Genomic DNA, 57,671 nt, shown 5'->3' with positions numbered 1-57,671 from the left:
GGCCGCTGTGTGGGCGGGGTCCTTGAGGACCCCGCGCAGGGCACGGGGCACGGTTTCGCCGTCGGCCCGTTCAGGGGGCACGTGCAGTCCCGCGCCCAACTCCTGGAACCGGTCCGCCAGCGGGCGGGTGTCGAACATGCGGGCGTGCGGAACCACGACCTGCGGGACCCCTGACGCCACCGCTGTGAGGAACGTGCCGGACCCTCCCTGGTCGATCACGGCGTCGCAGGTGGGGAGCAGTGCGTGCAGGGGTGCGAATTCCACGGGGCGGACGTTGGGGGGTAGGGGGCCCAGGCGTTCGCGTTCGGTGCGGGGCAGGGTCGCGATGATCTCGGCGTCCAGATCGGCCAGGCCGTCCAGGACCTCCCGCAGCGGAAACGTGAATCCGCCGTACCGTTCGGTGGCGGAGGTGCCCAGGGTGAGGCAGACGCGGGTGCGTTCGGGTGGGGTGCGTAGCCATGCGGGCAGGGTGGAGCGGCCGTTGTAGGGGATGTAGCGCATGGGTTCGTAGCGCACCTGGGCCGGTTCGGGCAGGCGCAGGGCGCTGGGTAGGTAGTCGATGGTGAAGTACCCGCTCGTCATCCGCTCGGTGAAGTCCCCGCCGAGCCTGCGCGCGTGTGAGCCCAACCAGTCGGCGAGCGGGTCCTCGCGCTCGCCCGGGGGCTGTTGCTCCATGACCTGGAGGTACCGGGAGCGCATGGCCCCCAACAGGTCCAGGCTCCAGAGCAGGCGCGCGTGCACGGCGCCGACGGCCTCGGCCGCGATCGGCGCCGCCAGAGCGGTGGGCTCCCAGATCACCAGGTCGGGCCGCCACTCGCGACACAGCCGCACCAGGTCGCCGATCATGGGCTCGTTGATGACCCGAAGCCACCAGGTCACCAGGTTGCGGTGCCCTTGGAGGAGGTGCTCCCATTTCAGAGCGTCGGGTCCGGTGTCGGAGAGATCCAGTTCGGGACCGTTGGAGCCCCGCCGTTCCATCAGCTTCCGCATCCGGTAGTCGCTGCCCGCGGCCACTCCGGTGAGTCCCGCCGAAATGACGGTGTCCATCAACCCGGGCTGGCCAGCCACCATCACGTCGTGTCCGGCGATGCGAAGGGCCCACGTCAGCGGGACCATGCCCAGAAAATGGGTCTTCTCGGTCTGGGCCGCGATCAGGATGCGCACGTGGCCTCCTCTTGTCTCGTCCGGCTCGGGGAACGGTGCTGGGTGCCGCTCCCCGAGCGTTCTTGCCGTGCGGCGGAAGCAGGGTTCTCGGGTGGATCGGGCTCTCACTGGAACGGACGTCGTCGTGCCCGCACGGAGCCCCTCAGCGGACGAAGACCGCCGGACGATCGCCCTGGGCCGACTCCGCGTCGCGCAGGGAGGATCCCGTGTGGTGAATGAACACGTCGTCCAGGCTGGGCCGGGTCACTCTCAGGGACGTGATCGGTATCCCGGGCTCCGCGAAGAGGCGTGGGATGAACGCCTCGCCCTCGGACACGGTGAAGGTCACCTCGCCGTTCGCGGAGACCGCCTCGATCCCGAACCGTTCCAGCAGGAGCCTGGCGGTGAGCACGGTGTCGGAGGTGCCCAGGAGCACGCGGTCCTTACCCACAGCCGCCTTGAGCTCGGAGGGCGGGGCGAGCGTGACGATCGACCCGGCGTCCATGATGGCGATCCGATCGCAGTTCTCCGCCTCGTCCAGGTAGTGCGTCGTCATGAAGACGGTCACGCCCTCACTCTCGTGCAGCTCGCGCACGTGGTTCCAGATCGCGTTCCGGGTCTGCGGGTCCAGGCCGACCGTCGGCTCGTCCAGGAAGAGCACACGCGGAGAGTGCATCAGGCCCCGGGCGATCTCCAGGCGTCGCCGCATCCCGCCGGAATAGGTGAAGGCCCGGTCGCCCCTGCGGTCCCACAGGCTCACGACATCGAGCACCCGGCGGATCCGCTCCTCCACACGGGAGCGCGGAATCCCGTACAGGTCCGCGTGAAACCTCAGGTTCTGCTCGGCGGTGAGGTACAGGTCCAGGGTCGATGCCTGGAACACCAGACCGATGTTCCTCCGTACCTCGTGGGCGGCGCGCAGGACGTCGTGCCCGGCGATGGCCGCCGTGCCGCCGGTGGGCGGCAGCATCGAGCACAGCATGTTGATCATGGTGGACTTGCCCGCCCCGTTGGGCCCGAGAAGACCGAAGATCTCACCGGACTCCACATCGAGGTCGGTCGCCTTCACGGCTTCGAAGTCGCCGTAGCTCTTGTGCAGACCCCTCACGCTGATGACCGCGCTCATCGGGCCTCCCGTACGGCCGACGGGACCCTCGTGCCCCGGGCCTCCTTGCGCCAGCAGGCTCCGGACCGATCGATCATGCTGATCGGTTCGGTGACCTCGTTGCGCTTGCGGAAGTGGTTGACAGCCAGGCGGCACGACGCCAGGGCGCCGTAGTCGTCGATGATGACGTACCCGCCGGGAGAGAGCCTGGGGTAGAGGTGCGTCAGCGCGTCCATGGTCGACTCGTAGAGGTCGCCGTCCACCCGGAGTACGGCCAGGGAGCGGATCGGTGCCTCCGGGAGGGTGTCGCGGAACCACCCCTCAAGAAACCTGACCTGGTCGTCCAGCAGGTCGTAGCGCCTGAAGTTCTCCTCGACCTCGGACCTGGGCGCGGCGAGGAAGTCGTTCCACAGGTGGAGAGGGGCCCCTCGGTCGGCGGGGTACTTCTCGGTGTCGGGTTCGGGGATGCCCGCGAAGGAGTCCGCGGCCCACACGGTCCGGTCCGTGACACCGTGCGCGCGCAGGACGGCACGCATGAGAATGCTCGCCCCGCCCCGCCACACCCCCGCTTCCAGCAGGTCACCGGGGACTCCGTCGGCGATCACCCGTTCGACACACTGCTGGATGTTGTCCAGCCGCTTACGCCCGATCATGGTGTGCGCGACACTGGGGACATCCATCCCCCACTCACGTTGGACTCCGTCGAACTCGCGGCTCTCCCGCTGTTCGGTCTCGATGGTGCCGGACCAGTCCCCGAACCAGATGCGCGAGTCCTGGTAGATGGTGTTGGAGAGGGTCTTCTTCATGAGGTCCAGGTACAACTGTGACGGTTCCGCGGCAGCGGTCATCTCCTGACTCCCCGTGACGTCGGTCGCGTACCCACCACCAGCCGGTTGACGAACGGTGCTACTTTCTCTTCCCATGTTTTCCTCTGGATCGAGTAGTAGTAGTAATCCCAGTAGCGACCGCGAAAGAAACCATGCTCCTTCAGGGTCATCTCGCGGGGCATGAAAACAAGTTCGGAGTCGAACCGGTCAATGCTTGCGTCGGTCGTGACGCAGTAGACCTTTCGGGTGTTCTCCCACTTGGCAAAGGCGTAGTTGATCTGCAGGATCATCGCATCCGCGCCGACGCCGAGAGCGAGATCGCTCTGGTCGGTGAAAATTGCCGCGTTCACGCATCCGGCCTTGGTCGGACCGCTGAGCGAGCAGCACCCGACAGTCCTGCCGTCCACCTTCTGCTGGATCATGAATGCTGTCACATTCTTCTCCTGCAGCGATGCCATCGACTTCTCGTGGGCCTCCAGGGTCAATGTGCTCTCCAGACCCGAACGGAGAAGGAAGCCATGGAGGTTCCTGTGATCAGAATCTGTGATGGGTAGGAGTCGAATTTTTCGACTCTCCAAGTGCGGAATGAGCACGCCTTCACCTCCGATGAGATTTCACTCTGAACCGCGACGCCCCACTCACACGAGGTGGTCATCCGCCGCCTCAGCCGGCAACCCACGATCTTCGGGCGGGGAGACTGTTCTAGCATTTGATGCGGCGTGTCGCCGGTGCCGTGTCTCGCTGGCGGGACAGAGTGGAGTTCACGCCGCTTGCGTTTCCCCGTGCCGACGGCAATTCCATTGACGTCCGATCTGCTCTCACCTATGGTCAGGGCGTCGGCGGTCGTGGCAGTGGAACTTATTGGGGTTCTCCCGTTGAATCAGCACTGGTTCTGCCCGGTTCGTAGCCAGAGCACCCTCACTTGTTGGAGGAATCCTTGTCCGCGAACGTTCAGAAGGAAAATTTCAAGCCGTCCAGGTTCAACGTGCTCACGCCGTCCGGCGAAGGCGGCCTCGTGATCTACAACGCGATGCGCGGAAGTGTCTACCAGATCAAACCACCTGCGGACGAGGCTGTACACGCGCTGCTGGGGAACAGGCGCGCGGTGTTGGAGAGGCCTGGGCCGGGTGACGACACCGGGGACGTCTTCGCTGCCCTGTGCTCCAAGGGGTTTCTGGTTCCCGAGGACGCCGACGAGGACGAACAGGCCGCAGCGGTGAGCGCCCGGCGAAAGCACCGCACGGACGCGCTCGAACTGATCATCATGCCGACCGAGGCATGCAATTTCCGCTGCAACTACTGTTACGAGGACTTCGCCCTCGGCCGGATGCTCACGAGCGTTCGGGAGGGGATCCGTGAGCTGGTGCGAGCACGCCATGCCGAGAACCCCCTCAAGCATTTGTCCGTCTCCTGGTTCGGCGGTGAACCGCTGGTGGCCTTCGAGGTCATCGAGGAACTCAGTGACTTCTTCCTGTCCTTCTGCGCCGAGAACGACGTCAACTACACCGCTGGCATCGTCACCAACGGCTACCTGCTCACCGAGGAGGTCGCGCGGAGCTGCCTCGACATGGGAATCAGCCGTTTCCAGATCACTATTGACGGCCCCCAGGACACGCACGACGCGAGCCGCTATCTCATCGGCGGCGGTGAGACCTACAGCGACATCGTCCGGAACCTGGACGCCATGGCGCTCATGGAGGACGAGTTCACGGTCACCCTGCGCACGAACTTCACCGAGGAGAACGGCCGACGCGTCCCCGAGCTCATCGACGATCTGGGCAAGCACTTCTCGGGCGACCGGAGGTTCTGTGCGATCTACCGGCCCGTCGGTAGCTGGGGTGGGCCCCAGGACCAGGACACGGGATCGCATTCGGGGAAGGACGCCGAGATCCAGAAGCTCGGTCTGTGCGCCCAGGCGGCTGAGGAGGGCCTGGCCAACGGGGACGCGCGCATGCTCCGTCCCAGCGGCTCGGTCTGCTACGCGGCCTCGCCCTGGTCCTTCGTCATCCGGCCCAACGGCCTGGTCAACAAGTGCACCGTGGCGCTCCGGGACCAGCGCAACGCCGTGGGGAACCTCGACCAGTCGGGTGAGCTCAACCTCGACCAGGAGCGGATGAGTATCTGGGTCGACACCGACGACACCTCTGACACGGGCTGTCAGAGCTGCTTCTTCCAACCCTCGTGCCAGGGTGCCTCCTGCCCGCTGGTTCGGCTGGAGGAAGGGCGTCGTCCCTGCCCGCCGACCAAGGTGTGGATCGGTCCGACCATCGACACCTACGCGCGCATGGCCAAGCGAAGGAAACAGAAGGAGAACGCGTGAGGAGGGCCCCCGGAACGACCCCCTTGGCGGTCGACGTCGATGCCCTGTGGTTCGTATGGACCGCGGCGGACGGGCTCCTGCGCAAGGCCAGGTTCGACACAGAGGAGACCGACATCGAGCGGGAACCGGGGGTGTGGGCCGACGGCGTGCTGCCGACCCTCAGTCCCGCGTGCTTCCTGCTGTTCGAAGGGCGGATCGCGCGATGGTGGTCAGCGGCCGACGGTCTGCTCGGACCCGAACTCACCTTCCCCGAGGGGTTCTCGGGGGCGCTGGACCTGGGATCGCGGGACGTCCGGCGGAGCGGTCCGCACGTCCTGGCCGCGAACGACCGCCGCCTCCTCGTCCACCGAGACGGAAGGTGGGATGACGTCGCCGAGCTCGACTCGGAGCCCTTGACACTGGCCTGGCAGGCCCGGCGCCGTCGCGCCCTCGTCATTACGGCCAGTGGCGCGGTCCACCAGTACGACCCCGGGAGCGGGGACGTTCAGGTCGCACCGGCCCCGGTACCGGGCACCTACTCCGACGCCGTGTACGACGAGGTGCTTGGCGGCGTCTGGCTGCTCTCGGCGGAATCCCCGGACACCGCCCGCTTCACCAGGGTGGAGCCCTGGCCGCCTCGCCCCGTCTACGAGGTCAGGCTGCCGGCCGAAGCGGTCGGACTGGACGTCTCGTGCAGCGGTGAGTGGCTGGTGGTCCGGACTCAGGGCAAGCCCGCCAACTGGCTTTACAACATCAACGGGGCGAGGGCCTTCGTCGCCCCCCGTCGTATGGCTGAGGACGCCTGGCCGGGGGCCTTCACGTTCGCCAACCACCTCGTCGCGGTGAACGGCGACGAGGTCGAGATCGTGGAGATCCCGGCGAGGGCCGACGTCCGGGCTCCGGGAGGGGGCGCTCTGGACATCGACGTCTACTGGGAGGCCAAACCCCTGATGCACAAAGCGAGGAAGGCGAGCGAGTCGTGAACCGGGTCGGCGTCTGCTTCCCGGGCCGGCCTCCGAAGTTCCCTCGCCATGTTTATTCCGTTCATGGTTGAGAAGTCGGAGTATTCGCTTATAGAATTAATTGCCCGGGTTTCTGGGTGAATTCCAAGTAGTGAAGGGAAGTGTTGTGGACGCTTTTGAGGATGTTCTCGAAGAGGCTGACGTCGCTGCCGAGGCCATGGACGTCAACTTCAATTGCTAGAGTCCGCTCTTCGGGGCTAGGCCGCGGTCCGCTTCTTGTGAGCGGGCTGCGGCTGTTTCCTTTTCTGGTGCCGGGTTGGTCGGTGTGGGCGGGTGCGGGTGGTGGGGTGGGTGTCGTGGTTTTCGTGTCAGATTTGTTTGGTGCATGGTTGAGAGTTCGGGATGCTCTATTGTACGATTAATTGCCCGGGTTTCTGGGTGAATTCCATATATCGAAGGGAAGTGTTATGGACGCTTTCGAGGATGTTCTCGAAGAGGCTGACGCCACTGGTGAGTCCATGGACGTCGACTTCGGTTGCTGATGTCCGCTCTTCGGGGCTAGGCCGCGGTCCGCTTCTTGTGAGCGGGCTGCGGCTGTTTCCTTTTCTGGTGCCGGGTTGGTCGGTGTGGGCGGGTGCGGGTGGTGGGGTGGGTGTCGTGGTTTTCGTGTCAGATTTGTTTGGTGCATGGTTGAGAGTTCGGGATGCTCTATTGTACGATTAATTGCCCGGGTTTCTGGGTGAATTCCATATATCGAAGGGAAGTGTTATGGACGCTTTCGAGGATGTTCTCGAAGAGATCGACACCGCTGACTCCATGGACGCCAACTTCGGTTGCTGATGTCCGCTCTTCGGAGCTAGGCCGCGGTCCGCTTCTCGTGAGCGGGCCGCGGCCGCTTCCTTTGCCGAGACGGTTCCGGAGCGCTGATCGCCGAGTGGTCGCCTCACGAGGAAAAGGGCGATGCCGGACGGGTTCCGCACCAGTTCCCGGACGCGCTCCAAGAAGTGCTGCTGTGCTGGACCGGTGTGTTCCACCTGCCAACGGCCGCTCGCACAGCAGCACCGCCCGACACGGGTTAACGACGTACCACTAGAACTGTGGTGCCATCATCGGGGCGCGCAGCGTTCCCAGGAACGGGTGCCAGGGATGCCCGGGGTCTTCCTCCACGGAGGCCAGCACCTCGCGCATCGTCTGGAGGGTCCTGGGCTCCTCCCCGTCGTAGACGTCCCCCTGGAGCATCTTGAGGACGTCGATCCGGTAGCGCGGGTCCTGGACGAACACCGTGAACAGGATGTTCAAACGGTAGTAGATGCTGATGAACTCGTACCAGTAGGACACGGCGCGCCGCAGAGTGCGCTCGTAGTCGGCGAAGGCGGTCTTGGGGTATCCCCCTCCCGCCCTGTGGGCCGCCACAATGTCCCGGCAGGCGATGCGCGCGCTGTTGAGCGCGACGCTGACGCCGCTGGAGAAGATCGGGTCCACGAAGCGGGCGGCGTCGCCGATCAGAACGTACTTGTCCCCGCAGATCTGCCGCATCGCATAGCTGTAGTCGCCCTCAGCCTTGAAGGACCTGATCCGTTTGGCCTTCTTCAGGGCCTCGCTCAGGGCGGGGTGGCTGTCCACGAACTTCCAGAAGAAGCTCTCCCGGTCGGTACCGGCCTCCTTGAACCGCTTCTTCTGCGTGACCACGCCGATGCTGGTGACGGTGTCGGTGATCGGGATCTGCCAGACCCATGTGTCCTTGACCGGTAGGAAGTGGACGAAGATGTTGTCGACCTCGGCGGGGTTCGCGGTGAGCGCCCCCCGGTCCAGCCCTTCGACCCACGTGTGTACCGCGTACTGGTCGAACACCGGGTCGGGCACCTTCATCTTGAGCTGCCTGCCGAGGAGGGTCTGGCGGCCCGACGCGTCCACGACCATCCTGGCGGTCAGACCGACCTCCGCCCGGCCGAGCCTGGCGGTCACGACGGCGTGGTCAGCGGGTTCGAGGTCCACGCCCAGAACCCGCACCCCCGAGAACACCTTGGCGCCCTTGGCCTCGGCGTTCTTCATGAGGAGCAGGTCGAACTCGCCCCGGTCCACGTGGTAGGTGTAATCGCGGTCGACACCCACCTGCTCCCTCTCGACGAACTGCACCTTCGCCGACCAGTCGTGGCTGAGCCCGGAGAAACCGTTGTGCGGGATGTCCCGCATCTCCGCGGTGGTCCAGGAGGCACCGTACTTGCGGGGGAACCCCGCGGCGTCGATCGCCTCCAGCGCGCCGATCTCCAGCAGGACCGGTGTCGTCGCGGGCACGAGCGATTCCCCGACGTGTGGCCGGGGGAAGACCTCGCTCTCGATGAGTGCGACGGACATTCCCTCCAACGCCAGGTAGGCGGCGGCCGAGGAACCGGCCGGTCCGCCGCCGATGACGATCACGTCATAGTCAGTTTCCATCTGCCGAGACTTCCCTTAGTCCGTATCCGTCGAACGGTGTCGCTCTCCGGATGTCCAATGATGAGTCGTACTGGTTCCCACGGTCCGGTGCGCGCTGCTGCGGCGACCGTGGAAGCATGCGCCCGACCTCGGCACGGCCACCGGGTTTCAGCGCGCGGGCTCCGGGCTGGGCCGCTGTTCCTCCGGTTCCTCGCGCGTGGCCGCGAACCAGTCGAGTGAGGAGAGGAGGGGCCCGGTGACAGCGGTGGTCAGGAGGGCCATGACGACCAGGGCGAGGAAGAGCTGCGGCGTCACCACTCCCGCGTTGTAGCCGATCTGGAGCACGACCAACTCGGTCAGTCCACGGGTGTTCAGCAGAACGCCGACCCGTATGGACACGGGATGCGACCGTCCGCCCAACCTGGCGCCGACGTAACCGCCGAGGACCTTGCCCACGATGGCAAGCCCTGTGGCGACGGCGATGAGCGTCCACGGAGTCGAACCCAGGGGCGAGACGAAGACCGTGATGCCCGTGACGACGAAGAAGACCGGTACGACGGCGCGTCCCACCGAGTTCAGCCACGCGACCACAGGGATCCACGGGCTCTCCGGTGCCGCGGGAATCGCCAGGGCGACCAGCGCGGCCCCGACCGGCAAGGTCAGGCCCGCGTGCTCGGAACCCAGACCGACCGCCACCGCGACGACGCCCAGGAGCCCCGCGACGCTACGGGGGGACCGCGGGCAGAACGGGCTCAGGGCGCCGGACGAGAGCAGGCGGCGGATGAACAGAGCCAGAGCCAGGCCGACGAGGAACAGGACGAGCATGGTGACGAACGCGCCCGAACCCCCGGTCCGAAGGCCCAGGACCACAGCCAGGAGCAGCCATCCGATGCCGTCGACCACGATCGCGGCGGTGAGCGCCAACCGGCCCGACGACGTGTTCTCCATCCCCCGGTCGGTGAGGATTCTGGCTAGGACCGGTACCGCCGTGATCGTCAGCGCGACGGCCACGAACAGCCCGAGTGCGGGCAGTGGGGCCGTCCCACGCACGTCCGAGCCCTCGAAGTGCAGGATCCACAGGAAGAGCATCAGACCCGTGAACATCGGTGGCACCAACGCCCCGGTGATGACCCAGCCGAGGGTGCCGACGCGGTGTGCCACGCGGCCGACACACCTCAGTTCGTAGACGATGCCGACCAGGAACAGCGCGAGTCCCGCCTGCGCGACAGTGCCCAGGTGGTCCAGTACCGGCCCCGGCAGCACGAGGTCGAAGACACGCGGACCGACCGCCCACATGAGAACAGGGCCCAGGACCAGTCCGGTGGTGACCTCCCCGATCACTCGGGGCTGCCGTAGCGACTGAGCCAGGATTCCGCCGATCCGGCCGAGCACGAGCACGACGATCAGGCACACGGCCACGTGCACGACGATTTGCGGAACCGAAGCCGGATCCATGAATGTCCTTCCTTGCCCGTTCGCGGTCGAACACCCGGATGTGTCGGGTACACGGTCAGGACCGCCGGAGGTGGCGTCGCCTCCGGCGATGGAGCTCGGCCCCGGGGGCCGGGGCTACCGGAGCGGGGGGTCGACCCTCGGTAGGCGGCCGAAGGCCTCTCCGAGGAGCGCCTCAGCGGGTGTCCCCCCGTGACCAAGGGGGAGCATCTCCCTGAGCGGGTCGTGCTCGACAGAGGTTTCCAGGTGCCGTACGAGGAGGTCCTTCCAGGTGAAGGGCATGATCGCGAAGGAGAGGTGGAGCGAGGGCTCTTCGGTGGCCGCGCCCGAATGGGGGTGGCCACGGGGGATGTAGAGGGTCTGACCGGGTTGCAGGACAGTCCGCAGGGTGGGCGTGAACTCGGGCCGGGACGCACCGCACGGGACGGTGGGCCAACGCTGCTCGGGTTCTCCGACGTGCCAGGACTTCGAACCGTGGACCTGGCACAGCAATCCGCTGGCCAGGTCGTAGTGCGGCCAGATCCCGGCGGTGTCCGCCGGGGTGAGGAAGGCGGCGCAGTAGATCCTGAACCCGAGCTCCTCGGCGAGGTCCGCGGCGAGGGAATCCACCGCAGGGACGAGAGTCCTGACCTCCTCGAAGATGACGGTCGCGCCGGCATCGTGCGCGCGGCGGAGCGCGTCGACGTCCACGGTCGCCTCACGACCCGGACCAGGGCGCCCGCGTCGTACCTCGAACTCCTCCTGCGGTACCGGGGCGCCGTCCCTGAAGAGGCGGAAGCAGGAGGCGGGCAGCCCCGGACGGCTCATCAGGTCGAGGGCGGTGTCCAACGAGAACACCTTGGCCAGGTCGTCCCCGGCGGCAGCGGCGAAGGCTTCGCGTTCCCAGTTGGCCGCCAGGGTTTCGGTGTCGCGAACCAGTCGTCCCAGCGCGCCGTACTTCTCGGGGGCCGCCGCTTGAGGTGGCGTCGTCATGTCATCTCCAGGAGTGAGGGGGATACTCGGGACACGGCCTCCCGCTCCGCGTCCAGCAGGGCGACCAACCGCGGTTCACCCACCGCTGCGGGGGGCGAAGGAAGGCCCGCGCTGCGCCGGATCAGGGCGTGACCGGTCCGGTCAGCGATGGCGCGCGCCTCCTCGGAGCATTCCGCGCCGGCGGACAACGGTGCCAGCGCGGTGAGCACCCAGTAGAGGTCGACCTCGTCGTCGATCTCCCGGCACGCGCGCTCCGCCGCGCGGAGTACGCGCGTGGCGTCGTCCCTGCGGCCCTTGGACAGCAGGGTGTCGGCGCCAGCACGCAGTACCGCCACGAGGTCCGCCGACGCGGGGACCGTCTCGAGCGGTTCCAACTCAGAGACCAGGGCGTCGACGTGGTCCTCACGGGCCGCCGCAGCGTGAACCCTGATCGCCGCGTCGGCCAACGGGGTCGCGGCGCCCCTGGGAGAGCCAAGTTCGACGGGGTCCCCCTTACGCAGGGCGAGGACGGTCGCGGCCTCCCTGAGGTGGGGGACGCGCTTCTCCCGACCGCGCGAGCGCTCCACGTGCTCCTCCAGCAGGTCCATGCGCCCTCCCCGCGCGAACGCCTTGGCCGTCTCCACGATGTGGGAGTCGCGGATGAAGTCGGCAGCAGCCTGGAACGAGAGCACGGCCTGGATCTCCTCCGAGGTCAGAACGCTGCCGCCCAAGGGGAGCCCCCGCTCCGGGTGCTCCAGGTCGTCCGGGTCGGTGAAGTGGCCGAGCGCTTCCTCCCAGCGCCCCTGGATCACGCGCAGGCGTCCGATGTTGACCCACGGTTGGAACACCCTGGAGAGCTCCCGAACGGGAACCTCGCCGCTGCGGACCAAGGCGAACACGACCCGGATCTGGCGGAGGCACGAGCGCTCGCTCTCGGCGGCGTCCCCGGCGAAAGCCAGGGTCAGCGCGCTCCGGTTGGCCGAACGGCAGTACGTTTCGACGTCGAAGGGCCGGGCCGGTGCCGCAGCTCGCAAATCGGCCGCGCACTGCTCCGCGCGTGTCCACACCGGGATCTTGGGCAGCCGGTTCTCCGGGGAGAGGAAGCGCAGCGGCGGCCCTCCGGCGGAGGGTGTCCGCGCGGCCGCCGCCGACGTGCCTGTCCGGGTTCTCACAAGTGCTCCTCTGTGCTGGTCGGTCAGCGCGCGGCCAAGGTCGGGGAAATCATGTGGAAAGGGAACGGTGGCAGGGAGAAAGAATCCCGGTATTCGTGAATTGAATCCCGGGACCTTTGTCTTTCCTGTTTGCGGAGCGATGCGCCGGTCCGAGCATTGTGGCACCGTGCCGGTGAATGGCGTCGCCGTGTTCGGTTCCATGCTGCAAGCGTTGAGGGGCAGGGCCAGCGTGACTGGTGTTTGTGTCCGTCGCCCCGTCTGGTGAAGTATCTAAGCAAGGACGCCGGAAATTCGCAAGGCTCCATCGGATCAGGTCGGTTGAGTACTTTCCGTTGCCGCTTCGAAACAGGGTCGGCGGACACCCAACGTTGTTCCCTCGTCGCACATTTCTGCCCCAACTTGCCGCGAACACTTCCGGGCAACCGCTGTTCCCGCCAGGGCTGTCTCAACGTCGGGTGAGGGGTCCGTGGCCAGCAGGTGCACGGCCCGGGACCGGCGGGGGTGCGTGTCCTCCAGGGCAGAGCGCGCCGGAAAATCAGGATGATGCGGCCCAGACAGTGGCGAACAGGGCGTGGGGCTCCGTTGTCGTGTCTGCGGTCTTGTACTGGAGCGCAGGCCTGCGATCAGCGCTGACGCTACTCACCGCCGACTCTGAAAGAGCCCTGCTGTTCCTGCGGCTCCGGGCGGTACGGGAGGAGGACTTCATGATCCCTGGGCGGGCAGGCGACGGGGGCGGGCCCCCTCCGCACCGGAGGGGCCCGCCCCGGGGTCAGTCCCCCTTCGGGCGCCCACGTAGCCAGTTGTTCCTCATCCTCGTCCACGCCTGGCTCGTTCTCGCTGGCGGCCTGACTCGTCTTGCGGAACCCTGGCGGCGCCCGTTCCGGCGGGGGTCAGGAACGACCCTCCAGGTAGTGCACGGCGAGGCGGGCGAAGTTGTCGTCGCCGTGCCCCGCGTCCACGACGGCCTGGGCGAAGGGGAGGACGGCCCCGAGCGGGCCCGGGTCCATCGCCCGGTCCCGGGCGGCGTGGACGACGTGGTTCATCGTGGTCGCGTTCGAGAGGACGCTGGAGCCGTCGGCGGAGAACTCGCCCTGGTCGAGCTTGCCCGCCATGTGGGTCACGGACTCGGGCAGGAGCCCGATGATGCCCTGGGCGAAGGGGGCGAAGTCCGCCGCCTCGACCCCTTCCGCCCTGGCCAGGGCGAACGCGTGCGCGAGCCCGGACACCGAGGTCCAGAAGATGTTGAGCAGCGCCAGGTCGTAGCCGGCGGCGCGGCCGTGGTCCGGGCCCAGGTGGGTGTGCGAGCCGTTGAGCGCGGCCAGCGTGTCCTCGTGGGCACGGTAGACCTCCTCGGAGCCGCTGTAGAGCACGACGGCGGAGGGCGTGCCGATGGTGAAGGTGGGCGACATCACCGCGCCGTCGACGTAGTCGATGCCGTGCTCGGCCGCCCAGGCGGAGGCGGCGCGGGACCGGTCCGGGGTGTCGGCGGTGAGGTTGATGAGCGTGCGGCCCCTCAACGTGTCCGCGATCGGCAGGAGGATCGCGTCGGAGGCGTCGTAGTCGAGGACGCAGACGATCACCAGCGGGCTGGCGGCGGCGGCCTCGGCGGGGGACGCGGCGAGGACGGCGCCCTTCCCGACGACCGCGTCGGCCCTGGCGGCGGTGCGGTTCCAGACGGTCGTGGGGTGTCCGGCCTCCACGAAGGCGGTGGCCAGTGCCTCGCCCATCGGGCCGAGGCCGATCACGGTGACGGGGGACTTGGTGGCGGTGCTCATGGTGTTCCTCTCGTCGTTCGGTGGTTCCCACGGTGCCCGGGGGCGCTGTCGGTCGGCCGTCGGTCCGCTGCCGCCCGGCCGCCGCCCGGCCGCCACCGGCGCCGGTCCGACGTCGGCCGGTTAGTCTGCGTGAATGCGTTTCGGGGTGCTCGGTCCGCTCACGGTGTGGACCCACGACCAGCGGCCCGTCCGGGTGGCCGAGGCGAAGGTCCGCGCCCTCCTGGCGGACCTGCTGGTCCATCGCGGTCGACCGGTCCCGGCCGACCGGCTCGTCGACGACCTCTGGGGGGAGCGCCTTCCGGCCGATCCCGCCGGGGCGTTGCAGGGGAAGGTCTCGCGGCTGCGGCGCGCCCTGGGGGACGCCGGCGCGGTCGGGTTCGGACCGTCCGGATACCGGCTGAGGGTCGGTGCCGACGACGTGGACGCGGACCGGTTCGAGGCGGGGGTGGCGCGCGCCCGGACGCTGGCGGACCGGGAGCGCGCGGAGGGGCTGGCCGACGCCCTGGCGCTCTGGCGGGGGGAGGCGTTCTCCGGCTTCGAGGACGAGGGGTTCGCCCTCGTGGAGGCCCGCAGGCTGGCGGAGCTGCGGCTGGCCGCAGTGGAGGAGCTGGCCCGGACGCGCCTCGAACTCGGAGAACACGGTCTGGTGGCGGGTGAACTGGCCGACCTGGTCGCGGCGCACCCGCTCCGGGAACGGCTCCGCGCCGTCCACATCCGCGCGCTGTACGGCTCCGGCAGGCAGAGCGAGGCCTTGGAGAGCTACGGCGACGTCCGCGCGCGGCTGCGCGACGAACTCGGCGTCGACCCCGGCCCGGAACTCACCGCCGTGCACGCGGCCGTCCTCCGGCAGGACCCCGGTCTGCGTGCGGAGCCGAGCCGCCCGCTGGCGCGCGGCAACCTCCCGGCCCGACTCACGGAGCTGGTCGGCCGGGAGGGGGCGGTGACGCAGATCGGCGCGCTGCTGGGTACCGGGCGGATGGTGACGCTCACCGGTCCGGGCGGGGTGGGCAAGACCCGCCTGGCCGTGGAGGTGGCCCGCACCCTGGTCGGGCGGTTCCCGGACGGGGTGTGGCTGGTCGAACTGGCCGGGCTGCCGTCCGGGAGCGGGGCCGGGGAGGTGGCCGACGCGGTGGCGGCGACCCTGGGGGTGCGACAGGACGGGCCCCGGCCGGGGGAGGCCGCCCCGGAGTCCGGGACCGCCCGGCTGGCGGCCGCCCTGCGCGGCAGGCGGACGCTGGTCGTGCTGGACAACTGCGAACACGTGGTGGGGGCCGCCGCCGAGGTGGCCGCCGGTCTGCTCGGCGGCGTGCCCGGCCTGCACGTCCTGGCGACGAGCCAGGAACGCCTCGCCACCGCCGGGGAGCTGCTGTGGACCGTCCCGCCGCTGGACGCCGACGGGGCGGCGCGGATGTTCGTCGAGCGCGCGGCGGCGGCCGAACCCGGGTTCGCCGTCACACAGGAGAACCGGGCCCACGTGGAGGCGATCTGTCGACGCCTGGACGGCGTCCCGCTGGCCCTGGAACTGGCCGCCACCCGGGTACGGTCCGTGGACGTGGCCGAACTCGCCGCACGCCTGGACGACCGGTTCCGCCTCCTGACCTCGGGCCGTCGGGACGCACCCGCCCGGCAGCGGACCCTGCGCGCGATGATCGAGTGGAGCTGGGAGCCCCTGACCGACCCCGAACGGGCGGTGCTGCGGCGCCTGGCGGTCCACGCCGACGGCTGCACGCTCGGCGCCGCCGAGGAGCTGTGCTCCGGGGAGGGTGTGGACCCGGCCGACGTCCTGGACCTGCTGGGCCGCCTGGTGGACCGCTCGCTGGTCGTGCACCGCGACGGCCGCTACCGGCTGCTGGAGTCGGTGGCGGCCTACTGCGCCGAACGCATGGCGGCCGCCGGTGAACTGGAGCGCGTGCGCGACCGGCACCTCGCCCACTACCTCGGCCTCGCGGAACGCGCCGACCTGCGGGGGCGCGAGCAGCGCGGCTGGCTGGAGAGACTGGACGCGGAGACGGGCAACCTCCGCGCCGCCCTCCAGCACGCGGGCGGCTCGCGCGACGGCCTGCGGCTGGCCAACGCCCTGGTCTGGTACTGGTTCCTCCGGGGACGTCTCGGTGAGGCGCGGCGGTCGCTGACCCTCGTGCTCTCCCACGGACCCGACGGCCCGGGGGTGCCCGACGGCGACCCGCTCAGGGTCGAGACGACGGCCTGGCGGACCGGCATCGGGATGCTGCTCGGTGACGACGTCGACCCCGTCGGCCGCTCCCGCGAGGTGTTGGAGCGGTTCGACGCCCACGGGGTGCGGGCCGCGCGGGCGAAGTGGTTCATGGCCTACGCCCAGTACGGCTACGGGGGCCAGCGCATCCGCGAGGACCGGGTGCTGGCGGCACTGGCGGAGTCCCGCGCCGAGGACGACCGCTGGGGTGTGGCGGCGGCGCTGGTCACACTGGCCTCGCCCGCGCTCCTGCGCGGCGACATCGAGGCCGCGCGGCGGGCCGGTACGCGGAGTCTGGCGCTGTTCGAGGAGATCGGGGACGGCTGGGGGCGGCTGCGGAGCACCGCCGTCCTGGCCGACCTGGCCGAGATCGCCGGAGACTACACGGAGGCCGCGCGGCTGCGGCGGGACGGGCTCAGCGACGCCGAGGAACTCGGGCTCTGGCCCGAGGTCTCCTACCGGCTGGCCGCCCTGGGGCGGCTGGCGCTGCTCGCCGGGGACCTCGACGAGGCCGACGACCTGCACGAACGGGCACGGAGGATCGCGGCCGAGCGGTCCAGCAGGCAGGAGGAGCAGTTCGCGGAGATGGGCCTGGCCTTCGCGGCGCGGCGGCGGGGACGGCTCGACGACGCCGAACGGCACCTCGGCCACTGGCTGGAGTGGAACCGCAGCAGGGAGGGGGAGCCGGGGGTGGCGCTGATCCTCGCGGAGCTCGGCTTCGTGGCGGAGCTGCGCGGCGACGCCGGGGCCGCCCTCGCCCTGCACCGGCAGGGGGAGGCCAGCGCGCGGACCATGGGCGACCCGAGGTCGGTGGCGCTCGCCCTGGAGGGGCTGGCCGGCGCCCACGCCCTGGCCGGGGAGCACGAACGGGCCGCCGCCCTGCTGGGGGAGGCGGCCGCGCTCCGTGAGTCCGTGGGTTCCCCGCTGCCCCCGGGCGAGCGGGGCGACGTCGACCGCGCCACCGCCCGGGCGCGCGCGGCGCTGGGGGAGCGGGGGTTCGCGGCGGCCTTCGCCGCCGGACGGGACGGCTGAGTCAGTAGCGGCGGCCGCGCAGCTCCGCGACGAGCACCGCCGCCTGGGTCCGGCGCTTGAGGTCCAGCTTCGCCAGCAGCGCCGAGACGTAGTTCTTGACGGTCTTCTCCGCCAGGTACAGCCGCTCACCGATCTGCCGGTTGGTCATGCCCTCACCGATGAGGTCGAGGATCTGGCGCTCCTGCGGGGTCAGCTCCGCCAGCGGGTCCGGCTCGGCCTGGGCGCCGCGCAGCCGCTCCAGCATCGCGCCGGTGCTGCCCGAGTCCAGCAGGGAGCCGCCCGCGGCGACCGTGCGCACCGCGCCGACCAGGTCGGCGCCGTGGATCTGCTTGAGCACGTACCCGGCGGCCCCGGCCATGACGGCGTCGTACAGGGCGTCCTCGTCCGCGAAGGACGTGAGCATCAGGCAGGCGATCTCGGGGTGGTCGGACCGGATCTCCCGGCACACCTGCACCCCGGAGCCGCCCGGCAGGCGCACGTCGAGCACCGCGACGTCGGGCAGGACCACGGGGATGCGCGACAGCGCCTGTTCGGCGGTCCCGGCCTCACCCACGACGGTCATGTCGTCCTCGGTCTCCAGCAGCGAGGCCACCCCGCGCCGGACCACCTCGTGGTCGTCGACGAGGAAGACCCTGATCGGCTTCCGGGCACCCTCGGCTCCACCGTCGATCATCGCGGACCTCCCTCGTCTCGTGTCCGTACGCACATGACACCACTCCGAGGAAGACGTTAACGCCTGCGGGGGGTGCGGCGGGGGTCTTAAGGCACCGAACTCTCCGGGCGAAGGTCCCGGAAACGGACAAAGGACGGACCCGGGGAGCAAAGCGCCTGATCACGGCCGGTGTCGGTGTGAACACCGTCGCCGCATCGTCACCATCTCGTCACCCGGCTCCGGGCACCGGGCCCCCTTGCCCGGGGCCCGGTGCCCGCGCGTCACGGCCGCCGACCCGCCCAGGGGCGGGCGAGCTCGAAGGCGCGGCAGGCCCGGAGCACGCGCTCGTCGGAGTGCCGGGGACCCACGACCTGGAGGCCGATCGGCAGGCCCGACTCGCTGAACCCGCACGGAACGCTCGCGGCGGGCTGCTGGGTCATGTTGAACGGGTAGCTGAACCCGGCCCAGGAGGTCCACCGCTTCCCGGACAGCTCCGGCGGCGACTCCAGCCCGGCCTCGAAGGCCACGATCGGCATGGTGGGCGTCAGGAGGAGGTCGTAGGTCTCGTGGAACCGCCCCATGCGGGCGCCCATCGCCATCCGCAGCGCCATCGCCGTCAGGTAGTCCTGCGCCGAGTAGGTGCCGCCCTCCTCGATGATCTCCCGCAGGCCCGGGTCCTGGAGGTCCCGGTCCCGGTCGCTGAGCCGGTCGGTGGCCTTCGCGGCGCCCGAGTACCAGAGAACGTGGAACTCCTCCATGGAGTCCGGCAGACCGGGGTCGGCCTCCTCCACCTCGGCGCCCAGCGACGCGAACACGCGCACCGCGTCAGCGACCGCGCTGGCCACCTCCGGGTCCACGTCCTGCCCGCCCAGGGTGGGGCTGTAGGCGATCCGCAGCCCTCTGACCAGCTCCTCGGGGTCGGTGCCGCGCCCGGCCTCGGCCAGCCCGGGGCCCGGGGTCGGCATCGCCATCCAGTCCCGGGAGTCGAACCCGGAGACGACGTCCAGCATGAGCGCCATGTCGCCCACGGTCCGGGTCATCGGACCGGTGTGCGCCAGCGACCCGAACGGGCTCGCCGGGAAGTGCGGCACCAGGCCCCAGGTGGGCTTGATCCCGCAGATGCCGGTGAAACTGGCCGGGATGCGGATGGACCCGCCCCCGTCCGTCCCGGTGGACAGCGGGCCCATCCCGGCCGCCACCGCCGCCGCCGAGCCCCCGCTGGAGCCTCCGGGCGTGGTGGACAGGTCCCACGGGTTGCGCGTGATCCCGGTGAGCGGGTTGTCGGTGACGCCCTTCCAGGCCAGCTCAGGGGTAGTGGTCTTGCCGACGAACACCGCCCCCTGCTCGCGCATCCGGGCCACCACCGGGGAGTCCTCGTCCCACGGACCCTCCTGCGAGGAGGTCACCGACCCCTTGAGGGTGGGCCACCCCTTCGTCAGGTGGATGTCCTTGACCGAGGCGGGCACCCCGTCCAACCGCCCCTCGGGTTCGCCGCGCCGCCACCGCTCGGCGGAGGCGCGGGCCGCCTCGCGCGCCTCCTCCGGGCGGACCAGGCAGAACGCGTTCAGAGCGGGGTTGTCCTGCTCGATGCGTTCGAGCACCGAGTCCACCGCCTCCACCGGGGAGAGCTCCCCCGTGGAGTAGGCGCGGAGCAGTTGTTCGGCGGACAGGTCGGCCGGTGTCACGGGTTGGCCCGCGCGCGCCGACGGGACGCCGCGCGCGGCGTCCGGGTCGGCACCGGCGGAGCCTTCGGCCGCACCGACGGCCGCACCAGCGTCATCGGTCCCGGCCCGGTCGGAACGGATCGTCACTTCAGCCTCCCAAGTCACGCGAGGGGTCAGCCGGGTACGTAGCCCCGGCTCTTGTCCACGGCGTTGCGCGGTCCCCGCCCGTCCAGGTAACGGGCGAGGTTGTCCAGGAACAGCTCCACCAGGTCCTCCCGCCAGCCGACGACGTCACCGGACATGTGCGGCGACACGACGGAGCCGGGCAGCCCCCAGAGCGGGTTGATGGCCTTGAGCGGTTCCCGTTCGAAGACGTCCAGTGCCGCACCGGCGATCACGCCCCGGTCCAGGGCGACGACCAGGTCGGACTGGACGACGATGGGGCCGCGCGCGATGTTGACCAGCCGCGCGGTGGGTTTCATCAGGTCGAGGAAGGTCCGGTCGACCAGGCCCCGGGTGTCCTCGGTGAGCGGCGCGGCGACGATCACGTAGTCGGCCTCGGGGAGCTCGTCGAGCAGGGTGCGTCCGCCGCCGGTGCCGCGTTCGGCCAGGCTGGACTCCGCGACGGAGCCGAAGTCGGGGTCGCCGTCGCGGGCGTGGCTGCCCGAGCCGCGGACCTCCATGCCCATCGCCGTGAGCTTGCGGGCGATGGCGCGTCCGATGGGTCCGGTGCCGACGACGAGGGCGCGGCGACCGGCCACCCGCTCGGTCTCGCGGTGCCGCCACCGGCGTTCCCGCTGGAGGCCCCAGGTGCCGTGGAAGTCCTTGGCGAAGGAGATGACCAGGCCCAGCACGTACTCCGCGATGTGCTCGTCGAACACGCCGCGCGAGTTGGTGACGAGGACGTCGCTCTCCACCAGCCCGGGGAACATCAGGTTGTCCACACCGGTCGTGGCCGCGTGCACCCACTTCAACGAGTCGGCCTTGGACCAGGAGTCGGACAGCGCCTCGGTGAACAGGTCCCACACGAGCAGGACGTCCGCGCCGGGAAGGGCGGCGGGGAGTTCGTCGGCGGTGGCGTAGACGACCCCGCCGAGTCCCGGGTGGTCGTCGATGCGCTCGTGCCCGGGTGGAAGGTCCTCACCTCGGAGCACGACGAGTCGGGGACGTTCGGACACGGACGGGTTGGTGGTGGAACTGTTCACGGGCGCGCTTTCCGGTTGCGACGGTGTTCTGACTTGCCGATCCTGTCGTCGGAGGGGTGGTTCCGCCCTGCACGGGAAACGCTAGGGAGCCGACATAGGATTGTCAACAATCCACAAAACGGCTGTTTCGGGCCTATGGGGCGTGTCTCGCGGAGGCGTCCAGCGCCCGCCCGGAGTGTCGTCCACCCGCACCGACGCTCCCGACATACCCGCACGTCCCGGTGTCTATTGCCGATCTCGGTAGGTAGATCGTAAGATTGTCGACAATCAACAGTTCACAAGGGGCCGAAGGGACAGAGGAAAACAGAGGGAAACCGAAGAGGAACCCGAAGGGACACCACTTGCCCAGACACATGACCGTCACCCTCGCCAGCCGCGGGGTCTCCTGCGTGGCGGAACTCCTCGACAAGGACGCGCCCCGCACCTGCGAGGCGGTGTGGAACGCCCTCCCGCAGGGGGACGCCGTCCAGCACGCCAAGTACGCGCGCAACGAGGTCTACACGATGGTGCCGAGGTTCGCCGACCCCGAACCGGGCCAGGAGAACCCCACCGTCACACCGATCCCCGGCGACATCGTCTACTTCTCCTTCGACGAGGGCATGCTCGACCGCACCTTCAAGGAGGACAAGGGCATCGACCACCTGCCCGGCGTCATCGACCTCGCCCTCTTCTACGGGCGCAACAACCTGCTGCTCAACGGAGACGTGGGCTGGGTCCCCGGGAACGTGTTCGCCACCGTCGTGGAGAACCTGCCCGCCATGGCCGAGGCCTGCAACGACGTCTGGCGTTCCGGCAGCGTCGGTGAGCGCCTCCTGTTCGAACGGCTCGAACGCTGACGGGCCCGAACGGAGGACCCCGTCCCGAGGGGACGGGACCGGGGCGGCACCGGCCGCGCCCGGCGGAACCTGGACCAGCACTGGGAGGTGAGTGACCGATGCGGACCGAGGGAAACCGACCGGACCACGAGGACGGCCCCGAACCCGAGACCCCCGCCACGGGCGGCCTGTTCACGGGACATCCGGCCCTGCCCGCGCAACCCACGGCGCACGACGTCGTCGAACTGTCGGCGGCGGCACTGACCCCCTGGCAGGCCGGGGTCGGCGTGGTGGCGCCCTACGACTTCGCGCTCGACCGCGAACTGTGGCGCTGGACGCCGGACGACGTCTCGCTGCTCATCACCCGCCTGCCGTTCGTGCGCATCCCGGTGACGGTCGACCAGGCCGCCGCCCTCAGCAAGAGGAAGGGCGTGACCAAGGCGGTCCGCGCCCTCATGGCCCCCGAACCCCTCGCGGTCGGCTACGCCTGCGCCTCGGGCAGCTTCGTCCACGGCGCGGAGGGGGAGCGCGAGCTCCGAAGAACCATGATGGCCGCGGGGGCACCCACCGCCGTCACCACCTCGGGCGCGCTGATCCGTGCGCTGCGGGCCCTGGACGCGGACCGGATCGCGGTCGTCACCCCGTACGTGGACAGCGTCACCGACCGGCTCCTCGACTACCTGGAGGAACACGGAGTGGGGGTCACCTCCAGCGTGGGCCTCGGCCTGCTCAGCCACATCTGGAGGGTCACCTACGCCGAGGTCGCCCGCGCGGTGCACGAGGTGGACCGCCCCGACGCGCAGGCCGTGTTCATCAGCTGCACCAACGTCCTCACCTACGACATCATCGCGCCCCTCGAACGTGAGCTGGGCAAACCGGTGATCGCGGCCAACCAGGTCACCATGTGGGACCTGCTCCGCGCCGCCGACCACCAGGCCGTGGCGCACGGGCAGCGGCTGATCGACGCGACGGCCCCCAGCTCCGTGTGACCACGGCCCCGGAAGGAGAACCATGACCCGAGTAGGAATCCTCTATCCCGGTCACAGCGCCGAGGACGACTACAGGACCTTCGCCGACATGCTCGGCGGGGAGATCGAGCTCCCCGTGGTGCACACGCTCATGCGCGAGGACGCCCACCGGGTGGACGCCCTGCTGGACGTGGGCAGCGAGGGCGTCCTCGCCAAGGGCGCGCAGGAGCTCAACACGATGGGGGTCGACTCCGCCGTCTGGGCCTGCACGAGCGGCAGCTTCGTGTTCGGCTGGGAGGGCGCGCGCCGACAGGTCGAGGGCGTCCGGGAGGTGACGGGGGTCCCGACCTCCAGCACGTCCTTCGCCTTCGTGCACGCCCTGAGCCAGCTGCGCGCGTCCCGGGTCGCCATCGCCGCCACCTACCCCGACGACGTCGCCCTGCGCTTCGTGGAGTTCCTCACCGACGCGGGGGTGACCGTGATGTCCATGGCCAGCCACGGCATCGCCACGGCCGCGGAGGTCGGCTACCTCGACCCCGACGACGCGCTCGACTTCGTCATCTCCAACGACCACCCCAGGGCCGAGGCGGTCCTGGTCCCGGACACCGCCCTGCACAGCGCCGACCTCATCGAACCGATGGAGGCCCTGCTGGGCAAGACGGTGCTCACCGCCAACCAGGTCAGTATCTGGGAGGGCCTCCGGCTCGCCGGCCGGTGCGAGGCGCGGTCCGGCCCGGGGACGCTCTTCCGGTCCGGGGCCTCGGTGGTCAGGAGCGCCTTCGAGGCCGAATAGCCTCGGGGCCAACCCACGCCCGATTCGTCACCTTTCGGAAGGAATGCCATGCCAGCCCCCGGCCAGCTCAGACCCGTACCCAGGCGGTCCACCGCCGAGCTGATCGCCGACCAGCTGAGATCAGCGATCATGTACGGCTCCCTCGCGCCCGGGGACCAGCTCGGTGAGGCCGAGCTGGCGGGGCGGCTGGGCGTGAGCCGGGGGCCCCTCCGCGAGGCCATGCAGCGCCTCGTCCAGGAGGGCCTGCTCCGCAGTGAACGGCACAGGGGCCTGTTCGTGCGCGAGCTGACCCCGGACGACGTCCGGGACGTCTACGTGGCCCGGCTCGCGGTGGAGCGGACCGCCTGCGAGCTGATCATGCGGGGCAACCGGGGGGAGGCCCTGGCCCGCCTCACCCCGGCCGTGGACCGGCTGGCCGAGGCCGCCGCCAGCGGCGACCGGACCGCCATGAGCGACGCCGACCAGGAGTTCCACCGGACCCTGGTCAGCTGCTCGGGCAACTCGCGCCTGGAGCGCATGGCCCAGACCCTCCTGGTGGAGACCCGCATGTGCCTGACCGTGATGCAGGCCGTCTACCCCGAACCCCAGGAACTCCTGGACGAGCACCGCCGCATCCTGGACGCGATCGTGGACGGCGAGGAGGACCGGCTGCTCACGCTGATCGAGTCGCACATGATCGACACCGTCGACCGGATCAACGCGGAGACCGGCGCCTGAACGGAGCCCGCCCCGGGCGGCGTTCCCGCCACCCGAGGCGCCTCCGGTCGGATCAGTCGAGCCCGCCGATCCCCACGTACTTGGTGTCCAGGAACTCGTCGATGCCCACACGGCCGCCCTCGCGGCCCAGACCCGAGTGCTTGACCCCGCCGAACGGCGCCGCCGGGTTGGACACCACGCCCTGGTTGAGGCCGACCATGCCGGTCTCCAGGGCCTCACTGACCCGCATGGCACGGTTCAGGTCCCGGGTGTACAGGTAGCTGACCAGGCCGAACTCGGTGTCGTTGGCGGCGCGGACCGCCTCCTCCTCCGTCTCGAAGGTCAGCACCGGAGCCACCGGGCCGAAGATCTCCGTGTTGGACAGCTCCGCCGCGAACGGGACGTCGGCCAGCACGGTCGGCTGGTAGAAGTGCCCCGGACCCTCGCCCGCGCCGCCGCCGACGAGCACGCGCGCGCCCCGCCGCACGGCGTCGTCCACGAGCCCCTGGACCTTGTCCCGCGCCTTGTCGTCGATCAGCGGGCCCACGTCCGCGTCGTCGTCCAGGCCCCGGCCCAGCCGGAGCGCGCCCATGCGCTCGCTCAGGCGGCGGGAGAACTCCTCCGCGATCCCCGACTGCGCGTAGATCCGGTTGGCCGCCGTGCAGGCCTCACCGATGTTGCGCATCTTGGCGAGCATCGCCCCGTCCACGGCCGCGTCCAGGTCGGCGTCGTCGAACACCAGGAACGGCGCGTTCCCGCCCAGCTCCATGGAGGTGCGCAGGACCTGCGGCGCGCTCTGCTCCAGGAGTTTGCGGCCCACGGCGGTGGACCCGGTGAAGGACAGCTTGCGGATACGGCCGTCCGCCAACAGGGGCTCGGTGATCGCCCCGGGGTCGCTGGTGGGCAGGACGCTGAGGACGCCCTCCGGCAGCCCCGCCTCAGTGAGGATCCCGGCCAGCGCCAGCGCCGAGAGAGGCGTCTGGTGGGCGGGCTTGAGGATCATGGTGCACCCGGAGGCGATGGCCGGCCCGATCTTGCGGGTGCCCATCGCCATGGGGAAGTTCCAGGGGGTGATGAGCATGCAGGGGCCCACCGGCTGGCGCATGATGAGGAAGCGGGACTTGCCGTCCGGCGAGGTGGCGAACCCGCCCTCGATCCGTACGGCCTCCTCGGAGAACCAGCGGAAGAACTCGGCGGCGTAGGCGATCTCCCCGCGCGCCTCCGCCAGCGGCTTGCCCATCTCCAGGGTCATGAGGACGGCGAGCTCCTCCTGCCGCTCCATGAGCAGCTCGAAGCTCCTGTGCAGGATCTCGCCGCGCTTCCGGGGTGCGACCCTGGCCCACCCCGGCTGGGCCCGCGCCGCGGCGTCCAGGGCCTCCATGGCGTCCTCCCGGCCCGCGTCGGCGACGTCGCACAGCACCTTGCGGGTGGAGGGGTCCTCGACCTCGAAGGTCGCGCCGGAGGAGGCGTCCCGCCACTTCCCGCCGAGGAACAGTTTCTTGTCCACCTGTGCGACGACCCGTGCTTCGCGATCCGACATGTTCTCTCCTCCGTCGACGGGCCGACCCGGCTTGGGGCGGCCTGTGGTCAGAACTGCCCGACGTGCGTCCGCTGGACACCGCCGCGCCCCGGATGTTTCCATAGCAGCGTCGATTGTCAACAATCCTACGGAACTCGACACAAGGAATTGAGGCCACCGCATGGCGGAGCTCTCCCCGGTTCTCAAGCAGGCGACCCCGGTCGTCGCGGCGCGAGGCGAGGGTGTCTACATCTACGACGAGGACGACCGTCGTTTCCTCGACTTCACCGCCGGGATCGGCGTGACCAGCACCGGGCACTGCCACCCCAAGGTGGTCGCCGCCGCCCAGGAGCAGGTCGCGACGCTGATCCACGGCCAGTACACCACCGTGATGCACCGTCCCCTGCTGCGACTCACCGAACGCCTCGGTGAGGTCCTGCCCGAGGGGATCGACCGCCTGTTCTACGTGAACTCCGGGAGCGAGGCCGTGGAGGCGGCGCTGCGCCTGGCCCGCCAGGCCACGGGCCGCCAGAACGCGGTGGTCTTCCAGGGTTCCTTCCACGGGCGCACGATGGGAGCCGCCTCCCTGACCACGTCCGGGGTGAAGATCCGCGCCGGGATCGGCCCGCTCGCCCCCGGCGTGGTGGTCTCGCCCTTCCCGTACGCGTACCGCCTCGGGCTGTCCGAGGAGGAGGCGGTGGCCTACGCCCTCCGGGAGCTCGACTACCAGTTCGCGACGGTGACCTCCCCCCAGGACACCGCCGCCGTGTTCATCGAGCCCGTCCTCGGTGAGGGCGGCTACGTGCCCGTCCCGGACGCGTTCCTCCAGGGGCTGCGGGAGCGCGCCGACAAGCACGGGTTCCTCCTCGTCATGGACGAGGTCCAGACCGGTTTCGGCCGCACGGGCACGTTCTGGGGCCACGAGCCCTCGGGGGTGCGCCCGGACATCGTCATCACCGCCAAGGGCCTGGCCAGCGGCTTCCCGCTGTCCGCGATCGCCGCCCCGGCCGCGATCATGCAGAGGGCCTGGCCGGGCTCCCAGGGCGGCACCTACGGCGGCAACGCGGTCTCCTGCGCGGCGGCCCTGGCCACCCTGGACGTCATCCAGGAGGAGAACCTGGTGGAGAACGCCGCCCGCCAGGGCGAACGGCTCCAGCAGGGCCTGGCCAAGATCGCGGAGGCCCACCCGGCCATCGGTGACGTCCGCGGCCGCGGCCTGATGCGGGCCAACGAGTTCGTCAAGGAGGACGGCACCCCGGACGGCGCCGCGGCGCAGCGCGCCCAGCAGGCCGCCGCCCAGAACGGCCTGCTGCTGCTCACCTGCGGCCCGGCGGGCAACGTGGTCCGGTTCATCCCGGCCCTGGTCGTCAACGGCGAGCAGATCGACACGGCCCTCGAACTGTGGGCCGCCTCCGTCGAGGAGAGCGCCTAGGTCCTGTGGGGCGCCGACCGCCGCGTCGGCGCCCCATGGCCCGGGTCACACCGGAAAACGGCGCGAACGCACTCCAACACCGTGATAGAGTCGGAGACGTCGCAAGGGAGAGCCCAGCTCACCCGGGCGACACACAACTGAAGACCTGCACTCGTAGCTCAATGGATAGAGCATCTGACTACGGATCAGAAGGTTGGGGGTTCGAGTCCTCCCGAGTGCACCACCTTGAGACAGTGGAGAAGCCGCCCGACCTGGGAAACCAGGGCGGGCGGCTTCTTTTGTGGCATGGGTCGGAGAGCCCACGTGCGGGCCGCGTTGCACATTCAGTGCAGATGCCCGGGATCGGTCCCGGTTCAGTCTCAGGCGGCGAGCGCCCGGGACCGTGCGGCGTCCATCGCTTCGGCGACCTCAACCAGCCGGTCCGGGACAGCCCCTCGCTCCGGTCGAGGGCCATCGCGGCGGTTGTGCTGCATTCCACCGCCTCCTTGTTGGAGGCCCGCTTTCCACTCGCGCCTGGAGTTGGCTGCGAGCAGGGGTCTTTTCTCCCCAGTTCTTTGGTGCTTGGCCAGACGTGAGAAAGTTCTGTCGCATCGGGAGGACAATCGCGTAGGAGCATGAGGGCCCCGGTGAACCGGGCAACTAGTCCTTCGGCTTCCTCGGGGTCTTGGTTCTTCTAATCCTTTTTTCTTCTTCCTCGTCTTTGTATTTAATTTTCGTACTATCAAAGACGCCGTATACGAAAACAAGAAACAGTGATCCGCTGAGTAGGAAGCCGAAGCGCCACCAGGCGTCTTGACTGAAGAGCCAGGCTGTCAAGTATCCCAGCAGGCCGGCCCCGACTGCTGCGAATATGGCCAGGGCTATGTCTCGCTCTCCCTGTGATTCTCTTTTGGCCAACTGCTTGGCCTGGTTGTTTATGTGAGCTAAAAAGGTCTTCTTCGCTTCGGAATTATCAGGTAATGAGGTAATCATGTCGATGTCATGCTTGAGTCTCTTGCGGGCCTTCCCTTCTCCGCCAGCAACGCCGATGGCTGCTGCTAGAACGGGAGCAGCTAGTGGGATGAGTTGTGCCATCCAGCTTGAATCCATGTGGTGAGTCCGCCTGCGGTTTGAGCTGTGTGGGATCAATGCGACCGTGTGCGTCTGTCCTGCGTCCTCTGTCCGCTGGCTGGAACCAGGTCCGTGTCCGACTGACGATCGATCTGATGGCCATCTTGACGTTCGCCTCCGACAAACGGTTGTTGTTCCGGGGGAACCCCAGAAACCAGTGGGAAGCTGCCGGGCTCACACCCAGGTCACGAGGGGATCTATCGGCTTGTCGACAGGTCGACGCTCGCCCCCGGGAGAGTCAGAAGGTTGGGGGTTCGAGTCCTCCCGAGTGCACCACCTTTAGACAGTGGAGAAGCCGCCCGAACTGGTAAAACAGCTCGGGCGGCTTCTTTTGTGGGGAGGGGGCTCAGGCCGGGGTGCGGTCACCGGTGGTCGGCAGCCGGACCCCGGCCAGGGCCTCCAGCTGGTGCCACACCGACTCCATCGCGTTCTGAGGGGGCGACTGGGTCAGCGGGTTCGGGGTCAGGCGGACCGGCTGGCCCTTGACGCCGCCGCTCGGGGAGTAGAGGTCGCCGCCCTGGGCGCGGGGGTCGGTGAGGGCGCGCAGGGCGGACCAGGCCGCGGCGTCCTTGCCCTGGGCCCACAACGTATAGGGGTTGCGCTGTACGGGGACCGTCTCGTCCCGGATGCCCGGTCGGCGCGGTGTCCGGGCGTCCACGCCGACCCCCGGACGCGAGACCAGGGAGGCCACCGGCACACCCGCGGCCCTCAACCGTCGGTCGAGTTCGTAGGCGAACATCTCCGTGACCGCCTTGCCGCGGGTGTAGGCGAGGACGCCGACGCGGGAACCGGCACGCACGTCCCGGACCTCCTTGCGCAGCAGGTCCACGAACGACGTCGAGGTGTGCACGATCCTGGCGGTTCCGCCGTGCCTCCGCGCCGTTCGTTCCATGAGCGGGAGCGCCCCCGCCACCAACGCCACGTTCGCTCGTACGTGGGTCGCCAGGAGAGTCGGCAGGCCGTCGGCGGTCCGGTCGGCGGCGCGCAGCGCCATGGACCCTCCGTTCAGCAGCAGCCCGTCCAGGCGTTCGTACTCCGCGAGCCCGGAGACGGCTTCGGCCGTCGACTCCGGTGACGCCAGGTCCAGGAGCAACGAGCCCAGACTCGCGGTCGGCACCTGCGCGCGGATCGCGGCCCCGGCGGTGTCCAGGCGTTCGGACGAACGTCCCGCGAGCACGACGTGCGCCCCGGCGGCGGCGAGCCGTTCCGCCGCGAAGTACCCGATGCCCGCGGTCGCCCCGGTCACCACCAGAGTGCGTCCGTGCTGTTGGGGCAGCACTTCGGGGTTCCAGTCCATGGCGTCTCTCCCGTCAATCGGATGACTTATCCGGTTACTGTAACAGTAACCGGATGTCTTATCCGCTTCGGGTAGGATGCCTCCATGAACGCACTGCGCGCCGACGCCGTCCGCAGCAGGGAGCGAATCCTTGAGGTCGCGCGGCGGAGCGACCCCAAGGACCTCCGTCTCAACGAGATCGCCCGTGAGGCGGGGGTCGGGGTCGGGACCGTCTACCGCCACTTCCCCACGTCCCACGCCCTCGTCGAGGAACTCACCGTGGAGACCCTGGGCCGACTGCGCGTGCTCACGGCACGGGCCTGCGCCGACCCGGATCCGGGGCGCGGGTTCGAGGTGGCACTGCGCGCCGTGGTCGACCTGCACCTGGAGGCGGGTGGGCTCCAGGCGGTCCTCCTCGCCAACGACGACGTGAGCGAGGAGGTGGCGGCGCTCAAGGCCTCGATCTTCGGCGAGCTCCACGATCTGCTCGGGAGAGCCCAGGAGAGCGGCGCGGTGCGCGGGGACCTGACCACGGCCCAGATCGAGCGTCTGGTCTGCGGGATCGAACACGCCATCCGCCTGGGGGCGCCGGAGGACCGCGACGTCTTCGTGGACACCCTCGTCGCGGGTCTGCGGCGACCGGTCGCCGTTCCGGTGGAATCGGCTGATGACGTGGGGGAGTTCCGAGGGCCCCGATAGTGGACGGGACGGTCACGGTCGCGGCCCCTGTGGCCATCGGGGCCTCGCTGGCGCTCTGTGGCTGATGGAGCCTGACCGGGAGGCGTCCGGCCCGGCGCCGCGAGGAACCAGGGCGCGAAGAAGGAGACCTGTCGGTTTGTCGACAGGTCGATGGTCTGCGGACCCGCACCGGACAGCGGAAGCCGCCCGGACCGTGCAGGCGGTTCGGGCGGCTTCCCTCACGGTCCGAGCTCAGTCGGTGACCCGGCTCCCGGACTGGTAGAGCAGGTCCTGGTACTCCGGGTGGCGGGCGATCCAGCCCGCGAAGAAGGGGCAGGTCGCCAGCACCCGCAGGCGTGCGGAGCGCGCCTCGTCGAGGGCCGTGCGGACCAGCGCGGACCCCACTCCCCGTCCCTCGTACTCCGGGGCGACCTCGGTGTGCACGAACGCGACGAGTTCCGTCGTGCGGATGTACTGCGCGATGCCCGCGACCTTCGATTCCCCGTCGACGCGGGCCTCGTAGCGCTTGGACTCGGGTACGTCGCCCACTTCGACCGCCATGGGTCCTCCTCGTGTCAGGCTCGGCTGCCCAGCAGCTGCATCTCCCAGGCGAAGGCGACGCCGGTGGCGCCGCCGTGCTGCGCCTGGACCCCCGCGAGGGCCTCCACGGTCTCCTCGCGGGCCCAGTCGCGCTGCCACTCGCCGGCCACGGCCAGCCAGGTGATCGGCACCACTCCGGCCTGGACCATGCGCCGCACGGCCATGTCGTGGGCCTCCACGGAGACACCGCCCGACGCGTCGGTGACGGCGAAGACCTCGTAGCCCTCGCCCGCCGCCTGGATGGCCGGCATCGCCACACAGATCTCGGTCCAGAGGCCGGCGATGATCAGCTTCTTCCTGCCGGTCGCCCGGACGGCGTCGACGACGCGCTCGTCCTGCCAGGTGTTGATGAACGTGCGGTCGATCGGCTTCTGCTCCGGGAACACGTCGCGCAGTCCCTGGATGAGGTAGCCGCCGCGCTCCTCCAGGACGGTGGTGAGGATGGTCGGAACGTCGAACGCCTTGGCGGCCTTGGCCAGGGCGACGGCGTTGTTGACGACCATCGACGGCTCGTGGCTGTTCAGGTTGGCGAACTGGAACGGCTGGTGGTCGATCAGGACGAGAACGCTCTCCTCCGGCGTCAGCAGTGCCTGAAGTCCGTTCTTGGGCTCGGTGCTCACAGGGGGTCCCTCTCAAGGTGGGGGCGAGACAGATGATGCGTCACCTAAATTAGCAGTATTGGATGATGCGTCAACCATCTCGAAATAAGTTGATGCATCATCTACTGTGGAGGTGATGCGTCAACCACTGAGAAGCGAGAGACGATGACCCTCCCATCACAGAAGAACTGGCCTGGCCTGCGGGTTTCGGATTGGACCCCCACCCGGGACACCCTGCACATGTGGACCCAGATCGTGGGAAAGATCCGCATGGCCCACGCTCCGCTGATCAACCACTGGTGGCAGGTGACCCTCTACGTCAGTGCGCGCGGACTGACGACCTCGGCCATCCCGTACAGCGGCGGGGCCTTCGAGATCGAGTTCGACTTCGTCGGCCACCAGCTGGAGGTGCGCGGCAGCGACGGCGGCGTGCGGAGCTTCCCGCTGCGGCCGATGCCGGTCGCGGAGTTCTACGCCCGGATCCTGGACGCGCTCGGGCGGCTCGGGATCGAGGCGCCGATCCGGCCGAGTCCCAACGAGGTCGACCCGGCGATCCCCTTCGCGGAGGACCACGAGCACGCCTCCTACGACGCCGAGGCCGCCACTCTCTTCTGGCGTCAGCTGTTGCAGGCGAACCGGGTGATCGGTGAGTTCCGGTCGCACTTCGTCGGGAAGGTCAGCCCGGTGCACTTCTTCTGGGGCGCGATGGACCTCGCCTGTACCCGCTTCTCCGGGCGGTCGGCTCCCCCGCATCCGGGCGGGGCGCCCAACTGCGGGGACTGGGTCATGGTCGAGGGCTACTCCCGGGAGCTGTCCAGCTGCGGCTTCTGGCCCGGCGGCGGCGAGGAGGGCGCCTTCTACTCCTACGCCTACCCCGCTCCCGACGGGTTCGCCGATCAGCCGGTCGGCCCCGAGGGCGCGTACTTCAGCACCGAGTTCCAGCAGTTCCTGCTGCCCTACGAGGTGGCTCGCGCCGCCCCCGACCCCGACCGCGCGGTCTCCGAGTTCCTCCGCACCACCTACGAGGCAGCCGCGGGCCTCGGGAACTGGGACCGCGCCGCGCTGGAGGACGACCCCCTCAGGTGGGGCGGGGCCTGAACCGACGGACGGCGGAGGGCCGCGCCTCCGCCGTCCCGAAGTGGATGAGGTGTCAACTTCTTCGTTACACTGCGCCCATGAACGAGACGCCACGCTGGCTGGATGCGGACGAGAAGGCCGCGTGGGACAGCTTCATCCGCATGCAGGAGACGCTCATCGGGCGGCTCTCCCGTCTCGTCCAGGCCGACTCCGGGATGTCCGCCTCCGACTACATGATCCTCGTCAACCTCACGGGGACCGACGACGGGAAGATGCGCTTCCTGGAACTGGCCAAGCTCCTGAACTGGGAGAAGAGCCGGATCTCCCACCAGGTCAGGCGGATGACGAAGCGCGGTCTCGTGGTCCGGGAGGAGTGCCCCGACGACGCTCGCGGAGCCTTCATCGTCGTCACCCCGGCCGGTTACGCGGCGATCGAGGAGGCCGCGCCCCTCCACGTCGAGCACGTGCGCCGCCTGTTCGTCGACGCCCTCACGCCGCACCAGCTCAGCACGTTCGCCCGGCTGACCCAGCGCGTCTCGGACCACATGGAGAAGCAGCCCGACTGAGTCGGCGCCGCCCCCGCACGCGTCCGCCCCCACGCGTCCGCCTCCGCATGCCACCCCCCACACGCGCCCACCTCCGCATGCCGCCCCCCAACGCGTCCGCCTCCCCGGACGTGTGCCCGTCCCGCGTGCCCTCCGCGCGTGCCATCGACCGAACCCGACCCCCCGACGGTCCGGGTGCGCGGGTGCGCATACCCGGGCAGGGTTCGCACGAAGGTGACAACCACCTCACCCCGGACAGGGTTTCGGCTCTGTTCGGGGTGGGTGGCCCCGGGGTTTCCCGCGCCGGTGGTAACGCCGGTTCTGCCGGTTTGACCTGCGCAAACACCGTCGCTCTGCGTGCTGTGGGGCTGGCTCCGGGTGAGGTGGGGTCTCGCTTGTCACTGATCTCGTGTGATCCAGGTCTCCCTGGGGCTCTGGTTGACATCCCACTGTGGCTCGCCGGAGACTTGCCCCGAACTTCTTAGGTAAGGATTGCCTAATTAAGGCAAGGATTACCTAATTCCTTGCAGGTCAGTGAGGCTGGGGGCGACAGATGGACGGGATCGACGGTGCCGTCGTCGTGGTCACCGGAGCCGCGAGTGGTGTGGGGCGGGCGGTCGCCGTCGACCTCGCGGAGCACGGGGCCCGGGTCGCGGCGGCCGATGTGGACTCCGCGGGGCTCACCGAAACCGTGCGCCTCCTGGACGGGGCCCGCGCCTTCACGGCCGACGTCACCGACACCGCCGCGGTCGAGGCGCTCTTCGACCGCGTCGAGACGGAAGTCGGACCGGTGACCATCACCGTCAACGCCGCCGGAACCCTCAGCACCGGCCCCCTCACCGACTGCACCGACCACGACTGGCACCGCATGATCGCCGTCAACACCACCGGGGTCTTCGCCGTCGCACGCGCCGCCGCCCGACGCATGGGCCCCCGGGGCCGGGGATCCCTGGTCACCATCGCCTCCAACGCCGCTGGCGTCCCCCGCGCCAACATGGCCGCCTACGCCGCCTCCAAGGCCGCCGCCGTCGCGCTCACCAAATCCCTGGGACTCGAACTCGCCCCCCGGGGCGTGCGCTGCAACGTCGTCTCACCCGGCTCCACCGACACCCCCATGCTGCGCGCGATGACCGACGACACCCAGGCCCTCATCACCGGCGACCCCGCCAACTTCAAGGTCGGCATCCCCCTCGGCAGGCTCGGACGCCCCGAGGACGTCGCCGCCGCCGTGCGCTTCCTGGTCTCCGACGCCGCCCGCCACATCACCATGCACGAGCTCCACGTCGACGGCGGCGCCGCGCTGCGCTGACCGGACCGGTCACCCCCCTGCCCCGCGGCCCCGGCCGCCCTCCCACGTGCCTGACACAGAAAGGCCACACCCATGCCTGAACAGCGCACCGCCGCCCCCGCGGCCACGGCGGGTGAACTCCTCGCGGCGTACCGGCCAGGGGACTCGTTCTTCTCCACCGCCTCGCGCGCCCTCCACGGGACCGGGGCCCTGACCACCCTGGACCGGCTCGACGCCATCCCCGACGCCCTGGCCGACGCGGGCGACGGCGCGGTCGCCGTCGGCGCGATCCCCTTCGACACGACGCACCCCGCCCATCTGGTCGTTCCCGAGACGGTGCGCTGGTCGCCCTCCCCGACCAGGGCCGCGAAGAGCGAACACCGGTGGAGCCCGCTCGGCGGACCGTGGACGGTCACCCCCGTGCCCTCTCCCGACGAGCACGTCGCCGCCGTCGAACGCGCCGTCAAGCTCATGGCCGAGGACGACGAACTGCGCAAGGTCGTCCTCGCCCGCTGCCTCAGGGTGGAGAGCGGCGAGGATGTGGACGTGGCCACCGTTCTGGCCAACCTGGTCTGGCGCGACCCCACGGCCTTCGTCTTCGCCACGGACCTGCCCGAGCGGGGCTCCGGCACCCGGTCCCTCATCGGCGCCAGCCCCGAACTCCTCGTCGCCAAGCGCGGCCGCCACGTGCTCTCCAACCCCCTGGCCGGGTCCGCGCCGCGCAGCGCCGACCCCACCAAGGACCAGCGGCGCGCCGTCGCCCTGCTCACCTCCGCCAAGGACCGCCACGAACACGCCGTGGTGGTGGAGGCGGTCGCGGACGCCCTGCGCCCCCACTGCCGGGGCCTCTCGGTCCCCACCGAGCCGGAGCTGGTCAGGACCGCCACCATGTGGCACCTGTCCACCCGGGTGACGGGCGAGCTCGTCGACCCCGACGTGCCCGCCCACCGGATCGCGGCGGACCTGCACCCCACCCCCGCCGTGTGCGGCACGCCCACCGGCCGTGCCTTCGACACCATCGGCGGCCTCGAACCCTTCGACCGGGGCTTCTACACCGGGGCGGTCGGCCACACCGACGCGGCCGGAGACGGCGAGTGGGTGGTCACCATCCGCTGCGCCGACGTGGCCGGACGCACCCTGGAGCTGTACGCGGGCGGCGGGATCATGCCCGAGTCCGACCCCGACACCGAGCTGGCCGAGACTTCCGCCAAGCTGCGCACCCTCCTGCTCGCCCTCGGTGTGGACGGAGCCGCCTGATGACCGCCGACCGAACCGTGTCCGACCACGACTGGACGCCCTGGCCCAAGGACCTCGCGGACACCTACCGCGAGGCCGGGTACTGGACGGGCGAGACCTTCCCCGCCTTCCTGCGTGAGCGCGCCGCGCGCTTCGCGGACCACACCGCCGTCGTGGACGGCGGCGTCCGCTGGACCTACGCCGAACTGGACCGGCGCGCCGACTCCGTGGCGACCGGCCTGTCCCGCCTGGGCGTGGCCGAGGGCGACCGGGTCGTGGTGCACCTGCCCAACACCGCGCCGCTGTTCGAGGTGGTCTTCGCCCTGTTCCGGCTGGGCGCGCTGCCGGTCTACTCGCTGCCCGCCCACCGACGCAGCGAACTCCTGCACCTGGCCGCCACCTCCGGGGCCGTCGCCCTGGTCACCTCCGACGTCCACGCCGGGTTCGACTGCCGCCCCATGGCCGCCGAGGTGCGCGCCCAGGTGCCCGGTCTGGAGCACGTGGTCGTGGCCGGGGAGCCGTCGGACGGCATGACCGCCCTGGCCGGGCTGCGCGTCGAGCCGGACCCGGCCGTGCTGGCCGACCCCGACCCCGGTGCCGTGGCCTTCTTCCAGCTGTCCGGCGGCACCACCGGCCTGCCCAAGCTCATCCCCCGCACCCACGACGACTACCTGTACTCGGTGCGGGCCAGCGCGGACATCTGCGGTCTGGACGCTGACACCGTCTACCTGGGCGTCCTGCCGGTCACCCACAACTTCCCGATGAGCTCGCCCGGGTTCCTCGGCGTGCTGCACGCGGGCGGGTCCGTCGTCCTGGCGCCCGACCCGAGTCCGGCCACGGCGCTGGCGCTGGTCGAGAGCGAACGCGTCACCCTCACCTCGGTGGTCCCTCCGGTGGCCATGCTCTGGCTGGACGCCGTCGAGCACGGTTCCCAGTCCGACCGCGACCTGTCGTCCCTGCGCGTGCTCCAGGTCGGCGGCGCCACCTTCCCCGAGCAGGCGGCCCGCCGCGTCGCCCCGGTCCTGGGCTGCGCCCTCCAGCAGGTCTTCGGCATGGCCGAGGGACTGGTCAACTACACCCGGGACGGCGACCCCGACGACGTGGTCACCGCCACCCAGGGCCGCCCGATCAGCGCCCACGACGAGGTCCTCATCGTCGACGACCACGACCGCCCGGTCCCCGAGGGCGAGCCCGGCCACCTGCTGACCCGGGGCCCCTACACGATCCGCGGCTACTACAGGGCGCCCGAGCACAACGCCACCGCCTTCACCCCGGACGGCTTCTACCGGACCGGCGACATCGTCCGCCGCCACCCCTCCGGCAACCTCGTGGTCTCGGGCCGGGCCAAGGACCAGATCAACCGGGGCGGGGAGAAGATCGGCGCCGAGGAGGTGGAGAACCACATCCTCGCCCACCCGGCCGTGCACGACGCCTCCGTCGTCGCCGTCCCCGACCCCTACCTGGGCGAACGCACCTGCGCCTACGTCATCACCCGAGGCCAGGCGCCCACGCGCGGCGAACTCCTCGCCTTCCTCCGTGAGCGCGGGCTCGCCGCCTACAAGATCCCCGACCGTGTCAGCTTCGTGGACTCCTTCCCGGCCACCGCCGTCGGCAAGACCTCCAAGCGCGACCTGCGCGGCGCCACCGAACCGTCCGGAGACCAGTGATGGCACTGCCGACCATCGACCCGTACCCGCTGCCCACCGCCGAGGACCTGCCCGAGAACCGGGCGGCCTGGACCGTGGACGCCAGCCGGGCCGTGCTGCTCGTCCACGACATGCAGCGCTACTTCCTGCGCCCCTACACCGAGGGGACCCAGCCGGTGGCGGGGGCGACGGCCAACATCGCCGCCCTGCGCGCCGCCTGCCACGCGGCCGGGGTCCCGGTCGTGTACACCGCCAAGCCCGGCGACATGACGCCGGAGCAGCGCGGTCTGGAACGCGACTTCTGGGGCGGCGGCATGAAGTCGGTCGCGGAGCACACCGACATCACCGCCGAGCTCGCCCCCGAGGGCGAGGACGTGCTGCTCACCAAGTGGCGCTACAGCGCCTTCGCCCAGACCGACCTGGCCGAGCGCATGGCCGTCCAGGGCCGCGACCAGATCATCGTCACCGGCGTGTACGCGCACATCGGCTGCCAGCTCACCGCGGCCGACGCCTTCATGCGCGACATCCAGCCGTTCCTGGTGGCCGACGCCGTGGCCGACTTCAGCGCCGAGCACCACCGCTCCGCCCTGGTCTACGCGGCGGGGCGCTGCGCCGCCGTCGTCACGGCCGACCAGGCGCTGACCGCCCTGCGCGAGGTCCCGGCCCGCACCGGGGCCTGACATGACCGACCACGACCGAGAAGGAAACACCGTGGCCTCCAACGACCACCCGTCCGCCGTCCACGACCTGGTCGGGGTGGGTTTCGGACCCTCGAACCTCGGCCTGGCCATCGCCCTGGCCGAGCGCCGCGACCAGGGCCAGGAACCGCCGCTGTCCGCCGTCTTCCTGGAGCGCCAGGAGGGTTTCGGCTGGCACCGGGGGATGCTCATCGACGACGCCACCATGCAGGTGTCCTTCCTCAAGGACCTGGTCACGACGCGCAACCCCGCCAGTGACTTCAGCTTCCTGTCGTTCCTGCACCACGTGGGGCGGCTGCACGACTTCATCAACCACAAGACGCTGTTCCCGCTGCGCCAGGAGTTCCACGACTACCTGTCCTGGTGCGCCGACCGGGTCGCCGACCAGGTCCGCTACGGGCGCGAGGTCGTGGAGGTGCGCCCCGTGTACTCGGGGGAGCGCGTCACCCACCTCGACGTGGTCTCCGAGGACGCCGCCGGAGAGCGGCTCGTGCTGCGCGCCCGCAACGTCGTCTTCGGCCCCGGCCTGCGCCCCCGCATGCCCGAGGGCGTGGAGCAGTCCTCCCGCGTGTGGCACAACGAGTACCTGCTCACCCGCCTGGCCGAACTCCCGCCCAAGGCCGACCCGCGCTCCTTCGTGGTGGTCGGTGCCGGGCAGAGCGCCGCAGAGGTCGCCGACCACCTGCACCAGCGGTTCCCGCGCGCGCAGGTCCACGCGGTCCTGTCCCGGTACGGCTACAGCCCCTCCGACGACAGCCCCTTCGCCAACCGCATCTTCGACCCCGAGGCCGTGGACGCCTTCCACGCCGCCCCGCAGGAGGTCAAGGAACAGCTCACCGGCTACCACCGCAACACGAACTACTCGGTGGTCGACCCGGACCTGATCGGTGAGCTGTACCGCCGCCACTACGCGGAGAAGGTCCACGGAAACCAGCGCCTGCACCTGCACAACACCTCCCGGGTCGCGGGGCTCAGCGAGAGCGCCGAAGGGGTCGCCGTGGTCGTCGAGGACCTGGTCACCGGGAAGCAGACCCCGATCCCGGCCCACCACGTGGTGTTCGCGACCGGCTACCACCCGGCCGACGCCCGGCCCCTGCTGGGCGACCTGGCCGACCAGGTCGTCACCACCCCCGAGGGCCGCCCGGCCGTGGAACGCGACTACCGGGTCGTCACCCACGACACCCTCACGTGCGGCCTGTACCTCCAGGGCGGTACCGAGCACACCCACGGGGTGTCGGCCTCCCTGCTGTCCAACATCGCGACCCGTGTCGCGGAGATCATCGACTCCGTCGCCGCCCGCGCCGGAGCCCCCGCCGAAGAGAGGGTCTGACCCGTGTCCCAGGAGACCGACAGCAACACGGACACCGCGTTCACGGTGGAGCGCGTGCGAGCCGACGCCGCGCACATCCTCGCGGAACCGGCCGAGGACATCGACCCCGCCGAGAGCCTCTTCGACCGGGGCATGGACTCGGTCCGCATGATGAGCCTCATGGAGCAGTGGCGGGCGGCCGGAGTGGAGGTCGACTTCGCCGACCTCGCCGAACAGCCCACCGTCGACGCCTGGGTCGCCCACCTCAACCGCTGACCCGCGGCCCCTGACCTTTCACCCTGCCCTGCCCCCTGCCCTGCCCCCTGCCCCCGATCCGACCGCGCACCCTCCCGAGGAGCCCGATCCCCATGGCTGACACCCACGACACCCGTTTGGGCCTCACCGGCGCCCAGGCAGGTGTCTGGTACGCGCAACAGACGGCGCCGGACAGCCCGGTGTTCAACGTCGGCCAGTACACCGACATCCCCTCCGACCTCGACACGGACCGCTTCGCCCAGGCGGTGCGCACGGTGGTCTCCGAGAGCGACGCCCTGCGTGCCCGCGTCGTGGTGGACGGGGACCGGATCGGGCAGGTCGTCGGTCGCGGGGTCCCCAGGGAGCTGGAGGTCGTCGACCTCACCCTCGGCGGCCCGGGGGACGGGGGCGACGAGGAGGCCGCCGTCGGCCGGGCCCTCGACTGGATGCGCGCCGACCGCGAACGCCTGGTCGATCCGACCGGCGAGCCCCTGTACCGGTTCGCGCTGCTGCGGGTGGGCCCCCGCCGGTGGTTCTGGTTCCAGCGCTTCCACCACATCGCGGTGGACGCCTACGCCATCACGATGATGGCGCGCCGGGTCGCGGACGTGTACACGTGCCTGGGCCGGGGCGAGGAGCCCCCGGCCACCAGGTTCGGCTCCCTGGCCGACCTCGTCGCGGACCAGGGGGAGTACGCGGCCTCACCCCGGTGCGCGGAGGACCGCGACCACTGGACCGCTCTGCTCACCGACCGCCCCGAACCCGCCCTGCTCTCCGCCGCGCCGCCCGCCCCGCACGCCTCGTTCCTGCGCTCGCGCACGACCGTCGGACCCGAGGTGGCCGAGGGCCTCGACACCCTGGCCAAGGCCTCCGGCGCGACCTGGGCCGACGCCCTGGTGGGCGCCTTCGCCGCCTACACCCACCGCCTCACCGGCGCGGACGACGTCCTCCTGGGCTCGCCGTCCATGGGCCGGGTCGGCTCCGTCGGCTTGCGCACCCCCGCCATGGTCGTCAACGTGCTGCCGCTGCGCCTGCGCACCGCCTCCTCCCACACGGTGGCCGAGGTGACCGCCCGCACCGCCGCCGCCCAGCGCGACCTGCGCGCCCACCAGCGCTACCGCTCCGAGCAGCTGCGCCGTGACCTCTCCGCGGTCGGGGACCGGTTCGGTCTGTACGGGCCCGAGATCAACGTCAAGCTGTTCGACTACACGTTCACCTTCGACGGCGTCCCCTCCACCACCACCAACCTGTCCGAGGGACCGGTCGACGACATCGCCGTGTCCGTCTACCGCCCGGCCGACGGCGGCCTGGTCCTGGAGGCCAACGCCAACGACGCCCGCTACGACCGCCAGGGGGCCCGCGCCCGACTCGACGGGTTCGCGCGCTTCCTCGGCGCGTTCGCCCGCGCCACCGGAGCCACCCCGGTGGCGGCGCTGGACACCACCGACCCCGCCGACGCGCCGCTGGTCACCCCCGCCGTGGCCCAGGACCCGCCCACGGTCACCGAACTCCTCGGCCGGGCGGCGGACGCCGACCCCGACGCCACCGCCCTCGTGCACGGCGACACCCGCCTGACCAGGGCGGAGCTCACCGACCGGATCGACCGCCTCGCCCTCCTGCTCCGCGACGCCACCGTGGGCCCGGGCGACGTGGTCGCCCTCGCCCTGCCCCGCTCCGTGGACCTGGTCGTCGCCCTCTTCGCGGTCCTGCGCGCGGGCGCCGCCTACGTTCCCCTGGACCCCGAACACCCCGCCGACCGGATCGCGCACGTCCTCGACGACGCGCGCCCCACCCTGGTCCTGGCCGACTCCACCACCTCGCACCGCCTCCCCGAGGAGGCCGAGGCGCGCCTGCTGGAGCTCGACGCCGACGAGGTCCGCTCCGCCCTCGACGAACAGAGCGGCGGCACGCTCCCCGCCCCCGACCCCCGGTCGGCCGCCTACCTCATCTACACGTCCGGCTCCACCGGCAGGCCCAAGGGCGTGGTGGTGGAACACCGCGCCCTGGCCGCCCTGGCCGCCACCCAGCGCGCCCACCTGGGGCGGTACCTGCCCGAGCGCGCGAGGATCGGCCACGCCGGGTCCTTCACCTTCGACGCCTCCTGGGACACCCTGCTGGGCCTGGTCCACGGCCACGAGCTCCACCTGATCGACTCCGACCTGCTCTTCGACCACGCCCGCCTGGCCGCGCACGTCGCCGGGCAACGCCTCGACCACCTGGACTTCACGCCCACCTACCTCCAGGGCCTGCTCGACTCCGGCGAACTCGGCCAGCCGCCCGCGCTGATCACCTTCGGCGGCGAGGCCTGCCCGCAACCCCTGTGGGACCGGCTGCGCGCCCTGCCCGGCACCCGGGCCCTCAACTTCTACGGGCCCACCGAGAACACCGTGGACGCCCTGGTCTGCGACGTCCGCGACAGCGCCGTCGCCTCGATCGGCCGCCCCGTCGCGGGTGTGCGCGCCCACGTCCTGGACGCCGCCCTGCGCCCCGTCCCACGCGGTGTCCCCGGTGACCTGTACCTGGCCGGGGACCAGCTCGCCCGCGGTTACGCGGGCCGCCCCGACCTGACCGCGGAGCGCTTCGTGGCCGACCCCCACGGTCCGTCCGGCGCCCGCATGTACCGCACCGGCGACCGCGCCCTGGTCCGCGAGGACGGGAACGTGGCCTACCTGGGCCGCGCCGACGGCCAGGTGCAGGTGCGCGGCTACCGGGTGGAACCCGGCGAGGTCGACGCCGTCGCCCGCACCCACCCGCGGGTCGCCCAGTGCGCCACCGTGGTGCGCCGGACCCCCGCGGGCGCCGTCCAGCTCGTCTCCTACGTGGTCGCCGCCGCTGACCCGGGGACGGCCCCGGAGCCGGTCGCGCCCACCGAGGACGAGGTCCGCGACCACCTCGCCGCGCGCCTGCCCGACTACATGGTCCCCGCCCGCGTCGTGGCCCTGGAGCGGCTGCCGCTCAACACGAGCGGCAAGGTCGACACCGCCGCCCTGCCCGAACCCGCCGCACCCACCACGGGCACCGGCTCCGGCACGGGCGAGCCCGAAAGCCCCGCCGCACACGCCCTCCTCGACATCCTGCGGGAGGTCCTGGGCACGGACATCGGCCTCCACGACGACTTCTTCCGGCTGGGCGGGGACAGCATCCTCGCCATCCAGGCGGTCAACCGCGCCCGGTCCGCAGGGCTGGCCCTGGCCGTGCGCGACGTGTTCGAGGCGCCCACCGTCGCCGGGCTGGCGGTCCGCGCGGGCACCGCGTCCGACGCCCCCCGCGTGCCCGACAACCCCGTCGGTCCGGTCGAGCCGACCGCCGTCACCGCCGAACTCCTCACCGGGGGAGGCCCCCGCCCCCGCTTCACCCAGTCCCAGGTGCTGTGGACCCCGGCCGGGATCACCGAGGAGACCCTCTCCGCCGCCCTGCGCGCCGTCGTCGCCCACCACGGCGCCCTGCGCCTGCGCGTCCGCGAGGGCCGGATCGACGTGCCGCCCGCCAGGGACCTCCGGGGGCCCTCCCCCCTGACCAGGGTCGACGCCACGGGACTGGCCGAGGGCGCCCTCACGGAGCAGGTCCGGTGGGAGGCGGACCACGCGTACACCCGGATCGACCTCACCGAGGGCCGCCCGCTCGCCGCCGTGTGGTTCGACGCCGGACCCGACCGCATGGGGCAGCTCCTGGTCCAGGTCCACCACCTGGCCGTGGACGGCGTGTCCTGGCGGGTCATCGGCCCCGACCTCGCGGACGCCGTCGCCGCCCTCAGCTCGGGCCGCGCGGTCGAGCTCCCGGGCGCGGGCACCTCCCTGCGCCGCTGGACCCGCCTGCTCCAGGAGGAGGCCCGCCACCCCGGCCGCCTCGCGGAACTCGACCACTGGATCGAGCAGACCGATCCCGCCCTCCACCGCCGTCTGGGCGCCCGCGACCTCGACCCCGAATCCGACGTGGTCGCCACGCGCCACAGCCTCGAACTCGAACTGGACACCGAGCTCACCCACCAGGTCCTGACCGGGATCGGCGCCACCTACCGGGTGGGCGCCGAGGAGGTCCTGCTCACCGCCCTCACCCTCGCCGCCGACCAGCGCCTCCTCGTGGAGCTGGAGGGCCACGGCCGCCGCGACCTGCTCACCGCCCCCGTGGACCTCGCCCGCACCGTCGGCTGGCTCACCACCTCGCACCCGGTCGCCCTGACCCCCGGCACCGACCCCGCCCACACGCTGAAGCGGGTCAAGGAGACCCTGCGGGCCACCCCCGGCCACGGCCTCGGCTACGGACTCCTGCGCCACCTCAACCCCGAGACGGCGCCCCGCCTCACCGGCCGCGCCCGCCCCGACGTGCTCTTCAACTACCTCGGCCGCTTCGGCGCCCCGGCCGCCCAGCCCTGGGAGTCGGCGCCCGCCTCCACCCGGGTCATGCTCGGGGAGGACCCCGGGCAGCCGCTCACCCACGGCCTGGAGATCGGCGCCATCGCCCACGAGGGCCCCGACGGTCCCCGCCTGCACCTGACCCTGCGCTGGGCACCCGGTGTCCACGACCACCACGGCGTCCGTGCCCTGGCCGACGACCTCACCGCCGCCCTGCGCGCCCTGGCCGCGTCCGCCGCCGACCCCGGCCCGCACACCCTCACCCCCTCCGACCTGCCCCTCCTCGCACTCGAACCGTCCAGGATCGAGCAGGTGGAGCGGGCCTGGGCGGAGACCTCGGGCGACCCCCGGGCCCGCCTGGCCGAGCTCTGGCCGGCCACCCCGCTCCAGGCGGGGCTGGTCTTCCACAGCCTCTACGGCTCCGGCCACGACGCCTACACGGCCCAGTCGGCCACGCGGATCGACGGTGACCTCGACCCGGACCGCCTCCACCGCGCCGCGTCCCTGCTCCTGGACCACCACCCCGGCCTCCGGGCGGGCTTCCACGCCGAGGGCGAGGACCTGGTCCAGTTCGTCCCCGCCGACCTCCGGCCCCGCTGGCGGAGCGTCGACCTGTCCGACCACCCGGACCCCGAGGCCACCCTCGAACAGCTGCGCGCCGAGGAGCTGGCCACCCCCTTCGACCTCGCCCACCCGCCGCTGCTGCGCTTCACCCTGGTCCGTCTGGACCCGGCCCGGCACGTGCTGGTCACCACCGACCACCACACCCTCCTGGACGGCTGGTCCACGCCCCTCTTCCTGCGCGCCCTGTTCACCCGCTACGCGGAACCGGGCACCCCCGCTCCCGGCACCCACTTCCGCGACCACCTCGCCTGGCTGGCCGACCGCGACGGCGACGCCGCCGACCAGGCGTGGTCCACCGAACTGGCCGACCTCGGCGGCCCCACACTGCTCGCCCCCGAGGCACCCACCCACGGCGGACGGGAACAGCGGGTCCTGCACTCCGCCCTCACCCCGGAGGAGACCGAGCGGGCCGCCGCCACCGCCCGCGACCTCGGCGTCACCACCAACACCCTGGTCCAGGCGGCCTGGGCGCTGGTCCTGGGCGCCGCCACCGGACGCACCGACGTCGTCTTCGGCGCCACCGTCTCCGGGCGTCCCGCCGACCTGCCCGGCGTGGAGTCCACCCTCGGACTGTTCATCAACACCGTCCCCGTCCGCGTGCGCACGGCCCCCGACACCCCGCTGACGGACCTGCTCACCGACCTCCAGCGCCGCCAGGCCGCGCTCTCCGAACACCACCACACCGGGCTGACCCGCACCCAGGAACTGTCCGGGTACGCGCCGCTCTTCGACACCCTCCTGGTGTTCGAGAACTTCCCGGCGCGTGACGCCCTGGCCGACCAGGACCACGGCGGGGTCCGCCTGACCGACGTCCGGATCGAGGACGCCACCCACTACCCCGTCTCCCTCAACGTCTTCCCGGGGCGGGCCCTGAGCCTGCGCCTGTGCCACCGCCCCGACGCCGTCGGCGCCGACCGGGCAGCGGCGCTCCTGGACCGCCTGCGCGCCGTCATCAACCAGATCGCGGCCAGCCCCGAACGGCCGGTCGCCGGGATCGCCACCACCACCCCGGCCGAGCGCGGCCAGCTGCTGGAGGGGTTCAACCGCACCGGGACCGCCGTCACCGCTCCGCGCCCCTGCGACGCCCTGGCCGACTGGGCCGCGTGGGCGCCCGACACCACGGCCGTGGTCGACGCCGAGGGCGAGCACACCTACGCCGAACTCGACGCCTGGGTGGAGGAGATCGCCGCCCTGCTGCGCTCGAACGGCGTGCGCCCCGGCGGTGTCGTGGGCGTGGCCGTGCCGCGTTCGGTGGACATGTTGGCGTCGCTGCTGGCCGTGCAGCGGGCGGGCGGCGCGTACCTGCCGCTGGACCCGGAGTTCCCGGCCGACCGGCTCGCGTACATGCTCTCCGACTCCGGCGCGGTCCTCGTTCTCACCGGTGGGGGAGTGGAGGCCCCCGCCGGTGTCACCACCCCGGTGCTCGACCTCTCCGCCACGGGGCATCCGCCCGTCGGAGGCGTCGCGCCCGTCGGCCCGGCCGCCCCGGACACCGACGCGGTGGCGTACGTGCTGTACACGTCGGGTTCGACCGGTCGCCCCAAGGGGGTGGTGGTCAGCCACCGCAACCTGGCCAACTTCCTCACCGACATGGGGCAGCGCTTCCCGCTCAGCCGGGGGGAGCGGTGGCTGGCGGTGACCACGGTCAGCTTCGACATCTCCGCGCTGGAGCTGTACCTGCCGCTGCTTCACGGTGCCACGGTCGTCCTCGCTGACAGGGACACGGTCCGTGACCCCCGTCTGCTCGCCGAACTGGCCGCCTCCTCCGGGGCCACCGTCATGCAGGCCACCCCGTCGCTGTGGCGCTCGCTCACCGAGCACGACCCGGCGGTGCTCGCCCCGCTCCGCGTCCTGGTGGGCGGTGAGGCCGTGCAACCGCCCCTGGCCGCCCTGCTCGCCGGGCACTCCCAGGGCGCGCACAACGTGTACGGGCCCACCGAGACCACCATCTGGTCCACCACCACACCCCTGGACACCACCGGACCCGTCACCATCGGCCGTCCCATGGCCAACACCCGGGTGTACGTCCTGGACGCGGCCCTGCGCCCGGTGCCCGTGGGCGTGACCGGGGACCTGTACATCGCGGGCGCGGGGGTCGGGCTCGGCTACCACGGGCGTTTCGGCCTCACCGCCGAGCGGTTCGTGGCCGACCCCCACGCCGCCTCGGACCAGCCCGGTTCCCGCATGTACCGGACCGGCGACCTGGCCCGGTGGCGGGAGGACGGCACCCTGGACTTCCTGGGACGCGCCGACTTCCAGGTGAAGGTGCGCGGCTTCCGGATCGAACTCGGGGAGATCGAGACCGCCCTGCTGTCCGCCCCCGGCGTCGCCCGGGCCGTGGTCACCGCGCACGAGGACGAGACCGGTAGCGCCTGGCTCGCCGCCCACGTCGTCCCGACCGCCGAGCCCGTCCACAGCCCGGGCGCCCCCGCCCTGCCCGCGCCCGTGCCACCGGGAGATCCTCGAACCGGGGGAGCCTCCGGTCCCGCCGACTCCGCCACGCCCTCAAACGCACCAGGCGTCACCTCGGCACCGGACGGACCCACCCAGGCGAGCACTCCGGCACCGGAGGGCGCGCCAGGCCACGGGGATACCCCCGCTTGCTCAACCGGAGCGTTCGCCCCAGGAGCTTCCTCCGCCCCAGACGGAGCTTTCACACTGGCTGGCGCTTCCACTGCGGGAGTCTCGTCGGTCCCGGCCGGTCCTGCGGCACTGGACGGAACTTCCGTCCCTGCCGCCACCGTGCCATCGCCCCTCTCCGTGACGGAGCTGCGTGAGCACGTCGCGGCGCGGCTGCCCGACTACATGGTGCCGAGCGCCTTCGTGCTCATGGACGCCCTGCCCCTCACCGCCAACGGCAAGGTGGACCGCAGGGCCCTGCCCGACCCGGGCGCCCCGGAAGGGCACGGCCGCGCACCCGCGACGGCCCGCGAGGAGATCCTGTGCGGGATCCTCGCCGACGTGCTCGGCCGGGACGCGGTCGGACCCGACGAGGACTTCTTCACCCTCGGCGGGCACTCGCTGCTGGCCACCCGCGCGGTCTCCCGGGTCCGGTCCCTGCTCGGCGCCGACATCGGCGTGCGCGACCTGTTCGAGGCGCCCACCGCGGCCGCCCTGGCGCGTCGCACCGAACACGCCACCCACACCAGGCCCGGCGTCACCCCGCGTCCCACGGACCGGCCGCGCCGACTCTCCCACGCCCAGCACCGGCTCTGGCTCGTCGACCGCCTCCACGAGTCCGGCGGCGCCTACAACGTGCCGCTCGCGGTACGCGTCGCGGACCCCCTGGACACCGACACCCTGCGCGCCGCCGTCACCGACCTGGTCGGGCGGCACGAGGTCCTGCGCACCGTCATCCGGACTGACCCGGACCAGCCGGGCACCCCGGTCCCGCACCTCCTCGCCGCCGACACCCCGGACCTGGTCGACGTGACGACCGAGCACCTCAGCGAGCCCCTGGACACCGCGCTCGCCCGGGTCACCGCCCAGCCCTTCGACCTCGCGGAACGCCCGCCCCTGCGGGTCCGCCTGTTCACCGGTGCGGACACGGGCTGCGTCCTCCTGGTGGTCCTGCACCACATCGTCGCCGACGAGTGGTCGTTCGGGCCGCTCCTGCGCGACCTGGACACCGCCTACCGCGCCCGCGCCGAGGGCCGTACCCCCGACTGGACGCCCCCGCCGCTCCAGTACGCGGACTACGCCGCCTCCCGAGCCGACTGGCTCGGCGCCGCCGACGACCCCGAGAGCCCGCTCGGCCAGCGGCTCGACCACTGGCGCCGCAGCCTGGAGGGGATCCCCGACGAACTCGCCCTGCCCACCGACCGGCCCCGACCGGCCACCCCCTCGCACGCCGGGGGCCTCGCCCAGACCCCCGTCGACCCCGAACTCCACGCCGCCCTGCGCGACCTCGCCGCCGCCCACGGCGTCACCGTGTTCATGGTGGTCCAGGCGGCGGTCGCCACCCTCCTGCACCGCCTCGGCGCAGGAGAGGACATCCCCCTCGGCAGCCCGGTCGCGGACCGCGCGGACGAGGGGCTCCAGGACGCGGTCGGCTTCTTCCTCAACACCCTGGTCCTGCGCCTGGGCCTGTCCGGACGGCCGACCTTCGCGGAACTCCTCGCCCGGGTGCGCGAGGTCGACCTCGCGGGCTTCGCCAACGCCGACGCCCCCTTCGACACCGTGGTCGAGGCCCTGCGCCCGGAGCGCTCGGTCAGCCGTCACCCGCTGTTCCAGACGATGGTGTCCTACCAGCGCAGGCCCGAGGACGCCGACCGGCTCTTCGGTTCGGTCACCCGGCTGGTCGAGACCCCGCTGGACACCGCCAAGTTCGACCTGGAGTTCGCCTACGTCGAGGACCCGCTCCAGGGGACCCGGCTGGCGCTCAACCACTCGGCCGACCTGTTCGACGCCCCGACCGCGCAGCGGATCGCGGACCGCCTCGTCCACCTGTTGGGCCAGGTCGCGGCCGCGCCGGAGCGCACCCTCGGCGCCTTCGACGTGCTCGGAGCCGCCGAACGCGAGCGGTTGCTGGAGGGGTTCAATCACACCGTCACGGCCGTCACCGTCGCCCGCCCCTGCGACGCCCTCGCGGACTGGGCCGCACGCACCCCGGACGCGGTCGCCGTCGAGGACGGGGCGGGCACCCACACCTACGCCTCGGTGCACGAACGCGCGGAGGGGATCGCCGCCCTGCTCCGCGCCCGGGGGGTCGGGGCCGGACGGACGGTCGCGGTGGCGATGCCGCGTTCGGTGGACATGCTCGCGTCGCTGCTGGCCGTGCAGCGGGCGGGCGGCGCGTACCTGCCGCTGGACCCGGAGTTCCCGGCCGACCGGCTCGCGTACATGGTGGAGGACTCCGGGGCGGTCCTCGTGCTCACCGGCGGGGGAGTGGAGGCCCCCGCCGGTGGCACCGCGCCCGTCCTGGACCTGGAGGAGGTGTCCGACCCGCCCGTCCCCGCGCACGCGCAAGGTCCGGTGGACGCGGACCCGGTCAACGCGGACCCGGTGGCGTACGTGCTGTACACGTCGGGTTCGACCGGTCGCCCCAAGGGGGTGGTGGTCAGCCACCGCAACCTGGCCAACTTCCTCACCGACATGGGCCAGCGCTTCCCGCTGGGTCCGGGTGAGCGCTGGCTGGCCGTGACCACCGTGAGCTTCGACATCTCCGCCCTGGAGCTCTACCTGCCGCTCCTCCACGGGGCCACGGTCGTCCTCGCCGACAAGGACACCGTCCGCGACGGCGTGGCCCTGGCCGACCTGCTGGACCGGGGCGGCATCGGGATCATGCAGGCCACCCCCACCCTGTGGCGGATGCTCCTGGAGACCAAGCCGGACGTCCTGCGCGACCTGCGCGTGCTGGTCGGCGGCGAGGCCCTGCCCCAGGCGCTGGCCGACGGGCTCACCGCCCACGCCCCGAGCGTCACCAACGTGTACGGGCCCACCGAGACCACCGTCTGGTCCACCACGTCGCCCGTACGGACCGGCGCACCCGTCTCCATCGGCCGTCCCATGGCCAACACCCGGGTGTACGTCCTGGACGCCGACCTCCAGCCGGTCCCGGTCGGGGTCGCCGGGGACCTGTACATCGCGGGCGCGGGGGTCGGGCTCGGCTACCACGGGCGTTTCGGCCTCACCGCCGAGCGGTTCGTGGCCGACCCCCACGCCGCCTCGGACCAGCCCGGTTCCCGCATGTACCGGACCGGCGACCTCGCCCGCTGGAAGGAGGACGGCACCCTGGACTTCCTGGGACGCGCCGACTTCCAGGTGAAGGTGCGCGGCTTCCGGATCGAACTCGGGGAGATCGAGACCGCGATCGCCCGCGTCGACGGCGTCGCCCAGGCCGTGGTCACCGCCCAGGAGGGACCGGACGGCCATCACCGCCTGGTCGCCTACCTCACGAGCTCCGGTACCGCTCCGACCCCGGACGCCCTCCGAGCGGCGCTCTCCGCGCGGCTGCCCGCCTACATGGTGCCCTCCGCGTTCGTCCCGCTGGACTCCTGGCCGCTCACCGCCAACGGCAAGGTCGACCGGGGGGCCCTGCCCGACCCGGCGTCCGCCGCCAGCGACCGCTCCGCCGGACGCGCCCCCGCCACCGACGCCGAGCGCGCCCTCTGCGCGGTCTACGCGGACGTTCTCGGCCTGCCCGGGGTCGGCGCGGACGAGGACTTCTTCGCCCTGGGCGGCGACAGCGTCCTCACGCTGCGCCTGGTCGGCGGCGCCCGCCGTGCCGGGTGGACCGTCACCGGCCGCCAGGTCTTCCGCCACCCCGTGGTGGCCGACCTCGCCGCGGTCGCGGAACCCGCGTCCCCACCGGACCCCGAACCCGCTCCCGCCGCCCCGGAGGAACCCCTGATCTCCCTGGCCCCCGGACAGCTCGACCAGCTCGAATCGATGTGGAGGAAGCGGCGATGACCCAGCCCACCAGCCCCGCCCCCGGAACGCCCGCCGCCCCCGGGGCGATCGCTGACGTCCTGCCGCTCAGCCCCCTCCAGGAGGGGCTGCTGTTCCACCACGCCCTCGACGGGGGCGAGGCCGACGTGTACGGCATCCAGCTGCGCGTGGAACTCCTCGGCCGTGTCGACGCGGAACGCCTGCGCCGTGCCGCGTCCGCGCTGCTCGACCGCCACCCGAACCTGCGCGCGGGCTTCCTCCACGAGGAACTCGACCAGCCGGTCCAGTTCGTGCCCGCCGCCACCGAACTGGACTGGACACGCACCGACTTCACGCGGCCCGTGGCGGGCACCGGGAGCGGTGCCCCGAATGAGGAGCCCGCGCGGAACGCGGAGCCTGGTTCCCCGAACGTGGTGCCCGGTTCCCCGGGGGCGGAGCCCGGATCCTCGGGGGCGGAGCCCGGTTCCCCGAACGTGGTGCCCGGTTCCCCGGGGGCGGTGCCCGCGCGGAACGTGGTGCCCGGTTCCCCGGGGGCGGAGCCCGGATCCTCGGGGGCGGAGCCCGGTTCCCCGAACGTGGTGCCCGGTTCCCCGGGGGCGGTGCCCGCGCGGAACGCGGAGCCTGGTTCCCCGGGGGCGATGCCCGGATTCCCGGGGGCGGTGCCCGCGCGGAACGCGGAGCCTGGTTCCCCGAACGTGGTGCCCGGTTCCCCGGGGGCGGACCCCGTGTACTCGGACGCCGAGGACCGGGTGGCCGAGCGTGAGTTCGCCCGTGGGTTCGACCTCTCGGCGCCGCCGCTCATCCGCTTCCACGCCCTCACCACCGGCCCCACCCGCACCGTCCTCGTGGTCACCGCCCACCACGTGCTGCTCGACGGCTGGTCACTGCCGATCCTCGCCCGCGATCTCCTGCGCCTGTACGAGGCGGACGGCGGCGCGCTGCCCGCCGCCCCCCGCTACTGGAACCACCTGGCCTGGCTCAACGGCCGCGACCACGAGTCCGCCCGCAAGGCGTGGGCCGCCGCCCTGGACACCCTCGCCGAACCCACTTTGCTCGCGCCCGGCCGGGTGGTCGGAGCCGAGGAGGCCGTGTCCGGGGGGCGTCCCTCCCCACGCACCGGCACGCCCGCACCCGCCCCGGCCAGGGTCGGGACGCGGCTCGGGGCCACCGCCAGCCAGCGGCTCCGCGCCCTCGCCGCCGACACCGGGGTCACCGTCAACACCGTCCTCCAGGTCACGTGGGCGCTCACCCTCGCCGCGCACACCGGGCGCGGGGACGTCGTCTTCGGCCAGCCCGTCTCCGGGCGCCCGGCCGAACTCCCCGGCGCCCAGGACACCGTCGGCCTGTTCACCAACACCCTCCCGGTCCGGGTCCGCCTCGACCCCGCCGAACCCCTCGCGGACCTGCTCACCCGGGTCCGGGTGGACCAGGCCGACCTGTTCGACCACCAGTGGACCGGCCTGGCCGAGGTCCAGCGCGCCGCCGGACACGGCACCCTCTTCGACACCCTCCTGGTGGTGGAGAACTACCCCCTCGACGAGGCCGCCGCCCGCGCCGACCACGCCGGTGTCCGGGCCGGGGACATCCGGGTCCGGGACGCCACCCACTACCCGGCCACGCTCACGGTCCTGCCGGACGACGGCCCCGACCTCGGCACCCCGCTGCGCCTCGACCACCTGCCGGGCGCGGTCCACGGGGACACCGCCCGCCAGCTGCTGGACCTGTTCACCCACCTGCTGGACCAGGTGTGCGCCGACCCCCGGCGCACCCCGCGCGAACTCGACCTGCTCACCCCGGCCCAGCGCACGGAACTGGCCGACCAGAACGGCACCGCGCACCCCACCAGCCACGACACGGTCAACGCGCTGCTCGCGGCGGCCGAACGGGCCCACCCGGACCGGACCGCCGTCGTCACCGAGGACCGCGAGCTCACCTACCGCCGGTTGCACGGTGACGCCGCACGGCTGGCCGGGCTGCTCCACGAACACGGCGTCGGCCCCGACACGGTGGTCGCCGTCGCCCTGCCGCGCGGCGCCGACCTGGTCACCGCGTTCGTCGCGGTCGTGCGCGCCGGGGGCGTGCTGCTTCCACTGGACCCGGACCACCCGCCCGCGCGCCTGGCCGACATGGCCGAACGCGCCGGGGCGGTCGCCGTGGTCACGACCTCGGGGCAGCGGGCGGACCTCGCGGACCTGCCCGCCGAGGTCGCACGGATCGAACTCGACGCCCCGCACACCCGGGACCGGATCGCCGCGCTCCCGCCCCTGCCGTGGGCCCGGCCGCACCCCGACCAGCTCGCCTACACCCTGTTCACCTCCGGCTCCACCGGGCGCCCCAAGGGGGTCGGGGTCTCCCACCGGGCCATCGCCAACCGCGTCGAGTGGACCCAGGCCGTCTACGGGCTGACCCCCGAGGACCGGGTCGCGCAGAAGACCCCGGTCGGCTTCGACGTCTCCGTGTGGGAGTTCCTCTGGCCGCTGGCCGTGGGCGCGGCCGTCGTCCCGGCCCGCCCGGACGGCCACCGCGACCCCGCGTACCTGGTCGGGTTCCTCGCCGGTCGGCGCGTGACCGTCTGCCACTTCGTCCCGGCCGTGCTCCGCCTGTTCCTCGACGAACTCCCCGCTGGCGCCGGACCCGACCCCGCGACGGTCCCCGGGCCGGACCTCGCGAGCGCCGGATCCGACCCCGCGTCGAGCCCCGCGTCGACCCCCGGGTCGGCCACGAGGCCGGTCTCCGCCTCGGCGACCACGTCGTCCTCCGCGTCGGTCCCCGCGCTCCGCCTGGTCATCGCCAGCGGTGAGGCCCTGGGCGGCGGCCTCGCGCGGGCCTTCGCCGCGGCCCTGCCCGGCACCCGCCTGGAGAACCTCTACGGCCCCACCGAGGCGGCCATCGACGTCACCTCCCACCCCGCCGTGGTTCCGGGGGATCCCGCACCCGACCCGTTCCACGGCGGTTCGGTCCCCATCGGGCGCCCGGTCTGGAACACCACCCTGCACGTGCTCGACCACGCCCTGCGCCCCGTCCCGCCCGAAGCGGTCGGGGAGCTCTACCTGGGCGGCGTCCAGCTCGCGCGCGGCTACACGGGCCGCCCCGACCTCACCGCCTCCCGCTTCGTCGCGGACCCGTCCGGTCCGGCCGGGGCACGCCTCTACCGCACCGGCGACCTCGTCCGCCGCCGGGCGGACGGGGCCCTCGTCTACCTCGGACGCTCCGACGACCAGGTCAAGATCAACGGCGTCCGCGTCGAACCGGGCGAGGCCGAGGCGGTCCTGCGCGCCCTGGGCGGGGTCGCCGACGCCGCCGTCACCGTCCGCACCACGGGCGACACCGGTACCACCGCCCTCGCCGGGTACGTCGTGCCCGCGCCCGGCCGCACCCCCGACCCGGACGACCTGCGCGCCCAGCTGGCCACCGCGCTTCCCCCGGCCCTGGTCCCCGCCACCGTCACCGTCCTGGACCGGCTGCCCCTGAGCGTCAACGGCAAGCTCAACCGGGGCGCCCTGCCCGACCCCGCTCCCGCCACCGCCTCGGGGCGGCCCCCGGCCACCGAGGCCGAACGGGTCCTGGGCTCCGCCGTCGCGGACCTCCTCGGCGTGGCCGGTGATCAGGTCCCCGCCGACGCCGACTTCTTCGCCCTGGGCGGCGACAGCGTCACGTCCATCCGCCTCGTCGGCCGCGCCCGCGCCGCCGGGCTGGAGCTCACCGTCCGGGACGTGTTCACGTACCGCACGCCCGAACGCCTCGCCGCGCACGCCGAGCGGAGCGCGGACCGGGAGCGGTCCGGGTCCGGCTCACCGTCCGAGGAGGAGACCGGGCCCACCCCGCCACCGGGGGAGGAGTTCACGGACCTCCTCGACGCGGGCGACATGGACCAGCTCCAGCAGCTCTGGAACACGCGGGACTGAACCGCGCTCGGGGCCGCCCGCCGCGAGCCCCATCACCCCCCCCGAGCCCCCCTCACCCCCCGCACCTCCACACCGGCACCGACCAGAAGAGGACACCCATGAACGCCAGCGCCACGGGCCCGGGCGACATCCAGGACGTGCTCCCCCTCGCGACCCTCCAGGAGGGTCTGCTGTTCCACTCCGTCAAGGACGAGCAGCACCTGGACGTCTACACCGTCCAGAACGTCTTCGAGTTCACCCGCCGGGTCGACGCCGCCGCCCTGCGCGAGGCGGCGCGGACCCTCCTGCGGCGCCACCCCGCCCTGCGCGCCGGGTTCATGCACGAGGGCGTCGAACGCCCCGTCCAGTTCATCCCGCGCGAGGTCCCGGTCGCCTGGCACGAGACCGACCTGTCCGACCTGCCGGTGGTCGAGGCCCGGCGCCGCTTCGAGCACATCCGGGTCGGCCAGCGCGAACGCCGCTTCGACCTCTCCCGGCCGCCGCTCATCCGGCACGTCCTCGTGCACCTGCCCGACGACCGCGACGTCCTCGTCCTCACCTTCCACCACATCGTCATGGACGGCTGGTCCGGCGAGCTCCACAACGCCGAGCTCATGGACCTGTACCTGCGCGGCGGGGACGACACCGGACTGCCCGCGCCCCGGCCCTACCGCGACTACCTGGTGTGGCTGGCACGCCAGGACCGTCAGCGCTCCGTGGACGCCTGGCGCTCCGCCCTGGAGGGCGTCGAGGAGGGGACCCTCGTCTCGGCCGCCGACGCCGGGGACACCACGATCATGCCCCGCACCGTCGACGGGGTCGTCGCCCCCGACCTGGTCGGCCGCCTCACGGCCCTGGCACGAGACACCGGGATCACCCCCAACACGCTCTTCCTCGCCGCCTGGGGGCTGGTCCTGCGCTCCCACACCGGAGGCGACGACATCGTCTTCGGCAGCACCGTCGCCGGGCGCCCGCCCGAGATCGAGGGAGTGGACTCGATCGTCGGCGTCTTCTTCAACACCGTGCCGGTCCGTGTGCGGGTCCGCCCCGCCGAGACCGTCCGCGACCTCCTCGTCCGCCTCCAGGGAGAGCAGGCCGACCTGCTCCCGCACCACCACGTCAGCCTCGCGGACATCCAGGGCGCGGTCGGCGGGCAGCGGCTCTTCGACTCCCTCTACGTGCAGCGCAACATCCCGCGCGACGACGAGCGCTACCGGGAGGTGCGCGAGCGGACCGGCCTGGAGTCGGTCACCGGCAACGACGCCACCCACTACCCGCTGACCTTCGTCGCCCAGCCCGGCGACGAACTCCGGCTCAGCCTCGCCTACCGGACCGACGTCGTCACGGCCGAGACCGCGCGGGACCTGTACGACCGGGTCGTGCGGCTGCTCGAACAGATCGCCGCCCAACCCGACGCCCCGGTCTCCGACCTCAACGCGCTCCCCGCGCACACCGCGGGCGCCGCCCTCAGGCTGGGGGAGGGGGTGCGGCGCGCACTCCCCGACACCACCCTCGCCGGGATCTTCGAGGAGTCCGCGCGCCGTGCCCCCGAGCGCACGGCCCTGGTCACCCGCGACGAGAGCCTCACCTTCGCCGTGCTCGACGAACGCGCGGAGCGCCTGGCCCGCCTGCTCGCGGGCCTCGGCGTGGGTCCGGAGGCCAGGGTGGCCATCGCGCTGCACCGCTCCGCCGACTGGGTGGTGACCCTGTTCGCCGTGCTCAAGCTGGGTGCCGCGTACGTGCCGTTGGACCTGGAGCACCCGGCGGCCCGGCTCGGCCACATGCTCGTCGACTCCGACCCCCTGGTCACCGTCACCACCGCCGACGCCGCGAAGAACCTGCCCGCGGAGCGGGACCCCGAGGCGGGCGGGGCGGGCGCCGGTGGCCGCCGTGTCCGCCTGGACGACCCGCGCGTCGTCGCGGACCTCGCCCGGGTCGACCTCTCCCGGCCCCGGACCCCCGCCGCCCACCGGCCCGACCACCTCGCCTACGTCATCTTCACCTCGGGTTCCACCGGGCGCCCGAAGGGCGTGGAGATCCCGTACCACGGCCTGGTGAACATGCTGGTCAACCACCGCACGGAGATCTTCGACCCGGTGGTCGAGGCCCAGGGCGGACGGGTCATGCGGGTCGCCCACACCGTGTCGTTCTCCTTCGACATGTCCTGGGAGGAGCTCCTGTGGCTGATCGACGGCCACGAGGTGCACCTCATGGACGAGGAGCTGCGCCGGGACTCCGCCGCCCTGGTGGCCTACTGCGCCGACCAGGACATCGACGTCGTCAACGTCACCCCGTCCTACTGCGGACAGCTGATCGAGGACGGCCTCCTCGGCGGCGCCGCGGACGCGGAGGCCCGCGGCGGCGCCCACCGCCCGCCGCTGGTCCTGCTCGGCGGTGAGGCGGTCAGCGCCACCGTCTGGGACACCCTCCGCGAGGCCGACGGCGTGCTCGGCTACAACCTGTACGGGCCCACCGAGTACACGATCAACACGCTCGGCGGCGGCACCGACGACAGCCGCACCCCCACGGTGGGGCGCCCCATCGCCAACACCGACGTCCACGTCCTCGACTCCGCCCTGCGCCCGGTCGCCCCGGGGGTCCCCGGCGAGCTGTACGTGACCGGGGTCGGCCTGGCCAGGGGCTACGCCAACCGACCCGACCTCTCGGCGGAGCGGTTCGTCGCGGACCCGTACGGCCCGCCCGGTTCGCGCATGTACCGGACCGGTGACCTGGTCCGCTGGGACGCCCAAGGGCTCATCGACTACCTCGGCCGGGCCGACGACCAGGTCAAGATCCGCGGTGTGCGCATCGAACCCGGCGAGGTGGTGTCCGCCCTGGAGGAGCACCCGGCCGTCGCGCAGGCTGCCGTGGTCGTCCGCGAGGACACCCCCGGCCTCAGGCGCCTGGTCGCCTACCTCGTCCCCGCCTCGGGCGCCGACGTCGACACCGACGCCCTGCGCCGGGACCTCCAGGGGACCCTGCCCGACGCCATGGTGCCCTCGGCCCTGGTCACCC

The 57,671-nt window shown here is 71.8% G+C and carries 37 protein-coding genes and 1 tRNA gene (2 of these 38 cut by a window edge); 21 read left to right on the top strand and 17 right to left on the bottom strand.

The genetic code is table 11. The features are described from left to right. The 4 genes from AC0VYM_RS28655 to AC0VYM_RS28640 form a co-directional block, all read right to left on the bottom strand. Positions 1 to 1,164, bottom strand: the 5' portion of a protein-coding gene (locus AC0VYM_RS28655) for an activator-dependent family glycosyltransferase (protein ID WP_475457362.1). Its footprint begins 108 nt before the window's first position; 1,164 of the gene's 1,272 nt are visible here — the first part of the coding sequence; its start codon is at positions 1,162 to 1,164; the stop codon falls past the left edge of the window. Between the two features lie 142 nt (positions 1,165 to 1,306). Beyond that, positions 1,307 to 2,269, bottom strand: coding sequence for an ATP-binding cassette domain-containing protein (locus tag AC0VYM_RS28650; RefSeq protein WP_475457360.1), 963 nt, complete (start codon positions 2,267 to 2,269; stop codon positions 1,307 to 1,309). Then, positions 2,266 to 3,096 carry a TylF/MycF family methyltransferase gene (locus AC0VYM_RS28645; RefSeq protein ID WP_475457358.1) on the bottom strand — a complete coding sequence of 277 codons (831 nt, stop codon included), beginning with the start codon at positions 3,094 to 3,096 and terminating at the stop codon, positions 2,266 to 2,268. The genes AC0VYM_RS28650 and AC0VYM_RS28645 overlap by 4 nt, the downstream gene beginning before the upstream one ends. Next, complete coding sequence (locus tag AC0VYM_RS28640) at positions 3,093 to 3,668, bottom strand: GNAT family N-acetyltransferase (protein WP_475457356.1); 576 nt, start codon at positions 3,666 to 3,668, stop codon at positions 3,093 to 3,095. The genes AC0VYM_RS28645 and AC0VYM_RS28640 overlap by 4 nt, the downstream gene beginning before the upstream one ends. A 344-nt stretch (positions 3,669 to 4,012) precedes the next feature. Between AC0VYM_RS28640 and AC0VYM_RS28635 the strand changes: the two genes are divergently transcribed. After that, positions 4,013 to 5,395 (top strand): radical SAM protein, encoded by a 1,383-nt coding sequence (locus tag AC0VYM_RS28635; protein WP_475457354.1) that lies wholly within the window; start codon positions 4,013 to 4,015, stop codon positions 5,393 to 5,395. After that, positions 5,392 to 6,357, top strand: coding sequence for a hypothetical protein (locus tag AC0VYM_RS28630; protein ID WP_475457352.1), 966 nt, complete (start codon positions 5,392 to 5,394; stop codon positions 6,355 to 6,357). Before AC0VYM_RS28635 ends, AC0VYM_RS28630 begins: the two co-directional genes overlap by 4 nt. A gap of 1,068 nt (positions 6,358 to 7,425) precedes the next feature. Here AC0VYM_RS28630 and AC0VYM_RS28625 read toward each other — a convergent pair. The 5 genes from AC0VYM_RS28625 to AC0VYM_RS28605 all read right to left on the bottom strand — a co-directional run bounded on the left by AC0VYM_RS28625 (position 7,426) and on the right by AC0VYM_RS28605 (position 14,101). Beyond that, positions 7,426 to 8,772, bottom strand: a complete 1,347-nt coding sequence (locus AC0VYM_RS28625) for an NAD(P)/FAD-dependent oxidoreductase (RefSeq protein ID WP_475457350.1) — start codon at positions 8,770 to 8,772, stop codon at positions 7,426 to 7,428. Positions 8,773 to 8,919: 147 nt separating this feature from the next. After that, on the bottom strand, positions 8,920 to 10,206 hold the full coding sequence (locus AC0VYM_RS28620; RefSeq protein WP_475457348.1) for a cation:proton antiporter: 1,287 nt from the start codon (positions 10,204 to 10,206) through the stop codon (positions 8,920 to 8,922). Positions 10,207 to 10,320: 114 nt separating this feature from the next. Then, positions 10,321 to 11,175 carry a JmjC domain-containing protein gene (locus AC0VYM_RS28615; protein WP_475457346.1) on the bottom strand — a complete coding sequence of 285 codons (855 nt, stop codon included), beginning with the start codon at positions 11,173 to 11,175 and terminating at the stop codon, positions 10,321 to 10,323. After that, entirely contained in the window at positions 11,172 to 12,326 is a 1,155-nt protein-coding gene (locus tag AC0VYM_RS28610; RefSeq protein WP_475457344.1) for a hypothetical protein, read from the bottom strand. The genes AC0VYM_RS28615 and AC0VYM_RS28610 overlap by 4 nt, the downstream gene beginning before the upstream one ends. 890 nt (positions 12,327 to 13,216) lie before the next feature. After that, positions 13,217 to 14,101, bottom strand: coding sequence for an NAD(P)-dependent oxidoreductase (locus tag AC0VYM_RS28605; RefSeq protein ID WP_475457342.1), 885 nt, complete (start codon positions 14,099 to 14,101; stop codon positions 13,217 to 13,219). 133 nt (positions 14,102 to 14,234) lie between these two features. On the opposite strand from AC0VYM_RS28605, the gene AC0VYM_RS28600 reads away from it, so the two are divergent. After that, the gene (locus AC0VYM_RS28600; protein ID WP_475457340.1) at positions 14,235 to 17,345 is read left to right on the top strand and encodes a BTAD domain-containing putative transcriptional regulator; all 3,111 of its coding nucleotides are present in this window, start codon (positions 14,235 to 14,237) and stop codon (positions 17,343 to 17,345) included. A gap of 1 nt (position 17,346) precedes the next feature. Here the strand turns inward: AC0VYM_RS28600 and AC0VYM_RS28595 are convergent, their stop codons facing one another. From AC0VYM_RS28595 to AC0VYM_RS28585, 3 genes are all read right to left on the bottom strand, one after another. After that, a complete protein-coding gene (locus tag AC0VYM_RS28595) occupies positions 17,347 to 18,018 on the bottom strand; it encodes a response regulator (protein ID WP_475457337.1) in 672 nt (223 codons plus the stop codon). Between the two features lie 260 nt (positions 18,019 to 18,278). Then, positions 18,279 to 19,808 (bottom strand): amidase, encoded by a 1,530-nt coding sequence (locus AC0VYM_RS28590; RefSeq protein ID WP_475457335.1) that lies wholly within the window; start codon positions 19,806 to 19,808, stop codon positions 18,279 to 18,281. 26 nt (positions 19,809 to 19,834) lie between these two features. Further along, positions 19,835 to 20,866 carry a D-2-hydroxyacid dehydrogenase gene (locus tag AC0VYM_RS28585; protein WP_475457333.1) on the bottom strand — a complete coding sequence of 344 codons (1,032 nt, stop codon included), beginning with the start codon at positions 20,864 to 20,866 and terminating at the stop codon, positions 19,835 to 19,837. A gap of 353 nt (positions 20,867 to 21,219) precedes the next feature. Here AC0VYM_RS28585 and AC0VYM_RS28580 point away from each other — a divergent pair, with 353 nt between their 5' ends. From AC0VYM_RS28580 to AC0VYM_RS28565, 4 genes are all read left to right on the top strand, one after another. After that, a complete protein-coding gene (locus AC0VYM_RS28580) occupies positions 21,220 to 21,702 on the top strand; it encodes a DUF3830 family protein (RefSeq protein ID WP_475463285.1) in 483 nt (160 codons plus the stop codon). A 98-nt stretch (positions 21,703 to 21,800) separates the two neighbouring features. After that, a complete protein-coding gene (locus tag AC0VYM_RS28575; protein WP_475457331.1) occupies positions 21,801 to 22,670 on the top strand; it encodes a maleate cis-trans isomerase family protein in 870 nt (289 codons plus the stop codon). A gap of 22 nt (positions 22,671 to 22,692) precedes the next feature. After that, positions 22,693 to 23,442, top strand: a complete 750-nt coding sequence (locus AC0VYM_RS28570; RefSeq protein ID WP_475457329.1) for a maleate cis-trans isomerase family protein — start codon at positions 22,693 to 22,695, stop codon at positions 23,440 to 23,442. 48 nt (positions 23,443 to 23,490) lie between these two features. Then, positions 23,491 to 24,159: a GntR family transcriptional regulator gene (locus AC0VYM_RS28565; protein WP_475457328.1), complete on the top strand. Its 669-nt coding sequence runs from the start codon at positions 23,491 to 23,493 to the stop codon at positions 24,157 to 24,159. A gap of 52 nt (positions 24,160 to 24,211) precedes the next feature. Here AC0VYM_RS28565 and AC0VYM_RS28560 read toward each other — a convergent pair whose 3' ends face one another. Then, positions 24,212 to 25,678 carry an NAD-dependent succinate-semialdehyde dehydrogenase gene (locus AC0VYM_RS28560; RefSeq protein WP_475457326.1) on the bottom strand — a complete coding sequence of 489 codons (1,467 nt, stop codon included), beginning with the start codon at positions 25,676 to 25,678 and terminating at the stop codon, positions 24,212 to 24,214. Between the two features lie 160 nt (positions 25,679 to 25,838). Here AC0VYM_RS28560 and AC0VYM_RS28555 point away from each other — a divergent pair, with 160 nt between their 5' ends. Next, positions 25,839 to 27,089 (top strand): aspartate aminotransferase family protein, encoded by a 1,251-nt coding sequence (locus tag AC0VYM_RS28555; RefSeq protein ID WP_475457324.1) that lies wholly within the window; start codon positions 25,839 to 25,841, stop codon positions 27,087 to 27,089. A 147-nt stretch (positions 27,090 to 27,236) separates the two neighbouring features. Beyond that, positions 27,237 to 27,312: transfer RNA gene (locus AC0VYM_RS28550), tRNA-Arg, on the top strand. Between the two features lie 416 nt (positions 27,313 to 27,728). Here the strand turns inward: AC0VYM_RS28550 and AC0VYM_RS28545 are convergent. Together AC0VYM_RS28545 and AC0VYM_RS28540 are read right to left on the bottom strand one after the other, a co-directional pair. Next, positions 27,729 to 28,163 (bottom strand): hypothetical protein, encoded by a 435-nt coding sequence (locus tag AC0VYM_RS28545; RefSeq protein WP_475457322.1) that lies wholly within the window; start codon positions 28,161 to 28,163, stop codon positions 27,729 to 27,731. A 382-nt stretch (positions 28,164 to 28,545) separates the two neighbouring features. Beyond that, the gene (locus tag AC0VYM_RS28540; protein ID WP_475457320.1) at positions 28,546 to 29,496 is read right to left on the bottom strand and encodes an SDR family NAD(P)-dependent oxidoreductase; all 951 of its coding nucleotides are present in this window, start codon (positions 29,494 to 29,496) and stop codon (positions 28,546 to 28,548) included. A gap of 84 nt (positions 29,497 to 29,580) precedes the next feature. On the opposite strand from AC0VYM_RS28540, the gene AC0VYM_RS28535 reads away from it, so the two are divergent. Continuing rightward, a complete protein-coding gene (locus AC0VYM_RS28535) occupies positions 29,581 to 30,174 on the top strand; it encodes a TetR/AcrR family transcriptional regulator (protein WP_475457317.1) in 594 nt (197 codons plus the stop codon). 231 nt (positions 30,175 to 30,405) lie between these two features. On the opposite strand, the gene AC0VYM_RS28530 is transcribed toward AC0VYM_RS28535, so the two are convergent. Both AC0VYM_RS28530 and AC0VYM_RS28525 read right to left on the bottom strand, forming a co-directional pair. Continuing rightward, on the bottom strand, positions 30,406 to 30,714 hold the full coding sequence (locus tag AC0VYM_RS28530) for a GNAT family N-acetyltransferase (RefSeq protein ID WP_475457315.1): 309 nt from the start codon (positions 30,712 to 30,714) through the stop codon (positions 30,406 to 30,408). A 14-nt stretch (positions 30,715 to 30,728) separates the two neighbouring features. Further along, on the bottom strand, positions 30,729 to 31,373 hold the full coding sequence (locus tag AC0VYM_RS28525; protein ID WP_475457313.1) for a hydrolase: 645 nt from the start codon (positions 31,371 to 31,373) through the stop codon (positions 30,729 to 30,731). A 144-nt stretch (positions 31,374 to 31,517) separates the two neighbouring features. Between AC0VYM_RS28525 and AC0VYM_RS28520 the strand changes: the two genes are divergently transcribed. The 11 genes from AC0VYM_RS28520 to AC0VYM_RS28470 all read left to right on the top strand — a co-directional run. Continuing rightward, entirely contained in the window at positions 31,518 to 32,450 is a 933-nt protein-coding gene (locus AC0VYM_RS28520) for a DUF5996 family protein (RefSeq protein WP_475457311.1), read from the top strand. Positions 32,451 to 32,527: 77 nt separating this feature from the next. Beyond that, positions 32,528 to 32,995, top strand: coding sequence for a MarR family winged helix-turn-helix transcriptional regulator (locus tag AC0VYM_RS28515; RefSeq protein ID WP_475457309.1), 468 nt, complete (start codon positions 32,528 to 32,530; stop codon positions 32,993 to 32,995). A gap of 532 nt (positions 32,996 to 33,527) precedes the next feature. Beyond that, positions 33,528 to 34,283: an SDR family oxidoreductase gene (locus AC0VYM_RS28510; protein WP_475457307.1), complete on the top strand. Its 756-nt coding sequence runs from the start codon at positions 33,528 to 33,530 to the stop codon at positions 34,281 to 34,283. A 72-nt stretch (positions 34,284 to 34,355) separates the two neighbouring features. Next, a complete protein-coding gene (locus tag AC0VYM_RS28505) occupies positions 34,356 to 35,519 on the top strand; it encodes an isochorismate synthase (RefSeq protein ID WP_475457305.1) in 1,164 nt (387 codons plus the stop codon). Next, positions 35,519 to 37,165 (top strand): (2,3-dihydroxybenzoyl)adenylate synthase, encoded by a 1,647-nt coding sequence (locus AC0VYM_RS28500; RefSeq protein ID WP_475457303.1) that lies wholly within the window; start codon positions 35,519 to 35,521, stop codon positions 37,163 to 37,165. Before AC0VYM_RS28505 ends, AC0VYM_RS28500 begins: the two co-directional genes overlap by 1 nt. Beyond that, a complete protein-coding gene (locus AC0VYM_RS28495) occupies positions 37,165 to 37,824 on the top strand; it encodes an isochorismatase family protein (RefSeq protein WP_475457301.1) in 660 nt (219 codons plus the stop codon). The genes AC0VYM_RS28500 and AC0VYM_RS28495 overlap by 1 nt, the downstream gene beginning before the upstream one ends. A gap of 1 nt (position 37,825) precedes the next feature. Continuing rightward, positions 37,826 to 39,172 carry a lysine N(6)-hydroxylase/L-ornithine N(5)-oxygenase family protein gene (locus AC0VYM_RS28490; RefSeq protein ID WP_475457299.1) on the top strand — a complete coding sequence of 449 codons (1,347 nt, stop codon included), beginning with the start codon at positions 37,826 to 37,828 and terminating at the stop codon, positions 39,170 to 39,172. 3 nt (positions 39,173 to 39,175) lie between these two features. Then, positions 39,176 to 39,427 (top strand): phosphopantetheine-binding protein, encoded by a 252-nt coding sequence (locus AC0VYM_RS28485; RefSeq protein WP_475457297.1) that lies wholly within the window; start codon positions 39,176 to 39,178, stop codon positions 39,425 to 39,427. Between the two features lie 92 nt (positions 39,428 to 39,519). Next, entirely contained in the window at positions 39,520 to 50,793 is an 11,274-nt protein-coding gene (locus AC0VYM_RS28480) for an amino acid adenylation domain-containing protein (RefSeq protein ID WP_475457295.1), read from the top strand. Continuing rightward, on the top strand, positions 50,790 to 54,677 hold the full coding sequence (locus AC0VYM_RS28475; protein WP_475457293.1) for an AMP-binding protein: 3,888 nt from the start codon (positions 50,790 to 50,792) through the stop codon (positions 54,675 to 54,677). Before AC0VYM_RS28480 ends, AC0VYM_RS28475 begins: the two co-directional genes overlap by 4 nt. Positions 54,678 to 54,775: 98 nt before the next feature. Further along, a protein-coding gene (locus tag AC0VYM_RS28470) for a non-ribosomal peptide synthetase (protein WP_475457291.1) crosses the window boundary here: on the top strand, positions 54,776 to 57,671 show its 5' portion. Its footprint extends 1,184 nt past the window's final position; 2,896 of the gene's 4,080 nt are visible here — the first part of the coding sequence; its start codon is at positions 54,776 to 54,778; its stop codon lies beyond the right edge, outside the window.

This window comes from Nocardiopsis sp. iso_237 (genome assembly GCF_056173345.1).
The sequence above is the reverse complement of the archived record's forward strand: the minus strand, read 5'-3'. Positions and strand labels throughout refer to the sequence as shown.

Bases quoted from the DNA above. Each gene is read 5' to 3' on its own strand.
- AC0VYM_RS28645 (WP_475457358.1), bottom strand. From the start codon at position 3,096: ATGACCGCTGCCGCGGAACCGTCACAGTTGTACCTGGACCTCATGAAG.
- AC0VYM_RS28510 (WP_475457307.1), top strand. From the start codon at position 33,528: ATGGACGGGATCGACGGTGCCGTCGTCGTGGTCACCGGAGCCGCGAGT.
- AC0VYM_RS28515 (WP_475457309.1), top strand. From the start codon at position 32,528: ATGAACGAGACGCCACGCTGGCTGGATGCGGACGAGAAGGCCGCGTGG.
- AC0VYM_RS28480 (WP_475457295.1), top strand. From the start codon at position 39,520: ATGGCTGACACCCACGACACCCGTTTGGGCCTCACCGGCGCCCAGGCA.
- AC0VYM_RS28520 (WP_475457311.1), top strand. From the start codon at position 31,518: ATGACCCTCCCATCACAGAAGAACTGGCCTGGCCTGCGGGTTTCGGAT.
- AC0VYM_RS28555 (WP_475457324.1), top strand. From the start codon at position 25,839: ATGGCGGAGCTCTCCCCGGTTCTCAAGCAGGCGACCCCGGTCGTCGCG.
- AC0VYM_RS28595 (WP_475457337.1), bottom strand. From the start codon at position 18,018: ATGATCGACGGTGGAGCCGAGGGTGCCCGGAAGCCGATCAGGGTCTTC.
- AC0VYM_RS28600 (WP_475457340.1), top strand. From the start codon at position 14,235: ATGCGTTTCGGGGTGCTCGGTCCGCTCACGGTGTGGACCCACGACCAG.
- AC0VYM_RS28625 (WP_475457350.1), bottom strand. From the start codon at position 8,772: ATGGAAACTGACTATGACGTGATCGTCATCGGCGGCGGACCGGCCGGT.
- AC0VYM_RS28500 (WP_475457303.1), top strand. From the start codon at position 35,519: ATGACCGCCGACCGAACCGTGTCCGACCACGACTGGACGCCCTGGCCC.
- AC0VYM_RS28490 (WP_475457299.1), top strand. From the start codon at position 37,826: ATGACCGACCACGACCGAGAAGGAAACACCGTGGCCTCCAACGACCAC.
- AC0VYM_RS28505 (WP_475457305.1), top strand. From the start codon at position 34,356: ATGCCTGAACAGCGCACCGCCGCCCCCGCGGCCACGGCGGGTGAACTC.
- AC0VYM_RS28620 (WP_475457348.1), bottom strand. From the start codon at position 10,206: ATGGATCCGGCTTCGGTTCCGCAAATCGTCGTGCACGTGGCCGTGTGC.
- AC0VYM_RS28535 (WP_475457317.1), top strand. From the start codon at position 29,581: ATGAACGCACTGCGCGCCGACGCCGTCCGCAGCAGGGAGCGAATCCTT.
- AC0VYM_RS28605 (WP_475457342.1), bottom strand. From the start codon at position 14,101: ATGAGCACCGCCACCAAGTCCCCCGTCACCGTGATCGGCCTCGGCCCG.
- AC0VYM_RS28580 (WP_475463285.1), top strand. From the start codon at position 21,220: ATGACCGTCACCCTCGCCAGCCGCGGGGTCTCCTGCGTGGCGGAACTC.
- AC0VYM_RS28570 (WP_475457329.1), top strand. From the start codon at position 22,693: ATGACCCGAGTAGGAATCCTCTATCCCGGTCACAGCGCCGAGGACGAC.
- AC0VYM_RS28545 (WP_475457322.1), bottom strand. From the start codon at position 28,163: ATGGCACAACTCATCCCACTAGCTGCTCCCGTTCTAGCAGCAGCCATC.
- AC0VYM_RS28560 (WP_475457326.1), bottom strand. From the start codon at position 25,678: ATGTCGGATCGCGAAGCACGGGTCGTCGCACAGGTGGACAAGAAACTG.
- AC0VYM_RS28565 (WP_475457328.1), top strand. From the start codon at position 23,491: ATGCCAGCCCCCGGCCAGCTCAGACCCGTACCCAGGCGGTCCACCGCC.
- AC0VYM_RS28650 (WP_475457360.1), bottom strand. From the start codon at position 2,269: ATGAGCGCGGTCATCAGCGTGAGGGGTCTGCACAAGAGCTACGGCGAC.
- AC0VYM_RS28615 (WP_475457346.1), bottom strand. From the start codon at position 11,175: ATGACGACGCCACCTCAAGCGGCGGCCCCCGAGAAGTACGGCGCGCTG.
- AC0VYM_RS28475 (WP_475457293.1), top strand. From the start codon at position 50,790: ATGACCCAGCCCACCAGCCCCGCCCCCGGAACGCCCGCCGCCCCCGGG.
- AC0VYM_RS28575 (WP_475457331.1), top strand. From the start codon at position 21,801: ATGCGGACCGAGGGAAACCGACCGGACCACGAGGACGGCCCCGAACCC.
- AC0VYM_RS28540 (WP_475457320.1), bottom strand. From the start codon at position 29,496: ATGGACTGGAACCCCGAAGTGCTGCCCCAACAGCACGGACGCACTCTG.
- AC0VYM_RS28495 (WP_475457301.1), top strand. From the start codon at position 37,165: ATGGCACTGCCGACCATCGACCCGTACCCGCTGCCCACCGCCGAGGAC.
- AC0VYM_RS28530 (WP_475457315.1), bottom strand. From the start codon at position 30,714: ATGGCGGTCGAAGTGGGCGACGTACCCGAGTCCAAGCGCTACGAGGCC.